General features: G+C 65.4%; 49 protein-coding genes, 1 tRNA gene and 2 pseudogenes (1 of these 52 running past the window's edge). 25 read left to right on the top strand and 27 right to left on the bottom strand.

The features are described 5' to 3' along the window. From ABZ860_RS27670 to ABZ860_RS27660, 3 genes are all read right to left on the bottom strand, one after another. Positions 1-493: the 5' portion of a DNRLRE domain-containing protein gene (locus ABZ860_RS27670; RefSeq protein WP_357225395.1), read on the bottom strand. 11801 nt of this gene lie to the left of the window's left edge; 493 of the gene's 12294 nt are visible here — the first part of the coding sequence; its start codon is at positions 491-493; its stop codon lies beyond the left edge, outside the window. Positions 494-842: 349 nt separating this feature from the next. Then, positions 843-1106 (bottom strand): hypothetical protein, encoded by a 264-nt coding sequence (locus tag ABZ860_RS27665; RefSeq protein WP_357225393.1) that lies wholly within the window; start codon positions 1104-1106, stop codon positions 843-845. A 746-nt stretch (positions 1107-1852) separates the two neighbouring features. Next, the gene (locus tag ABZ860_RS27660; RefSeq protein WP_357225390.1) at positions 1853-2386 is read right to left on the bottom strand and encodes an AAA family ATPase; all 534 of its coding nucleotides are present in this window, start codon (positions 2384-2386) and stop codon (positions 1853-1855) included. A 149-nt stretch (positions 2387-2535) separates the two neighbouring features. Between ABZ860_RS27660 and ABZ860_RS27655 the strand changes: the two genes are divergently transcribed. From ABZ860_RS27655 to ABZ860_RS27595, 13 genes are all read left to right on the top strand, one after another. Then, positions 2536-3030 carry an NUDIX hydrolase gene (locus ABZ860_RS27655; RefSeq protein ID WP_357225388.1) on the top strand — a complete coding sequence of 165 codons (495 nt, stop codon included), beginning with the start codon at positions 2536-2538 and terminating at the stop codon, positions 3028-3030. A gap of 480 nt (positions 3031-3510) precedes the next feature. Further along, positions 3511-4029: a hypothetical protein gene (locus ABZ860_RS27650; RefSeq protein ID WP_357225386.1), complete on the top strand. Its 519-nt coding sequence runs from the start codon at positions 3511-3513 to the stop codon at positions 4027-4029. Then, the gene (locus ABZ860_RS27645; RefSeq protein WP_357225383.1) at positions 4011-4829 is read left to right on the top strand and encodes a hypothetical protein; all 819 of its coding nucleotides are present in this window, start codon (positions 4011-4013) and stop codon (positions 4827-4829) included. Before ABZ860_RS27650 ends, ABZ860_RS27645 begins: the two co-directional genes overlap by 19 nt. Before the next feature lie 88 nt (positions 4830-4917). Further along, a complete protein-coding gene (locus ABZ860_RS27640) occupies positions 4918-5487 on the top strand; it encodes an SAF domain-containing protein (protein ID WP_357225612.1) in 570 nt (189 codons plus the stop codon). A gap of 6 nt (positions 5488-5493) precedes the next feature. Then, a complete protein-coding gene (locus ABZ860_RS27635) occupies positions 5494-6237 on the top strand; it encodes a hypothetical protein (protein ID WP_357225381.1) in 744 nt (247 codons plus the stop codon). Beyond that, positions 6234-7547: a CpaF/VirB11 family protein gene (locus ABZ860_RS27630; protein WP_357225378.1), complete on the top strand. Its 1314-nt coding sequence runs from the start codon at positions 6234-6236 to the stop codon at positions 7545-7547. The genes ABZ860_RS27635 and ABZ860_RS27630 overlap by 4 nt, the downstream gene beginning before the upstream one ends. Beyond that, on the top strand, positions 7544-8377 hold the full coding sequence (locus ABZ860_RS27625) for a type II secretion system F family protein (RefSeq protein WP_357225376.1): 834 nt from the start codon (positions 7544-7546) through the stop codon (positions 8375-8377). Before ABZ860_RS27630 ends, ABZ860_RS27625 begins: the two co-directional genes overlap by 4 nt. After that, positions 8374-9243 (top strand): type II secretion system F family protein, encoded by an 870-nt coding sequence (locus ABZ860_RS27620; protein ID WP_357225373.1) that lies wholly within the window; start codon positions 8374-8376, stop codon positions 9241-9243. The genes ABZ860_RS27625 and ABZ860_RS27620 overlap by 4 nt, the downstream gene beginning before the upstream one ends. A 21-nt stretch (positions 9244-9264) precedes the next feature. Then, positions 9265-9477, top strand: a complete 213-nt coding sequence (locus ABZ860_RS27615; RefSeq protein ID WP_161627956.1) for a hypothetical protein — start codon at positions 9265-9267, stop codon at positions 9475-9477. After that, positions 9474-9848 carry a TadE/TadG family type IV pilus assembly protein gene (locus ABZ860_RS27610; RefSeq protein ID WP_357225372.1) on the top strand — a complete coding sequence of 125 codons (375 nt, stop codon included), beginning with the start codon at positions 9474-9476 and terminating at the stop codon, positions 9846-9848. The genes ABZ860_RS27615 and ABZ860_RS27610 overlap by 4 nt, the downstream gene beginning before the upstream one ends. Continuing rightward, positions 9845-10276 (top strand): TadE/TadG family type IV pilus assembly protein, encoded by a 432-nt coding sequence (locus ABZ860_RS27605; protein ID WP_357225369.1) that lies wholly within the window; start codon positions 9845-9847, stop codon positions 10274-10276. Before ABZ860_RS27610 ends, ABZ860_RS27605 begins: the two co-directional genes overlap by 4 nt. Beyond that, positions 10273-10692 (top strand): pilus assembly protein TadG-related protein, encoded by a 420-nt coding sequence (locus ABZ860_RS27600; RefSeq protein WP_357225367.1) that lies wholly within the window; start codon positions 10273-10275, stop codon positions 10690-10692. Before ABZ860_RS27605 ends, ABZ860_RS27600 begins: the two co-directional genes overlap by 4 nt. Beyond that, positions 10689-13418, top strand: coding sequence for a LysM peptidoglycan-binding domain-containing protein (locus ABZ860_RS27595; RefSeq protein ID WP_357225366.1), 2730 nt, complete (start codon positions 10689-10691; stop codon positions 13416-13418). The genes ABZ860_RS27600 and ABZ860_RS27595 overlap by 4 nt, the downstream gene beginning before the upstream one ends. A gap of 23 nt (positions 13419-13441) precedes the next feature. On the opposite strand, the gene ABZ860_RS27590 is transcribed toward ABZ860_RS27595, so the two are convergent. Both ABZ860_RS27590 and ABZ860_RS27585 read right to left on the bottom strand, forming a co-directional pair. After that, positions 13442-14329, bottom strand: a complete 888-nt coding sequence (locus tag ABZ860_RS27590; protein ID WP_357225363.1) for an aminoglycoside phosphotransferase family protein — start codon at positions 14327-14329, stop codon at positions 13442-13444. Positions 14330-14398: 69 nt separating this feature from the next. Further along, a complete protein-coding gene (locus ABZ860_RS27585) occupies positions 14399-15784 on the bottom strand; it encodes a hypothetical protein (protein WP_357225361.1) in 1386 nt (461 codons plus the stop codon). A 214-nt stretch (positions 15785-15998) separates the two neighbouring features. Here ABZ860_RS27585 and ABZ860_RS27580 point away from each other — a divergent pair, with 214 nt between their 5' ends. After that, positions 15999-16601, top strand: a complete 603-nt coding sequence (locus ABZ860_RS27580) for an ATP-binding protein (protein ID WP_357225360.1) — start codon at positions 15999-16001, stop codon at positions 16599-16601. Positions 16602-16697: 96 nt separating this feature from the next. Here the strand turns inward: ABZ860_RS27580 and ABZ860_RS27575 are convergent, their stop codons facing one another. The 5 genes from ABZ860_RS27575 to ABZ860_RS27555 form a co-directional block, all read right to left on the bottom strand. Further along, the gene (locus tag ABZ860_RS27575) at positions 16698-18698 is read right to left on the bottom strand and encodes a DUF262 domain-containing protein (RefSeq protein ID WP_357225358.1); all 2001 of its coding nucleotides are present in this window, start codon (positions 18696-18698) and stop codon (positions 16698-16700) included. Between the two features lie 92 nt (positions 18699-18790). Beyond that, entirely contained in the window at positions 18791-22180 is a 3390-nt protein-coding gene (locus tag ABZ860_RS27570; RefSeq protein WP_357225356.1) for a Swt1 family HEPN domain-containing protein, read from the bottom strand. Between the two features lie 51 nt (positions 22181-22231). After that, positions 22232-24982, bottom strand: coding sequence for a DUF1156 domain-containing protein (locus ABZ860_RS27565; RefSeq protein WP_357225354.1), 2751 nt, complete (start codon positions 24980-24982; stop codon positions 22232-22234). After that, the gene (locus tag ABZ860_RS27560; protein ID WP_357225353.1) at positions 24979-28437 is read right to left on the bottom strand and encodes a helicase-related protein; all 3459 of its coding nucleotides are present in this window, start codon (positions 28435-28437) and stop codon (positions 24979-24981) included. The genes ABZ860_RS27565 and ABZ860_RS27560 overlap by 4 nt, the downstream gene beginning before the upstream one ends. Before the next feature lie 302 nt (positions 28438-28739). Beyond that, complete coding sequence (locus ABZ860_RS27555) at positions 28740-30866, bottom strand: helix-turn-helix transcriptional regulator (RefSeq protein ID WP_357225350.1); 2127 nt, start codon at positions 30864-30866, stop codon at positions 28740-28742. A 472-nt stretch (positions 30867-31338) separates the two neighbouring features. On the opposite strand from ABZ860_RS27555, the gene ABZ860_RS27550 reads away from it, so the two are divergent. The 3 genes from ABZ860_RS27550 to ABZ860_RS27540 are packed head-to-tail and all read left to right on the top strand — an operon-like array spanning position 31339 to position 33149. Further along, complete coding sequence (locus tag ABZ860_RS27550; protein WP_357225609.1) at positions 31339-32562, top strand: IS701 family transposase; 1224 nt, start codon at positions 31339-31341, stop codon at positions 32560-32562. Between the two features lie 30 nt (positions 32563-32592). Further along, positions 32593-32880: a transposase domain-containing protein gene (locus ABZ860_RS27545; protein ID WP_357225349.1), complete on the top strand. Its 288-nt coding sequence runs from the start codon at positions 32593-32595 to the stop codon at positions 32878-32880. Continuing rightward, positions 32877-33149, top strand: coding sequence for a hypothetical protein (locus ABZ860_RS27540; RefSeq protein WP_357225346.1), 273 nt, complete (start codon positions 32877-32879; stop codon positions 33147-33149). The genes ABZ860_RS27545 and ABZ860_RS27540 overlap by 4 nt, the downstream gene beginning before the upstream one ends. Before the next feature lie 455 nt (positions 33150-33604). On the opposite strand, the gene ABZ860_RS27535 is transcribed toward ABZ860_RS27540, so the two are convergent. From ABZ860_RS27535 to ABZ860_RS27500, 8 genes are all read right to left on the bottom strand, one after another. After that, entirely contained in the window at positions 33605-34942 is a 1338-nt protein-coding gene (locus ABZ860_RS27535; RefSeq protein ID WP_357225344.1) for a hypothetical protein, read from the bottom strand. Between the two features lies 1 nt (position 34943). Next, the gene (locus tag ABZ860_RS27530) at positions 34944-36716 is read right to left on the bottom strand and encodes an Hsp70 family protein (RefSeq protein WP_357225341.1); all 1773 of its coding nucleotides are present in this window, start codon (positions 36714-36716) and stop codon (positions 34944-34946) included. Beyond that, positions 36713-37942 carry a hypothetical protein gene (locus ABZ860_RS27525; RefSeq protein ID WP_357225340.1) on the bottom strand — a complete coding sequence of 410 codons (1230 nt, stop codon included), beginning with the start codon at positions 37940-37942 and terminating at the stop codon, positions 36713-36715. Before ABZ860_RS27525 ends, ABZ860_RS27530 begins: the two co-directional genes overlap by 4 nt. Further along, positions 37939-39045, bottom strand: coding sequence for a hypothetical protein (locus tag ABZ860_RS27520; RefSeq protein ID WP_357225338.1), 1107 nt, complete (start codon positions 39043-39045; stop codon positions 37939-37941). The genes ABZ860_RS27525 and ABZ860_RS27520 overlap by 4 nt, the downstream gene beginning before the upstream one ends. Positions 39046-40216: 1171 nt before the next feature. Then, positions 40217-42181 carry a DUF2075 domain-containing protein gene (locus tag ABZ860_RS27515; protein ID WP_357225336.1) on the bottom strand — a complete coding sequence of 655 codons (1965 nt, stop codon included), beginning with the start codon at positions 42179-42181 and terminating at the stop codon, positions 40217-40219. Further along, positions 42178-42927, bottom strand: a complete 750-nt coding sequence (locus ABZ860_RS27510; RefSeq protein ID WP_182886635.1) for a CBS domain-containing protein — start codon at positions 42925-42927, stop codon at positions 42178-42180. Before ABZ860_RS27510 ends, ABZ860_RS27515 begins: the two co-directional genes overlap by 4 nt. Before the next feature lie 463 nt (positions 42928-43390). Next, positions 43391-43741, bottom strand: coding sequence for a DUF2637 domain-containing protein (locus ABZ860_RS27505; protein WP_357225332.1), 351 nt, complete (start codon positions 43739-43741; stop codon positions 43391-43393). A 606-nt stretch (positions 43742-44347) separates the two neighbouring features. Beyond that, on the bottom strand, positions 44348-44785 hold the full coding sequence (locus tag ABZ860_RS27500) for a helix-turn-helix domain-containing protein (RefSeq protein ID WP_357225331.1): 438 nt from the start codon (positions 44783-44785) through the stop codon (positions 44348-44350). Between the two features lie 61 nt (positions 44786-44846). Here ABZ860_RS27500 and ABZ860_RS27495 point away from each other — a divergent pair, with 61 nt between their 5' ends. Both ABZ860_RS27495 and ABZ860_RS27490 read left to right on the top strand, forming a co-directional pair. Continuing rightward, complete coding sequence (locus tag ABZ860_RS27495) at positions 44847-45707, top strand: alpha/beta hydrolase (protein ID WP_357225606.1); 861 nt, start codon at positions 44847-44849, stop codon at positions 45705-45707. A 59-nt stretch (positions 45708-45766) separates the two neighbouring features. Next, the gene (locus ABZ860_RS27490; RefSeq protein WP_357225329.1) at positions 45767-46657 is read left to right on the top strand and encodes an alpha/beta hydrolase; all 891 of its coding nucleotides are present in this window, start codon (positions 45767-45769) and stop codon (positions 46655-46657) included. Positions 46658-46703: 46 nt separating this feature from the next. On the opposite strand, the gene ABZ860_RS27485 is transcribed toward ABZ860_RS27490, so the two are convergent. The 3 genes and pseudogenes from ABZ860_RS27485 to ABZ860_RS27475 all read right to left on the bottom strand — a co-directional run bounded on the left by ABZ860_RS27485 (position 46704) and on the right by ABZ860_RS27475 (position 48002). Continuing rightward, the gene (locus ABZ860_RS27485; RefSeq protein WP_357225328.1) at positions 46704-46907 is read right to left on the bottom strand and encodes a hypothetical protein; all 204 of its coding nucleotides are present in this window, start codon (positions 46905-46907) and stop codon (positions 46704-46706) included. Positions 46908-47083: 176 nt separating this feature from the next. Next, positions 47084-47512, bottom strand: a pseudogene (locus ABZ860_RS27480) (aldo/keto reductase); the annotation flags it as partial. 154 nt (positions 47513-47666) lie between these two features. Further along, positions 47667-48002, bottom strand: coding sequence for an EthD domain-containing protein (locus tag ABZ860_RS27475; RefSeq protein ID WP_357225326.1), 336 nt, complete (start codon positions 48000-48002; stop codon positions 47667-47669). Between the two features lie 140 nt (positions 48003-48142). Here ABZ860_RS27475 and ABZ860_RS27470 point away from each other — a divergent pair, with 140 nt between their 5' ends. Then, complete coding sequence (locus tag ABZ860_RS27470; RefSeq protein ID WP_357225324.1) at positions 48143-48514, top strand: MerR family transcriptional regulator; 372 nt, start codon at positions 48143-48145, stop codon at positions 48512-48514. A gap of 170 nt (positions 48515-48684) precedes the next feature. Then, positions 48685-49044: a transposase family protein gene (locus tag ABZ860_RS27465; RefSeq protein ID WP_357225322.1), complete on the top strand. Its 360-nt coding sequence runs from the start codon at positions 48685-48687 to the stop codon at positions 49042-49044. Between the two features lie 140 nt (positions 49045-49184). On the opposite strand, the gene ABZ860_RS27460 is transcribed toward ABZ860_RS27465, so the two are convergent. Continuing rightward, complete coding sequence (locus ABZ860_RS27460) at positions 49185-50279, bottom strand: amidohydrolase family protein (protein ID WP_357225319.1); 1095 nt, start codon at positions 50277-50279, stop codon at positions 49185-49187. A 104-nt stretch (positions 50280-50383) separates the two neighbouring features. Between ABZ860_RS27460 and ABZ860_RS27455 the strand changes: the two genes are divergently transcribed. Continuing rightward, positions 50384-50962, top strand: a complete 579-nt coding sequence (locus ABZ860_RS27455; RefSeq protein WP_357225317.1) for a TetR/AcrR family transcriptional regulator — start codon at positions 50384-50386, stop codon at positions 50960-50962. Between the two features lie 131 nt (positions 50963-51093). Here ABZ860_RS27455 and ABZ860_RS27450 read toward each other — a convergent pair whose 3' ends face one another. The 3 genes and pseudogenes from ABZ860_RS27450 to ABZ860_RS27440 all read right to left on the bottom strand — a co-directional run bounded on the left by ABZ860_RS27450 (position 51094) and on the right by ABZ860_RS27440 (position 52912). Beyond that, a complete protein-coding gene (locus ABZ860_RS27450; protein WP_357225603.1) occupies positions 51094-51576 on the bottom strand; it encodes an FtsX-like permease family protein in 483 nt (160 codons plus the stop codon). A gap of 500 nt (positions 51577-52076) precedes the next feature. After that, positions 52077-52196 (bottom strand): annotated as a pseudogene (locus ABZ860_RS27445) (hypothetical protein); the annotation flags it as partial. A 281-nt stretch (positions 52197-52477) separates the two neighbouring features. Beyond that, on the bottom strand, positions 52478-52912 hold the full coding sequence (locus tag ABZ860_RS27440) for a DUF6294 family protein (protein WP_357225314.1): 435 nt from the start codon (positions 52910-52912) through the stop codon (positions 52478-52480). Positions 52913-53085: 173 nt separating this feature from the next. Between ABZ860_RS27440 and ABZ860_RS27435 the strand changes: the two genes are divergently transcribed. The 3 genes from ABZ860_RS27435 to ABZ860_RS27425 all read left to right on the top strand — a co-directional run bounded on the left by ABZ860_RS27435 (position 53086) and on the right by ABZ860_RS27425 (position 55707). Further along, positions 53086-53151: transfer RNA gene (locus tag ABZ860_RS27435), tRNA-Arg, on the top strand. A gap of 400 nt (positions 53152-53551) precedes the next feature. Further along, positions 53552-54013, top strand: coding sequence for a hypothetical protein (locus tag ABZ860_RS27430; protein ID WP_357225312.1), 462 nt, complete (start codon positions 53552-53554; stop codon positions 54011-54013). A gap of 788 nt (positions 54014-54801) precedes the next feature. Beyond that, on the top strand, positions 54802-55707 hold the full coding sequence (locus tag ABZ860_RS27425) for a hypothetical protein (RefSeq protein ID WP_357225310.1): 906 nt from the start codon (positions 54802-54804) through the stop codon (positions 55705-55707). Between the two features lie 193 nt (positions 55708-55900). Here the strand turns inward: ABZ860_RS27425 and ABZ860_RS27420 are convergent, their stop codons facing one another. Further along, positions 55901-56665 (bottom strand): hypothetical protein, encoded by a 765-nt coding sequence (locus tag ABZ860_RS27420; RefSeq protein ID WP_357225308.1) that lies wholly within the window; start codon positions 56663-56665, stop codon positions 55901-55903. 74 nt (positions 56666-56739) lie between these two features. Beyond that, positions 56740-57282: a hypothetical protein gene (locus ABZ860_RS27415; protein WP_357225305.1), complete on the bottom strand. Its 543-nt coding sequence runs from the start codon at positions 57280-57282 to the stop codon at positions 56740-56742. Positions 57283-57671 lie beyond the last annotated feature (389 nt).

Here is a 57671-nt window from a genome sequence, read left to right as displayed (position 1 = left end):
GAGACTCCATCACCGGCTCCTGCGACGCCTCCGCCTTCGGCGACTTCTCATCCCGCCCGGACGCCGACTTCTTGCTCGTGGGCGAGGGCGCGGGGGAGGGCGACACGCTCGGCGATGAACTCGGCGTGGCCCCGGCCGCATCAGCGGCGGCCACCGCCACCGGCAACCCCGGTACGGCCACAGCCTTGCCCGCCACCACGTCCACCCGCGCCGACCCGCTCTTCGGCCACACCGGCGCCGGTGGCTTCTTTGCCTGGTGCGACGCCTCCTCGGCCTTCACATGAGGAGTGGGCGCCACGACCGGCCGACTCTCGACACTTCGCTCCTGCTGCGTCCGCGTCTCGGTCGCGGCGCTCGCCGCGGTGACCAACCCGTCCGGCACGCCGATCCCGGCGACGAACACACCGAGAGCGACCACCGCCCCGACCCACGCCCGCGAAAAACGGCCGTGGACCATGCTGGGCAGCAGTTTCCGGGCACGCGAAATCGGCACGCCGAACCCCTCCGCACGCAATGCGAAGCGCGCGGCACGGCACGGCCGCTCGCCTCCATAAAGCTGAAATAAAGAGACCAAACGGGATCATGCGTTCCTGACAACCACAGGTCAAGAGCTACTTCGCATATGGATGATCACATGCCGTGATCTATACAACGACCCTCGAACCCGTTCTTAACTCCCCATCAGGCACGTTCCAATATGAAGGGAGGCGGCGAACCGCAGCTATGTGCTCTAGATCACATCTCAACGCCTTAGGGCATAATTAGGGAGCAGTGGCAGGCACAGCCTCGGCGATCTTGTGCCTGTCGCGGCCGGGATGCGATGGTGGTGGGTCACCGACCGTTCACCAGGCCCGTCTTCCTTCTCGTACCAGTACTGCCACGTCACGCCGCCAGAGGCGTGCGCCGCCTGCAGCTGGTAGCGGACGCGCCGGTCGCGCGGGCGGCTCCTCGAGCTTCGCCCACCACACCTGCGGCGGCGACCACAGCAGCTCGTGCCGCAGCGGCGGCACCCCCGTGTCCAGGTCCACCCGCACCGTCAGCCACCGCCCGTCGGCGGGGCCACCGACGAACTCCACCGCGGCGCAGCCGTCCGCGATGCTCCACATCCGGCATCGCTCGGTGCCGACCGACGGGGACCGGGATACGCAGGTAACGCATCAACGCATCCAGCCCGTGCGAGGGCAACTCGGGGTAGTCGGTGCGGGCCAGGCGGACGGTGTCCAGCAGTGGGGTGGCCGCCAGGGCTGGGCAGTGCGCCGCCCGGTGGGCGATCAGTGTGGCTTCGGTGCCCGGCGCCGTAAGCGACCAGCCGGTACGGCGGCGCGTCCAGCAGGGTGTCCAGGGTCGCCATGACGTGCTCGGGCCCAGCCGCTCGGGCCAGCATCGCTGCCGCGATGGCGGCCTGGCGTGTGTCGAAGGCAGTGACCGGCACGTCCGCGGACGGCCGGATCAGCGACTCAAACCGCCAGGTCTCCTGTAGTTCGCCGTCCTTGGGGACCAGTGCCACGGCCGCGACCTCGATCGGCACCGGCGATCGCCCCGCCGGGGTGAGCCCTTCGAAGTCGATGACCACGAAAGTGTGGCGGGCGAAGTCCGCAACAGCGGCAAGCCCGATGCCCGGGCGTGGGGTCGGGTGGCAGGTGGGCTCCATGCCAGAGTCTCTTTTCCGATGGTCTACACGCGGGCCTGTTGCCCTGGGTGGCGCTACAGCAAGCGCCGTGGCTGTCTGCCAGTCCGGCTGCACGGCGCGTACGAGGCGACCAAGAGGGCTCCAAGCGGTACGGATCGGGTCCGCCGCCGCGATGGCGACATGATCGCCGATCGAGGCGGTCGTCGTCGTGAGGAGGCGTTGTCACTGGTCGGTCTGCGCTGGAGTCAGGCGCGCTTGGCGCAGCACCTGCCGAACCGACGCTTCCAGCGGACTGTCCTCGCCGATGACCGTCTCGCACCCGTCCGGGAGCAGGTCGCGCTCGCGATACCACTCCCGCATCTGGTCTTGGGTGAACTCCGACCGCTGGGGGCGGCTGTCATGCCGCCGGAGCGTCTCCGCAAGGGACACGTTCAGGTAGAAGAAAGCGCTGGTCCCGGCGTGGTCACGGCGTAGGGACTGCAGCATCGCCCCGTACCGGCTGGCGGTGAGGATGCCTTCGAGCAGGACGTGATACCCGTGATCGAGGGAGTACCGGACGATCGTGTCGATTAGGCCGATGTTCACACCGTCAGGTACGTCCCGCTCCCGCAGCAGTTCCCGCCGTACGACGTCCTGGCCGACCAGCGCCAGGCCACGGCCATAGGCGGCCCGCACGGCCCGGGCGACGCTGGTCTTCCCAGAGCCGGAGTTCCCGCGGAGAACGATCAAACGGGTGTCGAGAGAGCCGGTACGCACCGGCTCAGGGTACGAACAGTCCGTGGGCGACACGCCGTCTTTCCCTGCGGCCGGTGACGTCCCACCCAGTGGTGTACGAGCTGCCTCCGCGTGAGGTTTGGAAATTCACCGGCGCCAGGCCGTGCGCGGCTCATAGGGTCGGAGCCGTCATGAGCGACTCCGCGTCATACCTGGCCTACATCGCCGCCGTACCACGCCTTCGTGCCGCGGCAGGCGCATTGCTCCGAGACAACGAGGGGCGGGTGCTTGTCGTGCACCCAGTCTACAAGGACGAATGGGACATCCCTGGCGGGATCGTCGAGGCAGGGGAGTCCCCCGTCAGTGCTCTGCTCTGTGAACTGCAGGAGGAGTTGGGCATCGCGCCGCCGGTGGGTCAGCTCGCATGTGTCGACTGGGTGCCCCCGGCACCGCCGTGGGACGCCGGGCTGATGTTCGTCTTCAACGCAGGCATGCTCACTGACTCCCAAATCACGGCGCTCCGCCTGCAGCCCGAGGAGCTGGACGAATACGTATTCGCTCCTCCCGCGGACTTGGACAAGCTCTTGCCGCCAGGCCTGGCGCGGAGGATGAACGCGGCCATCTTGGCGGCAGGTGCCGGCCAGACCGCTTACCTGGAGGACGGCCTCATCCGCCTGCTCCCGTAGCCGGATCCATGCGCGGGCTCGTATGTTAGCGCCGCCGTCGCGGCCGGCAAGCGCCACAGCCAGTACGTCGTGGGCCAGCGGGCGCAGTAAGTAGCCGCTGCACACAGCGATGGCCGGACTATTGGCAAGTCGGTAGCCGCCCTCATGGCGATCATACCTTGCCGCTCTCAAGGCTGCAGTTCGAGACGTTCGCGGAACTCCCGATCTCATTTAGGGCACTACAGAACAAGCACCCATTAGGCGGGGAATTACTTAGTTTCCGACAATTTGGGCTCAACTCTCGCGCCGCAAGAAGGCAACCGCCATAAGAGTTTAGCCGTCTTGATAAATCGCTGGTAATGATTGAATGACCAGACCGTTAGGCGCCACACTTGGGCCACTACTCTAATCTGGCGACTGCTTGTAGTGGACCAATTTCTACGGTGAAGGTGCTGGCCGGTGAGGGTTGTTTCGCGATGCCCAAAACGAGCCTTGCCCTTGGTGGCGATGTTCGTCGTCACGGCAAGCGCTGTGACTGCCTGCCAGTCCAGCGGCACCGCTCCAGAACCAACCCTTACCATGACGCCGTCCTCGCCCACGCCGACGGCCACCACGAGCGAGGATGCCGTCCTTGCCGTATACCGCGACCTCTACCCCGCCGGCCAGCGCGCCGAGCGGGCTTACCCAGCAGAGCGCAAGGCGATCCTTGAACAGGTAGCCACCCAGCCTCTCCTGAGCCGGATGTTGCGAGGAATCGCCGCGCTCCGCGCCACTCACCGGGTGACATGGGGAAATCCCGAACATCACCCGTTCGACGTACGGATCGAGAGAGATCGCGCCACCCTCCACGACTGCCAAGACGCCCGGAAAGGCGGTCAGGCAGACGATCGGACAGGCAAACGCCTCACGCATGGAACGAGTCGCATTCATCTTGTCGCCACCCTCGCGAAGGGAACGGATGGCGCCTGGCGAGTGTCGAAGGTAGAGCAGGTGAAAGAGCCTTGTTCGCCTACGGCATGACTTATGTCCTTGTCGCCGGACTTGCCATTGCCCCACTCGGAGATGGGGACGGAGATGGCGTCGGTGTGTCGAGCGACTACACGGGCTACATCATTTCGGCCAAGCGCCTGCCCCGTCCCGGGTCAGTGACTCCGACGGGCAAGGGATCGAAGGTCAGATGTTCTTACCAGCCGTGGTTCGCTGACGGGCGGGAGAACGGTGGTCTGGAGTTCGTCGATCCCGGCAGCAACCTGAGCAGCGAGCCGACCGGCAAGGGTGCCTACTACCTGGTCGAGTGCTCCGATGGCTACCGAGACGTCGTCTGGCTGAAGAAGCGGCGCGATGAGGTCACCCCGGAGCAGCTCGCTCGTCGAGCGTACAAATTGATCCCGATCGCGCCGCCGACAGTGCTCACCGCTCCGCCACGCGGCCAGAACGGGCTGGTCGGGCTTCCGCAGTGGTTCTTCCTAGCGGACGGGCAGTGGGTGCCCAAGTCCAAGAGGCTGCACATCGGCACCGTCTGGGCCGCGGCCACTGCCGCTCCCGAGCGAATGACCATCAGTACCGGCGACGGCGAGACGCTCACCTGCGACGGGCCCGGAGCCGCGTACGACACCACGCGGCCTGCTGACCAGCAGAGCTCCACCTGTTCGCACACGTACCAGCATCCGGCAAGTGCCTACCGGGTGACCGTGTCAGTGACCTGGAGCGGCACCTGGCGCGGCTCGGGTGGCACGGGCGGCACGCTGCCGCCCATCACGAAGTCGGTCACCTTCCCGATCCGCGTCATCGAAGCCCAGGCGCTCGTCACGAAGGGATAGCCCTATGCTCCAGCGCTCAATGCCGAGCAGGGAAGCGGGCCGGGCCAATACACACGTGCGCCCGCTACCGAGCAGGCGCAGTCCGGTGATGCTTGCGGTGAGCGTCGCGCTGACCGCTCTCGGCGCGCTGATCGCCTGGCAGGTGTACGGCATCGCCGGGCACCGGACGCCGGTTCTCGTCATGGCGCGCGACGTTCCCATCGGCCAGCAGTTGCAAGCACAGGATCTTCGGACGGTCGCGCTCGGCCTGGACTCGGGAGTACGGGCCGTGGAGGCCACCGACAAGAGCGCGGTCATCGGCAGACGCGCCGCTGTGGACCTGAAGGCCGGCAGCCTGCTGGCACCCGCGCACCTGACCGGGACACTCGTTCCGGCACCGGGGCAGGTCGTCGTGCCGGTGGCGCTCAAGCCCAGCCAACTGCCTGCCAGGGGAATCCAGCCCGGTGATCGCGTCGTGGCCGCCGCCGTGGCGCCCGCCATCTCGAACGGGCAGGGCGCCCCGGTCGATCACCAGGCTCGGGTCGACCGCGTCGGCGAGCCCGACGCTGACGGGCTCATCGTGGTTGACCTCGTCGTCCCGGCCGGTGAGGGCAGCGCGCTGGCACGTCAGGCCGCAGACGGGAAGATCGCGCTCATCCTCCAGTCGCGGGCGAGGTGAACATAGATGCTGACCGTCTTGTGCTCGGGCGGCCATAGTCCGGGCGTCACGACGACCGGACTCGCTCTCACGCTGGCCTGGCCGCGTGAGGTTCTGTTCGCCGAGTGCGATCCTGCCGGTGGAAGCGTCCTGTCCGGATACCTCGTCGGCCAGCCGCAGGAACGCGGCCTGGGCGAGTGGGCGGTCCAACTCCGCCGCGGCGCAGACCCCGCCACCACCCTTCGCGAGCAGGTCCTGCATCTGGCCGGTGCCGGGTCCCGCCAGATCCTGCCAGGCCTCGCCGACCCTGCTCAGGTGGCCTCGGTCCGGCCGCTGTGGCTGGACATCGCCAAGACCTTCACCGCGACGCCCGGGGATGTGATCGCCGACGTCGGACGCGTCGGCGGCTCGGACACGCCTACTCCGCTGCTCGCTGACGCGGACCAGGTGCTCGTCGTCGCACGTCCCACGCTCGTGGATCTGTCCGCGCTGGCTCCCCGCCTCACTGAGATCAGAGCCCTGCGCGGTCATCGGTCCGCTGCGCGGGCTCTGCTCGTCGGGGCCGGGCCGTACGGCCGCAAGGAGGTGGCGAAGACGCTCGGCGTGGAGGTGGTCGACCACCTTCCCCACGATCCTCGGGCCGCGGCCGTGCTGTCGCATGGCATCGGCAACGAGCGGTACCTCCCCCGTTCTCCACTGATTCGGGCCGCTCGTTCGCTGGCCGATCACCTCTGTGAGGAACCGGCACGTACCGAGGTGACAGTCTCGTGAGCTTCGACGTCCAGCAGGCGGTGCGCGAGGTCCTGCCCACGGTCACGCAAGCGCTTGATGCCGCAGCGGTCACCGGGGACGAGGCCGTACGCGAGTACGCGAGAGCAGTCATCACCGACCTGGTCCGCGAGCACGTGGACAGCAGGGCGCTGGCCGGCAGGGATGCGCCGACGCTGCAGGAGGAGCGCCGGCTCGCGGAAGCGGTCTACAACGAGATCTTCGCGCTGGGGCGCCTACAGCCGTTCGTCGACGACCCCGAGGTGGAGAACATCGACGTCAACGGCTGTGACCGGGTGTGGATCACCTACCGGGACGGCCGCAAGGCGCTCGGACCACCGATCGCCGACAGTGATGAGGAGCTGGTGGGCAACGTCCGCCGGTGGGCCGCCTACCAGGGACAGACCGCCCGGGATTTCTCGATCGCCCGGCCGCGTCTTCACCTGTCCGTTGGCCACCGAACCCGCATCGCCGCGCTGATGGGAGTCACACCGCGGCCGTGCCTGTCCATCCGCAGACACGGCCTGCTCGAGGCCGACCTGGACGACCTGATGGTGAACGGCACCGTGGACAAAGGGCTTCGCGCGTTCCTCGCCGCCGCCGTACGCGCCCACAAGGACATCGTGATCACGGGTGGGATGGGCGACGGCAAGACCACCTTCGCCCGGGCACTGGCCGCCGAGATCGACCCGGACGAGCGGATCGCCACTGTGGAGAAGGAGTACGAGCTCTTCCTCCACCTGCAGACCGACCGGCACCGAGACGTGCTCGCGATGGAAGCCCGGGAGGGCAACACCGAAGGACTGGGCGCGATCACGATGCGCCAGCTCATCGAGGACGCCCTTCGGTTCAATGCGCGCCGGATCATTGTGGGCGAGGTCCGCGGCGACGAGCTGGTGCCGATGCTGGAGGCGATGAACACCGGTGGCTCCGGCTCTATCTGCACCATGCACGCCGACTCGGCCGACCAGGTGTTCGCCCGGATGCTGATCCTCGCCGGGTCCGGCGGCCTTTCCATCGCACCGGACACGCTTTTCCGCACAATCGGCATGGCCGTGGACTTCGTCGTCCACCTGCGGCACGAACTCCGCCACGACATCGACGGCTTGGTCAACCGCCGCTACGTCGCCGAGGTGAACGAGGTGCTGCCGCCGGGAGACGGACTGGAACCGGCGGTCAACCACGTCTATGTCCCGGGGCCGGACGGGCGTGCCGTACCGAACACGATCCCGCAGTGCATGGAGGAACTGGTGGCGGCGGGGTTCGATCCCAACTTGTTCGCGCCTCGTGCCTGGGATCGAGGGTACGCATGACCGGCTGGCTCGCCGCGCTGGCCGGCGCGGCGCTCGTCGCGGGACCTCTGCTCGCCATCACGGGAATGCGCCGGGCGCCGGTACGGCCACCGCGCCCGGCACGGCGGCTGCCGCGGATACCGGCGATTCCTACGACAGTGGCTGCGGGAGTTCTCGTGCTGACATGGTGGCTGACGGGGTGGCCAGTCGCCGCTCTCGGGGCTGCCGTGGGCGCTGTGGCGCTGCCGCGGATGCTCAGCGCCCGCGACAGCGGACAACGGATCGAGCGCCTGGAGGCGCTTCAGACGTGGACCCGCCATCTTGCCGACATGCTGGGCGGCAGTGCGGGCATCGAGGAAGCGTTGCAGTCCCGCGCGGACAACCCGCCGCCGGCGATCGCAGCCGAAGTGCGGGCGCTCGCGCGGCGGCTCGCCTATCGCACCCCGACCGAGCAGGCCTTGCGTGCGTTCGCCGATGACTTGAACGACCCGACCGGGGATGTGATCGCCGCAGCGCTGATCCTGGCCTGCCGCGCCCGCGGCAAGGGACTGCGAGAGGTACTCCAGGGCCTTGCCCGTACGGTGGCCAAGGACGTGGCCGCACGGCGGGAAATCGACGCCGAGCGCGCTACCCATCGCACGACCGCCCGATGGGTCATCGGCGCGCTGCTCGGATACACCACCTTCGCGCTGGTCAACCGGGCCTATGTCGCCCCGTTCGGAACGGTGGGCGGCCAGCTTGTTCTCGGCATCGTGATCGCGCTGTACGCGGGTGCCTTCATGTGGCTGCACCGCCTGACCAGGGCGCCGAAGGGACATCGCTTCCTCAACCCCGCAGGTGATCCATCGTGATAGCGCTGGTTCTGACCTGCGGGGCATTGATCGGCCTCGGCGGAGCCCTCGCCATCCTGGCGGTCTTCCCCGCTCCGCCCGCGCTCGCACCGGCGATGGAACGGCTCAGGCCGGGTGGGAGCCGCAGCGAGCCGGATGGGGACTGGCGGTCGCGCATGGCGCGGAAACTGTCCGGAACAGTAATCGGCGCGCGTATCCCGCAGGCGGATTTGGCGGTGCTCGGCAGGACGGCCGATGACTACCTCACTCAGAAGGGCGTGGTGATCGGGCTCGGGGCGGCTGGTCCGGTCGTCTTCTGGGCGTGGTGCGCACTGCTCGGCGTCGCCCTTCCCTGGCCGGTCTCATGGGGAGCATGCCTGGCCTTCGCCGTCGCCGCGTTCTTCGCCCCCGACGCCTCGATACGCGGCCAGGCCGCCGAGGCGCGGGCGGCATTCCGGCAGGCCATCGTGGCCTACCTGGATCTGGTGGCGCTTGCTCGCGCGGCAGGATCGGGGCCGGCTGAGGCGCTGGAGTCGGCCGCCAAGGTCGGCGGAGGGTGGACCTTCCAGCGGTTGTCCCTCGCGCTGGACCCCGCACGGCGGGCCACCGCGAGCGCATGGGACGAGCTCACCCGGCTGTCCCAGGAGATCCACGTTCCCGAGCTCGCCGACCTGGCCGCCATCGCCCGGCTCGCCGGAACTCACGGCGCCGGCATCCTCGACACCCTCATGGCCAAGGCCCAATCCCTGCGCGAGGTCGAACTGTCGGCCGAGGTGTCCAAGGCCAAGTCCCGTACCGAGACCATGACCGTCCCGATGGCCCTGTCGGTCCTCGGGTTCCTGCTGCTGCTCGGCTATCCCGCCTTCGCGCGAATGACCGGCGGCTGACCCTTTCGGAGGTACCCACCGATGATCTACAGAGCCATGCTCGCGCTGGCCGTACAGCTGGAGCGGATGTCGCTGGTTATCAATCGGTACGCGCAGCGGCGCGGCGCGAACCCTGAACGCGGTGGTTCGACGGTCGAATGGGTGATCATCGCAGCCGTGGTGTTTCTGCTGGCCATCGCCGTAGGCGCGAAAATCACGTCCGTCGTCAACGAACAGCTCGCCAAGATCAAATGAACGGGCGTGAGCGAGGATCGGCGACGCTGGAGGCCGCGCTGGTCTATCCCGCGCTCCTCCTGCTGGTCCTGCTCGCAATCAACGCCGCGTTGTGGTTCCACGCCCGGAACCTCGCGTTGGCGGCGGCTCAGGAAGGACTGCGAGCCGGGCGCGCATACGGCTCCAGCCTTTCCGCCGGGCAGGCGACAGCCGAACGCTTCATACGGCAGGCCGGCGGGTCGTTCCTCACCTCCGCGAAGGTCAGCGTCGAGCGCACAGCGGACAGCCTCAACGTGGCGGTCAGCGGCCAGGCGATCAGCCTGATTCCGCTGTTGCCCCTCGATGTCGAGCAGGTCGCTCGGGCCCCGGTGGAGAAGTGGACATCCGAATGACGGACCTGCGTGAGCGCGGCTCGATGGCCTTGGAGACGGCGATCATCGCGCCTGCCCTGGTTGCTGTGCTGCTGATGGTGGTCGGACTGGGCCGCGTCACGCTCGCCTACGGTGCCATCGACGCCGCGGCGCGGGACGCGGCCCGCCAGGCTTCCATCGCCCGCAATCCAACCGCGGCACGATCGGCCGCTCTGTCCAGTGCGCGGGCGGCGCTCGACCGTGAAGGACTGGCGTGCTCGCCATCGGTGACCGTCGACACGACAGGGTTCTCCACTCCGCTGGGAAGGCCTGCTGTCGTGGTCGCTCGTGTCACTTGTGACGTGGACCTGGCCGACCTCGCCGTGCCCGGAGTTCCCGGATCCAAGCGCCTGACCAGCAGCTTCAGCAGTCCGATCGACCCGCACCGCGCAAGGAACGGACAACCGTGACCCGGACCGAGGAGCGAGGCTCCGTCACCGCGTTCACCGCGGTGCTCGCCCTGGCGCTGTTGATCTGCGCCGGCCTCGTCGTGGACGGCGGAGCCAAGATCCAGGCATACCGAGAGGCGTATGCCGTGGCCGAGGAGGCCGCCCGCGCCGGAGCTGGACAGGTGGACATCGACCACGCCTACGCCGGCGGCCGATTCGAGATCGACAGTTCCAGGGCGTTGGCCGCCGCCCGGGCCTACCTGTCTTCCAGCGGGCACTCGGGCAACGCCTCCCTATCCGGCAACCGCGCGGTCCAGGTGACCGTCGCGGTGTCCCGGCCGACCATGCTGATCTCCCTGATCGGGATCGGCAGCGTGACCGCCACAGCCAGCGCCTCAGCGCGCATGTTCCAGGGCATCGAGCGAGGACGATCATGACGATGTACGGGCTGCGTCACCCCATCCTCGCCAAGGCAGCGGCGATCGCGGTGCTTACTGGGCTGCTCGCCGGGATCCCCGCCATCCTGCTGACCTTCTTCTGGCCGGTGGACCTGCCCACTCTCGACGACCTGGCCACGCCCGCCGAACCCGTTGTGATCAAGACGCTCCTGCTCGCAACCGTATGGACGTGCTGGGCCCTGTTCGCCGGGGCCGTGATCGCCGAGTTGGTGGCAACGGCCCGCGCCAAGCGCGGGAGGGTACGCATGCCGTTCCAGCGACTGGCGGCCTACCTGATCACCACGATCACCGTGGCGACCACAGCTCCGGTTGCCGCATCCCGCGGAACCATCCCGGCGGCAGCGGTGGCAGTCACACCAGCGGCCTTGCCCTCGCACCACCTCACGGCGGCAGAGCCGAAGACCTCTGAGTCGGCCAAGCCGCACGCGACCTATGTGGTCCAGCCGAGAGACACGCTCTGGACGATCGCCGACAAGCAACTCGGAGACCCGATGCGCTACCGGGAGATCGTCGCGCTGAACCAGGGACGCACCATGGACGACGGGCAGACCTTCACCCGAGGCGACTGGCTGAGACCCGGATGGACGCTACGTCTGCCCGGCGACGCCGCCAGGAAGGGACCTCGCTCACCCCAACGCACCCATACCGTCAGGCCGGGCGAGAGTCTGTGGGAGATCGCCGAACAGCGCCTCGGAGACGGCAAGCGATTCAGAGAGATCTTCAGGCTGAACAAGGATCGGCCGCAGCCGGGCGGCGCCCGACTGACCGATCCTGACGTGCTGGAATCCGGATGGCACCTCGTCCTACCGGAACGCGAACGGGACACCAGGAAGGCCGATCCGACCCACCAACGCGCCCCCTCGCCCCTTCTCACGACTACAACGGCAACGCGGCAACCCGCTCATCACGAAGACGTCTCGCCACGTCCCGCGGCGGACTTCTCGCCGCAGCCAAGGAGATCGGCCGTCTGCTCCAGCGTGGTCGTGTTGCCCGAAGGCGGGATTATGGCGATCTCCTTCGCCGCCGGCGTGGCCATCGCGCTCGCCTCCGCCCGGCTCCGCCATCGGCGACGTCTACCCGTCCCGGCCGTCGACGAGCCGCTCAGCGTGCCTGCTCCCGAACCGCAGGCGCCCGCCGTACGAGCGCTGGAGCAGTCACACCGCCGCAGCTTCGCCGAATCGGAAGATGGTCCGCCGGAGGATTTCGAACTGGTCACCTCCGCGTTCTCCATCGACCCGCCGCTCATGCTCAAAGCCGGGATCCGCGGCGAGGATCCGGTCTCCCTGGAACTCTCCGGGCTCAACCTGGCGCTGACTGGTCCGGGAGCCGAAGACTGCGTACGAGCGATCGTGCTCGACCTCCTCGCCCAGGCCGACCAGCACCGCGCCGAGATCGTCGTCCCCTCCCAGGACGCCGTACGGTGGTTCGGCGAGGCCATCACCACCCTGGCCAACCACCTGCCGGGCCTCCGGCTGGTCGCCACCCTGGACGAGGCCATCGACCACCTGGAGGAACAGTTCGTCGCCCGCCGCCGCATACTCCGCGACCACGACACCGACGACATCCCCCAGCTCCGCGAGACCGAGCCCGGCGAGCCGCTGCCCGCGTTGCTGTTGACCGCCTGCGCTGCGGATGGCCATGCCTACCTGGACACCCTCATGAGCTTGGGGTCCACCTTCGGCGTCGGGTCCGTCCTGATAGGGCGATCGTCGTCCGGAACCACCTGTGAGATCGACCAGGACCACCGAGTGGCCGAGACGATCGGCCCTCTGGCGAAGGAACTCCGCGATGTCACGCTGTTCCACATGCCGGCGAATGCAGCGGCGACAGTGCTCCACACACTCGCCGTGGGGAACGGCATGCCAGCCGAGCCAACCGAGAAGCCGACAGAACTCGAGGTCCCGCCACCCAGCACCGCACCCCAGCCGGTCCGGTTCGCCATCCTCGGCGCACCGGTCATCGAGGTGAACGGGACGCCAGTGGACATCTCCGGCCGCGCCAAAGCGCTGGAGCTGTTCGTCCTCCTGGCCGCCCACCCAAAGGGCCTGGATCGCGAGGAGATCTGCGAGCATCTCTGGCCGGATCTGGAGGAAACGCTGGCCGGGTACCGCTTCCACGCCGCCCTCAAGGACCTGCGCGCCGCACTGCGCGGAGCCTCCGGCCTGGGCGAGAAGGAAGCCAGTTTCGTCGAACGAAGCGGCAAGACGTACCGCATCGAGGCGCAGCGCGTCGACGTGGACCTGTGGGCCTTCCACCGCGCGCTCGCGGACGCGCGTATCGCCGGCGACGACGAGGCCAAGACGATCGCGCTGGAAGCGGTCGCGAGGCTGTGCCAGGGACGCCTGTGCCAGGGCCTCAAGTACGACTGGCTCGATCAGGACCACCGCTGGCCGCTGACCGTGGCCAGCGTGAAGGCCCTCCTTCAGCTCAGAGTGCTCCACGAACGCGAGGGACGGATTGAGCGTGCGCTGGAGGTTTACGATCAGGCGTGCGCTCTCGACCCGGACATGGAGAGCGCAGCCAGGTCCGTCATCCGGCTCCTGATCGACCTCGGCCGCACTGACGAAGCCCGCATGCGCGCTCGCCATCTGAAGGCCCGCCTCGATGCCCTCGGGGTGGCGTGTTCCTCCGAAACCCAAGCCCTTCTGGACCGGATGAATACGGCTTCAAAGCCGCCGGCCAGGCTTCAGACCCCACGGGCTTAGGGTTCGCCGTCGGTCAAGCTGGATCAGAGGGCGTTCCACCTGCGTGTGCTGTCTCCTGTCATGAGGGAGGACAGACGGTTGAGCAGCTCCGCACGGGCGGCAGGGTTGTGTTCGGCGCCGCGGATGAAGGCGCTGAGGCTGCGAACCTCACGGATCTGTGCCAGCAGGTTCAGGTCGCCGTCCTCCACTGGGTCGGTTCCGTAGGCCGTACAAAAGTCCTGCCATAAGGATTGCGGATAGCCGAAGCGGCGGGGGCGCAGGTAGATGGGCATGAAGTCGTACGCAGGCGGGCCGACACCGACGGAGTCCCAGTCGATGAGCACCCAGCCGCCTTCGTACTGAGGGAGAAGGTTGTTGGTGTGGGCGTCACCGTGCACGATCCCCCACGGCAGCGTGGCCGCGAGCCGCGCGAAGCCCTCCTCCAACTCCACGCAACGCGTGACCAGCCAGTTCCGCTCGCTCCCTGACAGGACAGTGGACGCGCTCGCCTCGGCTGCGGTGCTCCCCACCGGGCGAATAGAGGGAAGCGGCAACGGAGGCAGCGGATGACGGTGCAGCACGCGCAGCAGGCCGGCGAGGTTGGTGATGTCGGCCGACCGTCCGTCGAGGGGCGGCAGGTACTCCCAGAAGGTCACCAGGTGGGCGCCGACGATCACGGGCTGAGTAACGTCGAGTGGCCTTAGCGTAGGAAAGTTCTGCTCGGCGAGCCAGGCGGCGGTCTGGACGGCGATGCGCATCCGTTCCAGCGCCGAGGCGTTGCGGACACGGGCGACGGCGTTCTCCCGGGGCAAGTGGTAGATCGCGTTGGCGTGAACGCGCAGGAGCCGAGCACCATCACAATCGAGCCCGGCCTGTCGACAGGCGTCTACCAGGGCTGTCCTGTAGGGGGCGTCGACCGGCTGCGTACTCATCGTGAGAGTTGGCGCTCCCCGTGTTGCCCGGCTCACCAGACGGCACTTCGTCGTCTGGCCCCCGGAGCTCTACGCAACTCCGGCCAATTCATCATGCACGCGTTCATCGAACGCGACAACGCGAGGCTCCTTGGCCGGTAGCGATCGGCGGAAGCTCCGAAACCGGCTGCGGACCCGGGTGGAGGCGATGGTTCCAGCGGTGGGGAGAGCCTGCTCCGCGACGGCCAGGGCGGCGTCGAGGTCGCCCGTCCTGAGATGGGCTGCAGCCAGGTTGAGCTGGCAGAACAGCCTGTCACGAGCGCGGTCGCTGCTCTTGCCAGTGAGCGCTGCGTCGAGATGCGGCAGCGCGGCGGTGGTGTCGCCAATCACGACCAGCGAGTGCGCTACCTCCGCCGCGAGTTCGGGCGGGTCGAAGTAGCCGATCCAGGCAGGCTCACCGCCGGGATCGCCGGTGTCGAGTTCCCGTTCGGCGGCGAGGAGGGCCTGGCGGCAGGCCGAGGCCGCGTGGGTGTCGCCTTTCTCGTACAGCCGGGCGCACGCGCGAGCCTCTGCGGCGTAGGCGAGTGCCCGTACGGCCGGTGTGGTGGCGGACAGGGCGACGTCGTCGTGGGCGGCACGCGCGAGGTAGAGGGCCTCATCGGCGTGGTCGCGGTTGAGCGCCTGCTGGCTGAGCCGTACCAGCACGAACGCGTCGAAGCCCCGCGACTCCACGCCGGAAGCCTTGGCCAGACGCAACGCCTGGATGTAGTAGCGCTGGGCCAGGCCGTGCCGTTCGAGGTCGTAGGCCATCCATCCGGCCAGTTGCAGCATCTCGGCCGCTACAGCGAACAGGCTACGGCCCACGGCACCGGTGTAGCTGCTGCGCAGCAGAGGGGTCACGTAATCGTGCAGGTAGGTCGTCACCGCGCTGCGTACCAGTCCGCCGCCTCGGGCGTGGTCGAGCCCAGAGAACCATGCGCACGTCTCACGGATCTGGGCGACTTGGCGGTGCGTCACATCCCGGCTTTCCGTCTGCCTGCCGGTCACCGAGTCGACCAGACCGTACCGCCAGCCGGTGATGGCCTCGGAAACAGATGGAGGGGCGAAGTCCAACGCGGCCAGGGCCCGGGCGCGTGCATGGTCCACCTCGCACGCCAGCAGCTCGGCGACGCATTCGACGGTGACGGGAAGAGACCGCTCGTACCGCAGAGCGAGGTCGGAGACCGCCGGGGCGAAGGCCACCGGCCACACGTCGTTCAGCGTGAGTGGCCGATCGAGGCGCGCAGCGAGCGCGGCCACGATGACGCGGGCCACCGCCAGGTCCGGCACGGTTGTCCCGGACAGGTAGCGCCCGATGCTCACCCGGCTCACGCTCACGCCCGACTCCCGGGCGAGCGGATGGGCGTTGACCGCCGCGGCGAAGCTCTCGTGCTTGCCGAAGCCGGCCTCTGCGTACAGGCGCGCAAGTCCAATCATTTCGTCCTTCCCTTCCTGATGAGGAGGACAACGGGGCCCGCAGGATAACAGGCTGCAATCGCCCCATCACTGTCATGTTCACCGATGAACACAGCGAACTTTCTGAACCTGCAGCAGAGGCGAAACGCCTGGTCAGGGCGCTGCGGATGAGATTTCCTTGGGCCTCGGCAACCGAGCGGGAGTGCGGTTGGCCCTTCATTCCGAGGAGACAGCAATGACCCCTGGCTGGTGCCAGCGCGCCTTTCGCGGCGAGGCGCGCCAACTCCGGGAGGTACGCCGGTATGTCGGCGGCCTGCTGACGGACTGCCCGGACCGCGACGCCGTCATCACCTGCGTGGCCGAGCTGGCCTCGAACGCCATCATGCACACCCACTCCGGAAACGGCGGCACCTTCGTCGTCCACGTGCAGCGCAGCACCAACGAGCTGCGCATCGCCGTCGCGGACGCAGGAGCCGCGACGCAGCCAACCATCCGCATTGCCGAGACCGAGAACCTCCTTGAGGGCGGCCGCGGCCTCGCGATCGTGGCGACTCTCAGCGAGCAGATGGGTGTCGACGGGGACGCGCGAGGCCGCACCGTGTGGGCCGAGTTCCGCTGGCCAGCCCAGCAGTCCGTCGTCCGGACGTCACCGGAGGTCGAGCCCGCTCGCGCCCTCGTTGAGCTGGGCACCAAGTTCGGCGCCTGGGTCTGCTGGTTCGGCAACCAGACGCGTCAATGGTGGGCCATGCCCCGGACGGCCAAGCCGCTTCTGATCTCCGCTTCGTCTGCGCACGACCTCGCACACCGAATCGCCGCTCTGGAGCAGAGCGGCGCATAGACCGCCGCGTGGCCGGAGACTCGTCCGCCCCCGGGACGTACCCCCGACTCCGGCCACGCGGCCACTCTTGGTCCAGGGCGATTAAGCACCTCCCGCCTATTCGACGCTAGTGACGGGGAAGGGAATGAGTTCGCCGGTCCAAGTACGCTCTTCCAGGTCGGGGAGTTGGGAGAGCGGCAGGGCTTGGTCCCGCTCGTGGTTCATCATCTCGTGCCAAGCGTCGATGGTGCCCGAGACCATGAACGGGCCGACAGCGATCTCGACGGTATCCCCTTCCACGTGCACTGGGACGGACTGACCGGCAACATCGAGGTCGCTGTCGAGGCTGTTGTTGGCGGTCTCGATCGCCGTTTCTAGCTCGGCAAAGCTAAAGGAGCCGGTCCAGACGATGTCGTCCACCTTGGCAGTGGCCAGGATCCGGCCGACGTCCCAGCGGCTCTGGTAGAGGACAAACTCCAGGGTGGAGCCCGGCCGCACCTCGACGGGCGTGCTGGCCTGGTCGAGCCAGGCAGGGCGGAAGCTGTCAAGGAGCTCGGTCATGGCCGCGGCGAGCAGGCGGCGGCGTTCGGCCAGAAACTCGCGGTAATTAGTGGCGTCCCGGAGCGGTTCGTCGTAGGGGACGAAGTGGGCTGCGAGGTCTTCCTTGGTCAGCGGCGGCAGATCTGGGTCGACGAAGTAGACGCTCGGGGACCGGTCGCTGATTTTCCGGTTGGCCTTACCTGAGATGAAGGCCAGATTGGCGAGGTCGTTGATCTCAGCCTTGGTGTACTTCTTGGGGTGGTTCTTCAAAGTCGCCTGCGGGTGGACGTGGTGGTGTTCGAGCTTGATGTGATCTTCGGCGATTGCGGAGATCTCGGTGCCGAACCACCAGTCCTTGGCGCCGGCCTTCTTCGCCACGAGATAGCTCAACGTGAAGTAGGCGCTCTCCCTGCTCTTGCCGGTCAAGTCCTGCGGGGTGATCTCGATTCTGGCCCCGATCACACCAAGGTTGGCGAGCAGCTTCTTGACCGGTTCCGGTTCGCGAACCGTCGGGATGTCGCGGCCAAGCATCGTGTCGGTCGAACTGCTGTAGCGATTGCGGAGGTTGGCCAGGAGGAACCAGTAGAGGATGCCATCGCGCGTCTCCGCGTCCAGCGGCGCGTCCGGCCGCTCACCCAAGAAAATGGCCAGCGGGAGCAGCGCCATGTGGGAAGGGATGAGCGTGCTGCTGGTGATCTTCAGGTTCTCCCTCAGTAGCGGCACCAGGTGGCGCAGGCCGCGCCGGACCGTATTCCATGAGGTGTCTAATTGGCCATCAGTGGCGGCCACCAGACGGCTGTGCGACCAAGTGGACAGCCCCCCGCCGAGGACGGCCCCCGCCAGGGCCCGGGTCAGGAATGTGACGTCCAGATCCGGATAGTGGCGTTGCGTCCAGTACGCCGCCTCGTGTTCGAGTTTCTCCAGAATGCCAGGCCAGCGAGCGGAGAGCATGGCTAACGCCAGATCGGTCGTCTTGAGTGCGCGGCCGCTATTGACCCGGACGAATATCTGGGCGATCTCGGCGTAGCCGAACCCGGTGAGCAGTTCCATATAGAACATGCGCGACTTGATCGCCGCAAGGCGGTTTAGGCGACGCCCGATCTGCCGGGAGCTGACCTGGACACCGGCGTCCAGCAGATTTCCTTGCATCTCGAAGAGGTCAGCGTCGTCGCGGAGCACGTCGTGGACCTTGATCCAGCGGGGATCGTTCCTGGTTGCGCCGCTCTGGTTCTGGAACGCCTCGGTCTCGATATTGAAGACGATCTGTGCGTCCGTATGGTCGTTGAAGACCCGGTGCAGTGAGGTCAGCCGCTGCTGCCCGTCCAGCAAGTAGAGCGGCGGCACCTTGGGTTCCTGCGGCGTGGTCCCAATCGCCGCCCCCCGCGTCTGCGGTGTCTCCTCGGCCTTCCACAGCAGTAGGGAGCCCGAAGGGTACTCGCGGTAGAGCGAGTCGATTAACTTGGCGACCTGGGTCGGTTGCCAGACATAGCCGCGCTGAATCTCCGGAAGCTTGATCTCGCCGGCGGAGATCTGGTCGATCAGCGTCTTGATGGAGCGCTCGGTCTTCTCCACGGGCATGGGGGGTGCCTCGTTCCGGATCTATGAGGAGCGGATGTGAATAGTCAACCGTGTGTACGGCTGCCGCCGCGCGAGCGGCAGCCGTACTGGGATCAGTTGTCTTCGAACTTGCCCTCGACCTTGAGGTGGCCGAGGTTCTCCATCACCTTCATGATCGTGTCGTCGGAGAATCCCTCGGCACGCCGTGCGGTGATCTGAACCTCAACCTCTAGCTCGACGCCGTCGGGCGCAGTCAGCAGCGCAAGGAGGTCCTTGGCAAGGTTGTTGAGGTCCCGGGAGAACCGTTCGGGGTTGACCCGGTGGAAGCCCCAGAACCGGGTGTTTCGCGGAGCGGGCGGGAGCGGCGGCGTCGGGCCTGGGCTCGGAGAACCGTCGGCATTTGGCTTCTCGGTGGGGCCTGATCCGTTGCCTGTTGTGTCCGCTGGGTCCGCATCACCGCCGCCCGGCGTCGGGTCGGGCTGGCGCTGCTGCTCCTCGAGGAGGCGCTGCGCCTTGGCACGATTCAGTTCAACGAGCAGGGTGTGGTCGGTCAGCTGACTGACGTACTCGCCGCGGCCGGGGATGACGAGTTCGATGTAGCGACCATCCTGCTCGTCATATCCGGCGGCGATGGCGAAGCCCTCGAACTCGCCCGTTGTCTCCTCAAGGACGTTGTAGATGCCCTCTTCCAGGACCCGTCGATTGCGCAGTCGGCTCAGGTACGGGAAGCGGCAGTAGTACTGCCACAGGTCACCCAGGGAGACGTGCCCGTTGGCCCAAACCTTGGAGAGCTTCTTCTCCAGGTCATGGCGGATCAGCCGGGAACCCATGACCACACGGAGCTGGTCGAGGTTGCGAAGCTTGACGCCAACCCGGGCGGGGATGACATCGCCCTCGTCGTCGAGGGTGGCAGCACGCAGCCCGACACGGCCGGTCCTGTCGTCCCAGATCGGGTAGATCACCGTGTTGTATGCCTGAGTGAGTCGGAGCCAGACCGTGTCGTCGGCGGTCTTGCGGCGCTTGCGCGCCATGGCCATCTGATCGGGCACCAGCGGCAGGTCCCGGTCCTCGACGATGGAGTCCCAGGCGAGGTAGTCGCGGACGGCGTCCATGAGGTAGCCCAGCAGTTCCCGGTCCGCGGCGACGAAGACCAGCATGTTTTGGTTGACGCGGGGAGTTTCGCCGCGGGACTCCAGGGTCTTCATCGCCCAGTCTCGCGCGGGATTGACGGAGGTGGCCGCGGAGTAGTGGTAGCGCGGATGCACCAAGGCCAGCGAGACTTCGGTGGTCTCGGTGATGTCCCCGCTCTCCATCCCGGCGAAGACCCTGCCGAAGACGTCCTTGTGCTTCTTGTCAGCGTCGCGCTTTCTCAGACGATCCACGATCTCGACGTAGATGTCCTCAGGATGGCTGCGGTACTCCTCGGCACGATCCCGGGCGAGACGGTTAACTGACTGCTGCGTGTCGTACCAGTAGGAGCTGCCGTCCACGTAGAAGTAGAGCGCCTGCTCACTGAGCAAGTGGATGGCCGAGGCGAAGTTGCCAACGACATCGCCGGGTAGCGCGGTGCCAAGCCAGATCCGCTTACGCTCGACACCTTTCTGCTGCGCGCCACTCCGGGCCGCCGAGGCCAGGAATGCGGCGCGTGCCAGGCGTCGTGTGAGGTGGCGCTGGGAGAACGCGGGACGACTCTTGTCGATCTGCTCAGGCGTGGAGTGCGGTGCGTCCACGTCGGCCTCGATGACGGCCTTCCAACTGTCGGACAGGTAGTGGGTGACCTCGCCGAGCACCCACTCGTCATTCACCGGCACCGACCCCGGCATGATCAGCGGAGCAGGGTCCTGCTCCTGCCACAGCCGGAAAATGACGGCACTCATCAGACGGAGCACGCCGCGGGTACGTTGGAAGCGTTCCAACGCCGACCAGTCCTCGTAGAGCCGGTGGAACAGCTCGGGGTGGATGGGGTAGGCCCGCTTGATCTCGTCCTCGTAGTTTCGGTCGGTCACCGCATGCGGGAACTCACCGGTGTGCTCTCGATAGAAGCTGATCATCGCCTTGGCGATGACATCTCGGTCACGCTGGCCCTGCGGCGTCAGGTCCTCAAAGAGGCGCCGCCGCACGATCTCGAACGACTCGTCCGAAGAGGCCGGCCGCCAGTGCTTGGCCACACGGCCGACCACGTTCTGCAGACGCTCCAGCGCCTCCTGCCCGCGGACGCCGCCCACCTCAGCCTCGTCGGCGCGGGCGTGCTTGTCCTTGGGATCATGAGAGGCCGGAACGGACACGACCAGCATGACGCCGGGGACGGCCTTGGCGACCTCAGTCAGCGTTTGGGCGAACGTGAACTGCCCCTCAAATGTGCCGCCAGGCAAGTCGCTGCGGCCGTGCAGCAACCGCGCGTAGGCCACCCATTCGTCAATGAGGATCACACAGGGCGCGTACTTCTCCAGCAGGTCCTGTAGAGAGTCGCCCGGCGGGGTGCGTGCATGATCGGCCGCGGCGATGATGTCGTAAGCATCCTGGCCGCCGAGCTGCCAGGCCAGCTCGCCCCAGAGCGTGTTGATCCCGGGGCGGCCATCCTTAGAGGAAGGCTTCGCCGCCTCAATACGGTTGCCCACCAGCGCAACTCGACGCACCCCGGACCGGAGTGGGATGTTGCCAAGCATGTCCTGCACCGGCTGCGGGAAGTCGTGGATTGTAAGTCCTGGCGCGTACAGGTGCCACAGCGACAACATGGAGTGCGTCTTGCCGCCACCGAAGTTGGTCTGCAGGTTGAACACCGGTTCGGCGTTACCGTCGCCGGCGATCCGGCGGGCCGCGTTGGTCAGCAGTTCCTTGATGCCCTCGGTGAGGTACGTCCGGTTGAAGAACTGGATGGGGTCGGAGTATTCCTCACTCGTACTCTTGCCGGTCGCCACCTGATGTAGGTCGGCGGCGAACTCGGCAGAGGCATACTGGCCCGTGCGTACATCGGGGTGGGGAATGACAACCTCGCGCCAGGACTTCAGTCCGTGGCCGTCCACCGAGAGCGCGACAGGTGACGACTTGCGGATCTTGTCGCGGGCCCGCTTGTCGTCGGTCTGGCTGCGGTGCTCTTCCCGCTGGGCGAGGACCTGCTCAGCAGCGTCGACTGCGCCGGCGACGCGGAGCAGCCGCTCCATGGTGTCGAGCGCCCGGTCGGCGTCGTAGAAGGTGAACTTGTCATTGTGAGCCCAGGCATTACGCACTTCCCGCAGCTCACTTGCGTAGCGGTAGCCATTGTGCCCGATCAGCTCATGAAAGACGTTCTTGTGATCGGTGATGACCTTGAGTTGGAGCTGCGGGTCGTGCTTAGACAGCTTCATCCCGCCGCCGTGCTTGGCGGCTTCCTTGGCTGCGATGAGGTCGAGCCAGTCCTTCCCGGCCGGGGCCGCCGCCTGCATCAGCCGGTCCACGACCGGCTCCAGCCCTTCGGCTAGGAGCTCGAAGCCCTTGCCTACCCGCTGAGCGTGTGACAGTGCCATTGGGTCCTTGCCTAAGTCCTCGCCACCCATGTCCACCCGCGCATCCGATTGTCAGTCGTCATCGCCGCTGGCCCCCTCATTGGTGGTAGAGAAGAGGCCATCGATCTCATCCGTAACATATCGGTCAGGTGTGACAGTTTGCGCTCGCTCCATGATGTCCGGCCACGCGGTGCCCAACTGGTTGAACATAGCGGCGGTCTTCTGGAATCGACGATCTGAGATCTTGAAGAGCCGGTGGACGAGACGGTTGACGCGGTCCATGCTGATCGCGGCATCTCTACGGCTACGCGCTCCGGCAACCAACCGGGCCGCCCCGTCTATGCCCTGCTCGTTGAAGCGTTTGGCGAGGTGCATCGCGACTTCCCAGTGGGAGATTCGCTCATCCTTGGCCGGGTCATAGTTGGCCGGCAGTTCATCGAAGTCCAGCAGGCAAACTTTGCTGCGCGGCGTGTTGCTGACGATCCCAGCCTCGACGAGGTCGCGAATCCCCGTGCCGGTCTGACGGAGCACAACGTCCGCATCCCCAAAGTCACCCCGGTCGAATGCAAACTGCCGGAACCACTTCAGTGCGAATCTGGTCGGCGCGTCATACTCGGCCTCCTCGCCATCAATGATCGCGGTGGCGGCCTTGTCGATCTCTATCAGCGCTTCACGGACGGTCATGGGAGCGCCGTCCGGCTGGAGCACCTCGCGATAGCCTGAGAAGATCCGCATGCCCGGCCCGATTGCCGCCTGCCCCATGTCCAGCGGCGACACTCCACCCTTGCGAAGTGCCTCGATGGCCTCTGGGAGCTCCTCTTGAAGCCTGCTGAGGAAGGTCGACTTGTCGGCGATGTCCTCGGCCTGACGTGGACGGCAGATGAGGATGATGTAGGAAGCGAGTGCGTTTGAACCGAGGCCAATCTGGCGAGTGCTCATCGTTGACTCGATCGGCAGCGTGCCTACGACAGCAAGGCCAGAGGCCAGGACGGCTTGGAGCATCGCGACCCATGCTGACGAGACTGCCCCTTTCCCTTCGGCGTCGTCCTGCTTCGCTGCGTACGCGACGACGATCGGCAGATCCGGGTGGGATGCCTTCTGCAACGAGGTGAAGACCTCGGTAAAGCCATCGATGAAATACTGCTTGGCTGCCTCCTTGCCGCCATGGCGTCCAGGGTTCGCCACAAGCTCTACTGCCTTTGGTGTTGCAATCGTCCCGAAAAAGTCTGGGTGAACACCGCGGAGCGCTCGGCGAAGCCAGAGGTAGAAGTAATCGCTCAGGTCCGCATAGTTGATCTGTCCAAAGTATGGAGGATCTGTCACGATCAGTGCGGTTCCGGGGTCGACCAGCTCACCCGCTCGACGCGCGTCAATCTGAGCGACCCGCCCTGGAGTCACACTTATTGGCAGGATCTTCAAGAGACCCACAATGGATGAGATTTGCGCGGTCCAGCTTCCGACCGATTTCCCAAAGGGATACGTTTCCGCGAAATCCCATAGCATCGGCATGGCCTGCGTACCAAAGGCTTGCACAGCCTTCGGGGCCCCGTTCCTCGGATCGATGAACCAGCGAACAAGAGTCGAGTTCGCCTGGGCCATCTTGCTTACACAAATGCCGAGAATTGTGCTAATGGCACGAGCCTGTTCCGAGCTGCCGCCATCCTCGACGATCCGGTCGTAGATCGCGGCCACCTCGTCAGAGAAGGCTTTAAGAACTATCAACTGCCGAGGAGTATAAATCTCCAAGAAGGACTTGAAGCCGTAACCGCCAAGATTGAATGCAGCCTTACCGATCAGCTCGATATCGTCGAGATCGTCAGGAAGTTCGAGGTCGGAGTCGGGAAGAAGGCCACTCGAAGGCGTAACGAAGGTTCGTCCAGACTTCGTGTCCATGCAGTAGGCCATGAGTTGTAAACCAAGTTCGTCAGCCTTGCCTGCCGCGCGGAGCTCTTTCTCCCCTAGGGGTGTCGAGCACTTCGGACAGGCGAACTGTGCACGCCCACTGCCCTTAGTCGCCTTGGCAGGACTGTTCTTGCCCTGGTGGACGACGAATCGAACCTCACTCCCCTCAACGACTGCTTCGACCGTAGCCTCACGGCCTTTCTGCTTGCTCAACCATGGCGATCCGAATAGGGGAACCCGGACATCGCACATGGGGTTCGGGCAGAGCGCGGTCCTAGCCCAGAGCCAGGCAACGGGCTCGCCCTCAGACAGGACCGGGTAGAGGTGGCCCACATTGGCCTGAACTGCTTCCTGGACTAGAGCCCCGTAGTGGCGCAGATCGTCTGCGAATCCGTCATACGGCAGATCACGCATCCGGCCGGCGTCGTTGCTCTTGGAAATGGCGGGTGTTAAGGCAACTGTTGGCAGAAGCTCGCCCAGTGCCCTCGTCACGAGGGCTGCCACTGGGTTCAGATCAGAGCTTACCGCCGGAAGCCCCAACCGGAGTGCTTCCACGATTGTGGAGCCACCACCAGCGAAGGGGTCCATCACGGTAGGCAGAGTCGGGTTGGATTTTGCAATCAGCTTTAGTGCCTTGCGGAGTACCCCATCTGAGGGAGCAACGCCGGTCGGAGGAACGAGCTCTTTCACCACCTCTATGAGAGCATCACGCTCGGGGCCGGGGCCAGGGTCGTCGACGAGTGATGCGAAGATCAAGGCCCGTAGGCCCGGAGTGGGCATGGGCGCGAACCACTTGTGAAAGTTCTTGACAGTGCCAACCTTGCGGTTCTTCTCCGCAACGTTGGCCGTGCTGATCTGCGTGAGGGGAAGCGTCACATCGATCAGCTTGCGCCGGTACTTACCACTGGGTCCCTGGCTCATACCGGGGTTCCTCCTCGTGTCCACGTCTTTTTCCAGTCGCCACCCAGCTCGGTAGCGTCAAACTTGCCGAAATCCACGTCCCTGAAGGGATCGATGATGTAACGCACATCATCCTGTGAAGGCCCATCGGGATGCACGCTGACCAACGCCAGCCGGAAGCTCTGCCCCGAGTTCTTTCCGGTGAGGACCTCGGTCCGGGTAACGTGGAAGTCGTCCGCCCCGGCGATTCGGCCCTTGACCTCGATGAACACCCAGTGGTCATCCACCGTACGTGACCGAATGTCGTAGCCAGGGTTGTTGTGCGCCATCTCCTCCGGGATCCGGCCCAGCTTCCGCTCCTCCTGCAGCACCCGGTCGACCGCCCGCCGTTCCACGGCCTCGGTCTCCCGTGCATATGCCTCCGCCGGCTGGTCACGGAGCCCGACCAGCCGGTCAAGCAATCCTTGCGGGATCACCAGAGCCGCCCCGCTGACCCGCGGTGGCCGGACTTGGAGTCGGGCGTCACGGTCGAGCTCGGCCATACGACGCTCCAACCGCTGCTCCAGATTTCGCGCTTGCCGACCGGCGAACTCGGACTTCATCTTCACCGACTTGCCGGACGCCTCGGCATCCAGGAGGTCGGCGTGACGCGAGTCCCAATAATTGATCTCCTGGAGCAGGCGCTGCCGTACGAGCTTGCGAGTCCGTTCCGTCTCGCGGTTGACCCGCTCCTGCAGGTCGGCGACATGCGCACTCAATCCGTTCTGAACGGCCCAGCCGATCGCGATGTCCTCGACCCCACTGGCCAGCCAGGGCTCCCGGAGTACAACCTGAACTAGTTCCCGCTCTTCCTCAGTCGCTGGAGCGTAGTCCAGATAGGGCGCCGAACCGGCCATCCGGGTCGAGGATGGGCCGATCTCGACGAAGTCGAACCGCTTGCTGATGATCCGCGGTTTCTCATGCCCATCGGCGATCTCCTGGGCCACGGCGACCAGCAGCCGTGGCTCCTCACCGACGTCGCGCCGGTTGACCAGGATCGCGCCCTGCTTCAATTGCGTGCCGTAGCGACCGACGATCAAGGCGATCACCGCATCGAGGAGCGGATGACCCGGAGCGAGAAGGTCAGCGCGGGGCGCGCCGGGCCGGCGGACCAGCTCGCGGTCAAAGGTGACTCGCTCATAACGGTGCAGCACCGGGGCGCCGACTTTGATCAGTCGCTCGAACTGGCGCACGTCCGCCGGAACGTGAGTGATCTCGTACCGGCCACGTTCGCGTTCGGAGATCCGGCCGCCGAGCAGCTTGAACGCGGCGATGAAGAACGCCTTGATGTAATGCGGCTGTAGGCGCCGTGCCCGTGCCTCCTCCATCCGCAGTCGCCACTCCGCGACATCCGCCTCGGCCAGCTTCTGGTGCGCGAGCGCGCGCTCAGCAAGCAGCTTCTCCAGGCCGTCACCCACCGACGAGTCGATGACCTCGTTAAGCCGGCTGCGCACCTCGGGGCGGTCGCCGTACTGAATCGCCTCCATGAGCAGCGTCCGCAGCGGCCGGTCCTGGAACGCCTCGCCGAGGACGTCGAAGACCTTGCCCTTGTATGCCTTCCGCTGCTCCTCGATCTTGTCGAGAAGACGGATGAACACCGCGCCTTCCCTGGTGTCCTGGGCGACCAGGTTCCACAGGTGGCAGACCTCGGTCTGGCCGATGCGGTGAATACGGCCGAAGCGCTGCTCAATCCGGTTCGGGTTCCATGGTAGGTCGTAGTTGACCATGAGGTTGGCGCGCTGGAGGTTGAGACCTTCGCCGGCGGCATCGGTTGCGATCAGGATGCGGCAGTCCTTGTCTTGGGTGAACAGCTCTTTGATCTTTCGGCGGTTGTCACGGGAGACACCGCCGTGGATCGTGACCACGGCCTCCTCACTGCCGAGCAGGCCGCTGATCCGGCCTCGGAGGTACTCCAGGGTGTCCTTGTGCTCTGTAAAGATGATCAGCTTGCGTGGGCTGCCGTCATTGTCGCGGACCATGGGGTGGCTCAGCAGCAGCTCGCGCAGCTCGGTCCACTTTTTGTCGGTGCCACTGTGCCTCACCTGCCGAGCCACCTCGACCAGGTCGGCGAGGATAAGGATCTCCTTGTCCAGCTCGGCAATGGTCTGCGCAGTGGTGGCCGCGTCAACGACGTCGTCCTCCAGCTCCTCGAGTTCGGCGCTGGGCAGATCATCCAGAGCCTCGTCGTAGTCCGCCGGGTCCTTGCCGAGCATCGCGGCCAGCCGGTCGCGAAACTTGGCTTCAATAGGGCTGCGACCGGCGGCCATCTCCTGGCGGAGCAGTTGCAGGCGCTTGTGGCGCCGTATGAGTGATTGCAGGATCGCCTCGGGGCTGGAGGCCAGGCGCCGCTGCAGGACGGTCAAGGCGAAGCCGACGGTGTTGCCGCGCTTGCCGTCCGCCATCGCCTGCGCCTTGCCCATCTGGTCGCGGACGTAATCGGTCACGACCTCATACAGCTCACGCTCGGCGTCGGACAGAAGATAGGGAACCGTGTAAGCGCGCCGTTCAGGGAAGAGAGGCTTACCTTCGAAGGTCAGCAGATCCTCCTTGACCATCCGGCGCATGAGGCCGTCGGTGTCGGTCGAACTGACGCCCTCGCGGTACTTGCCCTCGAAACGGTCGGAGTCGAGCAGGCCCATGAAGAGCTGGAAGTTAGCCTCACTACCCGCATGCGGAGTCGCGGTCATCAACAGCAGGTGCCTAGTGTGCTTGCCGAGGACCTCGCCGAGCTGGTAGCGCTTGGTCTTCTTCAGCTCGTCACCGAAGTAGCTGGCCGACATTCGGTGGGCTTCATCGACCACGACGAGGTCCCAGTCGGACTGCTTGAGCTGCTCCTGAAGCTCCTCGGAGCGGGAAAGCTGGTCCATCCGGGCGATGAGCAGCGGGAACTTCTCGAAGACGGTTTGGTCGAGCTGGGCGTTGATGAGGTCGCGGGTGAGCACATCGAAGCGGAGGCCGAACTTGTCAAGGAGCTCTTCCTGCCACTGGTCAACCAGACCGCCGGGGGCGACAATCAGGCAGCGCTCCAGGTCACCGCGGAGCATCAGCTCCTTGATGTAGAGGCCGGCCATGATGGTCTTGCCCGCGCCGGGGTCGTCGGCCAAGACGAAGCGGAGCGGGCTGCGGTCGAGCAGTTCGCCGTAGACTGCCTGGATCTGGTGCGGAAGCGGCTCCAGGTCGCTGGTCGTAACCGCGAGCATGGGGTCGAAGCGGGCCGCCATGCGAATCCGGAGCGCCTCGGCGGCCAGCTTGAACAGCGCGCCATCGCCGTCAAAGCTGTAGGCGGCCGAGGCGGCGCGGATGGTGAGCCTGGCTTCCCAATCGCGATAGAGGAGTTGGTCGGCGACACTGCCATCCTCGGCGCGGTAGGTGAGGTTGAGAGCGTTCTGGCCGTACCACTTCACCGCCACCACCGTGACCGCACCGCTGGTAGTCACGCCGTCCACGATGGCCCCAGGAGTCAAGTCCTCTAGCCTTACGCCTGCCATCTGCGCCTCTCCTGAGAGTCACGCTCGCGCTTCACGTTCACCTACAACCCTTCCGGCAAGTCGAGAGGAACGTATCGGGCAGGACTGACAAAAGCTCTCGGTCCTGCCCGAGCCATTCAACGCGACTCTCCGAAACTCTCTCATAGCGCACAGTGGTTGATCTGGTGATTTCGGGCTCAGCCTCTCCAACGAGGTGCCGAGTGACTTGCATCGCCGCCACCATAGCGGCGTACGCGGATCGCGAACGACGGTCAGTCATCGCCCAGTTCGAAGATCGAATTGATGCGGCGCAGGAGTGCTTCCCACTCTGTGCGGAGCATCTCCTCGAGGCGGTCCTCAAGGTCTTGCCGGTCACTCGCTCCGAACCACTCCTGGGTGTGCTCAAGGACGCGACCTCGGTAGCCGGGTCCGCGCCCCCACTCGCTTGTGCACTGCCACCACAAGGTAGATTCCTGTTGGAGTTCGGACCCGAATAGGCTCACGCCAGCCTGCTGCATCTTCCGCAGCAGTTCTTCGTATCCCGATGCGATTAGGCGAGCGGTCTGCAGCAGCAATTCTTCGGCCTCGAAGCGAACCGTGCTCTCAGTGTTGCAGTAGTCCGTGATAGCCGCGACCTTGTCCTGAAGGACATCAACGGCCATCTTCCGGGCGCCAAATCCGAGGTGATGCGAATAGCTAAGCGAGTGCCATTCCCCTTTCCTGCGCGCTGCGGCATGCACACTGCTGGCATATGCACGGCGGATCTCCACGAAGAGCGGATCCGGGATGTTTGCGCGGATCCGACCAAGGTCCGACTTTTGGTCGATCCAAGCAGAGACGTACCGACCCACCGCTCGCTGAATCTCCCTGACCTGCTCCTTCTCCGCGTTTTCCAGGAGAGATTCAGCTCGATCCAGCACGTCTCTCAGCTTCTGCTGGAATCTGGCACGAGTCGCGTTGACGCAGTGGTGGACGAACTTATTGAGATCCTCCGGGTCATCCTCTAGGGCATTAAAGAAATGTACGGGCAGGTGGGCGAGTTGGTACTGCGTGAGAGCAGCGGTAATCTGCTCGGCCTTAATCTCATAACCATCCTCGCTCGACTCGACCCGCAGCCCCGATTCGTCCTTTACTGCAAGCGCCTCCCCTGGGCGGGGCAGAACGAGAATACCGGCATGGGAATCAATCTGAGAGTTGCTGATCTCGCGCGCGCGACGGAGTAGATCCTGGACGTTCTGATCCGGAGCCGCATTGAACCCCGAGCACAGGATCGACACGGTGTGCGGGTTCTCAAGTTGCGCTTCGAGGTCAGCCCGAACGCCGGGACCGTCGATACCCCTGGTGTCCACCACGCTCACGTTAAGCCCGGCTACGGGGAGGAGTTCCGGTACGACCAGCTCGATCCGCGCGGGCAGGGAGAAGGCTGGGTGTCGACCATTGTTGATGTTTTCGAAGGTCGTCTTAAGCCACTCCAGGGGACTCTCGGACTTGGAGGGCTCCCACCACTCAGCTCGAAGGTCTCTATGGGGAAGATTCATCCGGGTGAGCACTTCCACGACAAAGTCACGCTTCTCGGTAGACTCTGCGGCCAGCACTTCGGCGGGGTCAGGCGCCTTGATCCTCTTACCGTCCGGGCCCTTGGTGGCCTTCGGCCGCACCAGGCCTGCCATATTGCGAATGGCGCGAGCCAGTTCGCGTGAGACTCCCTCGCTGGGGTCGTCGGCGTCTTCCGGCTGATCCGACTTGAAGAAAAGGTCGGCGAAGTCCTCGACGCAAGCGCGGATCTCCTGCTCGGTACGCGGCTCGATACGGATGCCGTGGCCAGGGCCGACCTTCAGGTGGACTTCACAGAGGGTGGTGCCGCCTCCGGCAGTCTCAAGCACGGTATGGCGTCCGGCCTGGTCCTCGATTTCGAGTCCCGTCACACGGCAGATGGCCGTGGACTTGCCAATGCCGATCGCTCCGATGAAGGCGATCAGGTGATCGCGCCGGAGAAGCAGTTCTGCCAGGTGACGAATCTCGTTGATGTACTCACCTAGGCGGGTCTGGAAGGCGGGATGCGCATGAGGCTTTTGAGCCAGATCGTCCAGCTCACGTGCTCGCTGCTCAGCCTCCCAGAGCAGCTGCTGATCTGGGTGATCGAGCGCCGGCCTGGGCAGCATCGTCCACTTACGGGAAAGGATGTGGGCCAAACCAGCCGCCTCCTCAGTACCGATGGCCTCGAGAATCGCCTGCAGCTCCTCAGCGGATACGGCTCTCTCACCTGCCTCAACACGAGACAGGACGGCCTGGCTCCACGTGATGCTTCGAGCCAGCTCGGCCTGCTTGATCCCGGCCTGTTCACGGAGCTGAGCCAGACGATGGCCCAGCTGCGATGGACGTACCTCATCGGAAACCATTCGACTCTCCGTCCTCAAGCTTCCGACAAGCATTCAGCAACGTTTCTGCAAGGTCAAGAACTTTTGGGGAACCGACATCTCTGTCACCCGTCGCTCCGACGGCCGCCACCCTCGATAAGGGGCACCGCCATCCATGGCCAGGCTGTCGGCGATCAGAAGGATCCCGGGCAGCGCTCCCCCACGGCTGCCATACCGGCTGACAAGCAGGATCGGCATCGACGAGGCCGCGATTGACGCTGTCCACCGCCAACGGCGCGAGGGCCGCTCCCAACTCACCCGCCCGGCGGCCGAGGGGATATTCGCGCCTGGGCACCTAGTACTCCAGTGACACTTCGCGATCTTCGCGGTTGAGGTGGCATGAGAACGGCCACCACGTGATCATTCGGAGTTTGTGAAGACATCTGAAGATCGCGTGATGGCCGTGGCCGACAGCGTAGACCCTGACCGTTGGCTCGTCACCTTCGATGAGCTGATGACGCGGATCGCGCACCGGTTCAGCCGCATCGAGCCGCGTCGCGCGGCACATGCCTACGTCCGGGGCCTGTTGTCGGATGTTGAGCGGAAGAACTGCTGGAACCTGGCCGAGCACGCCGGGCTGAGCGGCCCGCAGACCATGCAACGCCTGCTGCGCACCGCACACTGGGACGCCGAGGCCGTACGCGACGACGTCCGCGGCTACGTGAGCGAACACCTCGGCGCGGGCGGTGTACTGATCGTCGACGAGACCGGCTTCCTCAAGAAGGGCTGCCGATCGGCCGGGGTGCAACGTCAGTACACCGGTACGGCCGGCCGGATCGAAAACAGCCAGGTCGGCGTGTTCTTGGCCTATGCCACCCCGCGGGGGCGGGCATTGATCGATCGCCGTCTCTACCTGCCCGAGCGCTCCTGGCGGGCCGACCAGGCCCGCTGCCGAGCCGCCGGCGTCCCGGACGAGATCACCTTCGCCACCAAACCCGCTCTGGCTGCGCAGATGATCGCCGCCGCGTTGGACGCCGGGATCGATGCGCCCTGGGTGAGCGGTGATGAGGTCTACGGCCAGGACCCGCGCCTGCGCGGACTGCTGGAGGAGCGGCAGACCGGGTATGTGCTGGTGATCGCGGGCACGGCCCGGGTGCGGTGCGAGGGCGTCGACTGGCAGGCCGCCCAGATCGCCGCGCACATCCCCGATACGCACTGGCACCACTACAGCGCCGGGCACGGCGCCAAGGGACACCGCTGGTACGCCTGGGCCTGGACACGCATCGACACCCACCGGACCGGTCACCGGTGGCTGCTGATCCGCCGCAACCTGACCACCGGGGAACTGGCCTTCTACCGCTGCTACGCACCCACGCCGACGCCACTGGTCGCCCTGGTGCGCATCGCCGGCATCCGCTGGACCGTTGCGGAGTCCTTCCAAGCCGCCAAAGGCCAGGTCGGGCTGGACCACTACCAGGTCCGCAGCTGGGACGGCTGGTATCGCCACATCACCCTGGCGATGCTGGCCCTGGCCTTCCTCGCGGTCCTGGCCGCATCCCAGCCCGACAGCGACCAGGAGCATCTGCCCTTGACCATGCCCGAGATCCGCCGCCTGCTGGCCGCCCTCACCCTCACCCGACACCGCCGAATTGAGGAGATCCTGCACTGGTCACATTGGCGACGCCGCCATCAAGCCACCGCCCGCCGATGCCACTACCAGCGCAGACCCCACCCATGATCTCAATGTGTCACTGGAGTACTAGGCGAAGTGGCCGCCCTCGTGCCATTCGAACTGGTCGACGCGGTCCTTCATGAGACGCGTACGACGAAGCGTCGGTTGCGGGATCTCCCTTCACGCGTCGGGGTCTACTCCCTGTTGGTGATGCGCCTGTTCCCCGAGGTCGGCTACTACCTGATCTGGCAGAAGCTGACAGCGTCGCTGACCGCGCTGCCGGTCGTGACTCCCACCGCCAAACCCCTGCGCGATCTGGCCCGCAGGATCACCTATTTGAGATCTTGTGCGAGCCACTGGCCCAGCCCCGAACCCCCGGAGTGAGATTCGGGCTCTACCGCACGGTCTCCTTCAACGGCTGCAGCTCGCTCAAGGCCCCCGACACCGCCCGTAACCGGGCCTGGCGCGGCAGCTCGGGCCATGGCGACTGCCCCCAACTGGAGCTGATGACGCTGGTGGAGACCGGGAAACGGGCCCTGATCGGTGCGCTCTTGGGTCCCACCGGCGAAAGCGAGACCGGCTATGCCCGGCGCCTGCTGCATCTGGCCGGCGCGTTCTGGCTCATCTGCTTCCGCCCCGCCGCCCGCGGGTGAGCACCCCCAAGGTCAAGTCACCGATTTCCCGCTACAAGGAATGATGCGGTGACGGCCGGCCTGACCTCAGCCAGCCCGTCACCGCTCTCACCATCGCCGTCCTTGCAGCGCCCACCGAGCCCCCGCTTCCCACTGCGTCCCGCGACGACCGACTCGCCGCACTGACCGACCGCCGTAGGGAAAGGGTCCTGGCCCTGTTCCAGGAAGATCCCGGCCGGTCCTGGCGCCACCGGGACATCGCCTGTTTCCTGGCGACATCACCCGCGGCACCATGTACGGACAGCTCTCATATGGCCAAAACCGGTCTCATCCTCAAGATCGATTCCGGCCTCTACGCCGCCGCGATGCACCCGCCGACTTCCTTGCCAAAGCCACATACTGCTAACTGCCCGGCCTTGGGGGAGCCTCAGGTTCGAATCGCACCGACGTCGAGGCATCGCTCCGCCAGCTATAACTCAGACTGCCCGCAAGCGGTCGATGTGTCGCTTCTGCTGCTTCTCGTCCTGCTTGATGTGCACGCTGACGAGCACGCGTCCACCGTCCGGCTTGTAGTAGATGCGGCCAAGTCGCTGGCTTCCGGCAATGCCGGTCGCCAACTTGCTGACCTCGAACCAGCCAGGCATTCCTTCCAAGTCCTTCCCGACAAGATGCCCGGCGTCAATCTCGGCGAGAGCACGCATAACCGATGACGGCGACTCCAAGTTCGCGATGACGTCGACCGCGTCTAGGATGAAGTCCAACCGGGAGAACGCGATCGGCAGGAACTCAGCCACGCCGCCACGCCGCGGACGGTTCGCGGTGGCAGCCCGAAGGCGCTCCATCTCAAGTGCTTCGAGTTCGGCAACGCGGTCGACCAGCGCTCCGACCTGATCGGCAAGATCGTCGGCGCGGCTGCGCTGCTCCTCGGCTTCAAGTTCCGACGAACTGGCGCGGGCGAGGAGCACGGCGTTCTCGGCCAGTGCCAGTTCACGCAGTTCCTCGGCGTCAGCCAGGCTCCTAACGAGCTCGGCAGTGTCAGGGCCGCTGCCTACGTTCTCACGGAGGGCCGCGAGCTGACTTTGAAAATCAGATCGTCGGCGCTCCGCCAGCGCCAAGGCTTCTCGGTGACCGCGTTCATTGGCCTCCGCCGACGCAATCGCACCCCGCAGGTGTGCGACTTCTCGTTCTGCAGCCCCGGCCCGTTGATTCAGCGCGTAGAGCTGATCCAGGAGTTCCTCAACACGGGCCTCCGCGTCTGCGAGGCGCGCCGCTGTCGGATCGACCGGCGCCGTTACCGGTTCAGCAACTGCTGGAGGCGAGATGACGGCACCGACGAGGGCCAATGCTTCGCCCCTGCCGCCCTTGAACCGAAGGCGAGCGAACCAGTCGTAGAAGTTACCGTTGTCGGCTGGGCGATGGCTGACGTCCCAGCGCTGAACACTTAGGTCTGCCGCTTCCAGTGCACCCACGAGTCGGCTCGCGACCCGTTCTGGGGCGTTGAAGACGACGTAGTGGCCGTATTGGTTCGATTCGAGATACCAGTCGATGTCGAAGCCCTTGGTGACGGCATCAACGTCGTCGGATGTCGGTGCATAGGGGATGTCGGCACCGGCGAAGAGGAAGCGATCGCAGTCTGCGATCTCCCAACTCGGTCCGCTGAGTTCAATGACATCGCCGACGTGCAGGGCATATACCGAGCCCGCATAGGCGACACCCGCATAGCCGTTCGGCGTGAGGCGAACTGGCCTGCGGATAGCAGCCTCGACCTCCATGCCCCGGTCTAGGACTCTAACGGCCGTCTTCGCGCTGGCCATGTCAAGGCGTCCCGCAACGGCACTCCGGGTCACCCCACTGGCGCTTACAGACGGCACAGGGTTGGTAGTACAGATGTTCAAGCAGTTGGGCTTGGGTGGCACCGTCTCGCACGTGGCGCGCGAACGCTGATGGCCTGTGGAGGTAGAGCACGTCGCCTGGCACCGCGGCCTGGTCCTGACTCTGGCTCACGTTTGCGCGTACGACGAGTCCGGACGCCGGGACAGCGTCGGCTTCAGCTTCTCCTTTTGGGTCACCATCACCACCGGCGACAACGCCGTCTGGAAGTCCTAGCCCGAACTCAAGGTCGTAGTAGGACGCCTTCGCGCGATCGTTCGCCTGACTTGATGACGCTTCGATCGACAAGATCAAGTCATCGTCGAGAACGACCTCAAGTTCAAGTCGTTCATGTAATGGAGGTGCCGTGTGATCGACCTTGATCGCAACGATCCCCAACGAAGTTCGCCGCTCGCTGGCCTGGGGGTGCGCTGAGAGAGCCGTCGGAGTCACGATCGGGAACTTGGCGATGCCGTCGGTCGGGTCGGCACAGAAGAGATGCACCCGGTCATGCTTCGCCTCGCCACCCAGCGGCATCTCGGTGCCGGCTGTCAACAACGGCATCCGCGAGCCCCGTGCTAGCTCCAACTCGATGGGTTTGGCAAGACGCAGCCTCTGACGGTCGTGGGCAATCCAGGCGGCGCCTTGTGAGATCAGTGTCGCGCTGTTGGCGGGAACCTCGACCCGATCCGGGCCGAACATCTCGTAGAGCCTGCTTCGGATGGCGGGCATCGCCGCCATACCGCCCACGACGACACAGAGTGCGACCTGGCCCGGTGCCATCGAGAGGCTATCGAGCAGAGACTCGATCTCGTTGATTCCCGCGGTCACGAGAGGCCTCGTGATCTCTTCCAGTTCCTGTCGGATGAGCTGGTACTGCAACGTCGCACCGGACTGGAAGTAGCTGGGTCGGTAGAAGGTGACGTCCACCCGGTCAGCGGACAGTTCAATCTTGTTACGTTCAGCGTCTTGAAGGAGTCGGAGTTTGGCTTCCGGGATTGCCAAGTCATCGTCTTCGATGTCTTCTCGAGCACGGAAGCGCTTCACGACCTCGTCGCGGATGACTTTGTCGAACTCGTCGCCGCCGACCTGGTCCGATCCGCCGTTGCGCAACTGCCGGATCTGGGAGTCGTCGACGCGACACAACGTGAGGTCCAGGGTTCCGCCGCCCCAGTCCACGACGAGCACATTCCGTCTCGCGAGGCGTCGAGCCATCTCCTCGGGGTCTCGGGACCCACGGATGAATCCGTATAGGGCTGCCAGAGGTTCGTGTACGAACTGGGCGATGCCCATTCCCGCGCCGGCGAACGCCTCTCGAAGTGCTGCACGGCGTACGCCGTTCATTGTGACGGGGATCGTGACGACGGCGTTATCGAGAGCGCCGAGCACGTTCCGTTGGGGGCTCCGCAATGATTCGGACCGGACGTGGCGGACGACGTCGGCGACGATGTCGATCGGGCTCCTATCAACCCCACCGACCGCCACTGCTTCTTCACCGAGCAGGAACTTAGGCGACTTGACGGTGTTTCCGTGGACGCCGATGCCGGCAGCTCCGAGTGCGTCTTTTGCTTCGCGTCCTACGACGACTTGCTCGCCCTCGTATCGAACGATCGACGGATGCGGTCGACCGGTCTCGACATCCATGACGTCGATGACGCGGTCGCCGACGACGACGGAGATGAGGCTGTTGGTCGTGCCAAAGTCGAACCCGACAATCATGCGAGTCCTCCAGCAGCGTCTTTTAGTTGTTCCACTTCACGCGCAAGTGCCAGGAGAGATCGATCCAGAAACTCTTCGGCAACGCTCGGGGCGCCGTTTCGCAATGCGTGGAGTCCATCGGTCAGTAGGTCGATCTCGCCGCTCAACCGTCGAATAATCCTCGTCCGGAGGGTCTCGTAGTCGTCAGCCATGTGACTCTTGTCGACTACACGGTTGTCGCGTTCTGCGGCGAGCTCCTTCTGAAGGCGCACAATGTCGGCGGAGAATGCCTCGGCTCGGGCTGTCGCCGCCTGCTCGCTGGCCGTTGCGGCCTGCAGCTCCTCGTTGAGCCTGGACTCCCGGTTTGCCGCGGTGTCGACCGCCCGCTCCAGTTGGGCGATTTGACGATCGAGGCGAGCGATCCGGGCGATGTAGTTGGCTGCCACAAGCCCGAGCACATCGAGGTCACGGCTGGAGCCGATCGTGCCGACTGCACGTTCCAGGCTGGGCGCCTCAGGAACCTCGTGCTTCCACGATGAGTCGTTCGACTCGTCGATGTACCGGTCCAAGTTCCAATCACGCTGAACTGCGCGAAGAAGGCCGTAGGAGGCGACGGCGTTCTTGACGAGGCGATCGCCGTCCGCTGCCTTGAACTGGTCGGCCGCAAGGCCCAGTTTCTCCGCGTCGACCTTGCCGGCCTCATCTCGCACATGCTGAGGCGAGAGCTGTGGTTCCCGCCTGGGGTCGAGCAACTGATCCGTCCAGACTCGGAACACGGGGTGGCTCGACATTGCCATGATTGAAAGGTCGACCAGCCGACGCAACACGCGTGCAAGGTCACCATCCTCGGCGCGTTTGAGATCGACACCCTGGCGTGCCACGTATTGAAGCAGCTTGAACGGGGTCGCCAAGGTCGGGTCAGTCGGCGAAAGAGAAGCGATGAGAGCGCCCTGAGCAGTGATGCTCTCATCGGTAATCGGGAGCTTCTTGAGCGACTCCTTGGGGAACTCAAGCAGCCGAGCGTTGGACTCATAGGCAAGCTTCAGCAAGTCCTCGACGGAGTCCACCTGCGGCTTGGGCTTGCGAGGAGCACGCTCCTTGGGCTGCACGCCCTTGCCCTCCTCAGCCGACGGGGTGTGCGGCTGAGTCTGCTCGACGGCCACATCCGTTGGCTCGACGGCTGACAGCGGGGTTTCGGCCGCAGGTGCTGCCGGCTCGACAGCGGCATGCTGATTTTCCTCGTTCAACGTCCTACCTCTTGCATTCGAGCGCGGAATCCGGTGTACCACGCGTCAGTGTCTCTGGAGTGCCGGAGCGCCTCGCTGTGCTTGCTTGCTTCCTCGACGTCACCTGCAGCGAGCAGGGCTTCAGCTGCAACCAGGCGGACCTTGAACTGATCCGCCGGTCGCAACTCGTTCAACGCCGGGAGCAGGTGGTGAAGCGGTTCGAACTCAGACCCGTCAACTGCCATTGCGCTGACGTTGAGCAGCTCCTCCGTGACTGAGTCACTGAGAGCCTCGTCGAAACTGCCGTGCGTCCGATCAATTAGGCTGGCCGTGGCAAACGGGGCTCCCTCCATCATTGAGCGGAACCGTGCCGCGACGTCAGAGACACGATGGCTATTCGTCTTGCGCACTGCCAGACCGAACTGGTTGTAATGAAGGGCGACGAGACCGCAGATCGCTTCGGCAGGTGGACGGTCAAATGCGCCGAGGATCGAGACAGCGCTGTTGTAACGCTGCTCGTACACCAGCGCTCCGGTCACATCCGCCGGTCCCGCGCGGTCTTGGCTCGCCTCGCGGTGAAGGACGCCGTACAGGTAGCTCGAGAGTCCTTCTCGGTAACGGCGTGCAGTCTCGCCTCGACCTGCCCTCATGATGAAGGCGTCGATCGTCTGGAGGCTCAGTTCGCGGTTCGAGATGAGCTTGTCGAGCGCTTGGTCGACCAACCGGAGGTCCTCTTCCTCGGCAAGGCAGAAGTCGAACTCAAACGTTCGCTCCAGTGGACCGTTGCGGACCGTGACCGTCTGCACGCCACTCTTCGTGCTGGCAAGGAAGTGGGCCGCCTGGTCCGCTGTCGAGGGCTGTCCGTTGACGCTGATCGACGCGACATCCGAAGCACGCCAGTCGGAAGGCGTACTAAGCGCGGTGACCAAGAGGCGGGTTCGCCCGCACTCTCGCCCCTTGAAAACGAGGATCGGCCGCTTGATCGCGTGCCCGTCGAACTGGTGCGCTCGCCGATCCCGCTCGGAGGAGAAGACCAGGCCACATTCGTGACAGGGAAACGTAGGGGCCTTGGACGGCGACGGCTTCCAGTCAGGATCCTCACCGCTGGGCTCATGGAACTCCATATATCCGGTGTGCCAAAACCCCACAAAGGCCCCCTTCTCACGTACAAACAGTCGTGAACTGGTGCACAAATAAGGCTAGTGGTCCGCCACGCAACCTTGGCCGGATAACTGGTCCAGCTTCTAATCGGCGCACTAGCGGCGAAGTTCGTCTTGGGCTCCGCTCGGGCGTTACACCAGCGCGCGTAGGCCCGATCGCCACCTTTGCTCGTCATGACTGCGGTGGTCGCTGCCCTTCACCGCGTAGTAGCGCAGCGCGGCGAAATCGGACTTGACCAGTTCAACCAGGAGCCGTAGGTCGGCAGGAACACCAGTTCAAGGTTCTTGTCGGTAGCCCAGGCGCAGACCTAGGGGTGTTTATGGGGCGAGTAGTCGGATCTGCAAGCGCAAGCGCGGTAGTACAGCCTGCCAGTGGCCAGATCGAGCGCGGAGATCATTTGCATCACGCCGTTGTAACGGTTGTAGGTGGCACGCAACCGGGCCGGCGAACCCGCCGGGCGCAGCGCTTGCCCGTGCGGGGCATCAGGTTCAACGGCCCGAACTCTTCAAGACAGATCACCCGCCCATCGGCGGGAGGGCGACCGTAGAGATCCAGGACGCGCTGCATCTTGGTGATGAAGGGGGATCCCCCATAGCCCGGTAGGGAGGCGTAGGCGCCCTGGACCGCGATCGCCCTACAGCACACCGAGTCCGCGAACGACGGCCTTACTGACTCGGACAGCTCCAGGCACTGCAGGGGCGCGCTCTAATAGTGCCCTCTTACGGGCCGCCTGCCAGGGCGGCCACTGAGCGCAGGGGAAGTCGCAGGCGTGTAGGAAGAGCTCCAGTGTCTCCGTGCCGGGCCGGCTTCTAGTCAGCATGTTGCTGATAGTGCTCTTGGGCAACCGGTCCGGTCGCGCTGCCTTCTCCAGATCCGCATACGAGAGGCCCCGCGCCTCGCGCAGGCCATCCGGTGCCGCCGCCAGCTCGGCCGGACTGCGTACGGCATCCAGATCTGGCTGCTCCCGCCGCCCTCGCAAGCTGCCCCATCTTCAAGCTGCTGGATTACGGATTGCTGTTTGCGCGAGCGCGGTTCATGCGTTCGATCCAGCGTCCGCCCGATATTCGTTTCCCCCGCGCCTGGGGTAGCTGAGATTCAACGCCGCACTGATGAACTGCGACAGAGCGGTCAGGACTACAGAGGGGGCAGTAGCCTAGAGAAAAACTGTTGGGTAAGGGTATCGGCGGAATACAAAACAGTACCCATCATGCCGCGGGTGAGAAGCACCTTGTATGTGTTGCGGATCAGCCGATCGGCCTCTTCATCGCTGACAGACCTTTTCAGCAATGCGGGGTCCTTGCTGGCAGCGCGTACGGTCGTCAGGCGGCCGTCCCGGTATACGAGGTCGGGGCCGAAGATGACGCCGTTCCAGTCGTACTCGAAGCCCTGGGCAGTGTACACAGAGCCGACCTGGTCGAATCCGCCGGGCATGGCGGCCCACAGCGCGCTGGGAGGGGCGCTGCTGACCGGGCGATCGCCCTTGACATTCCAAGGTTTGGACCAACCATCTATCCGTACGTCGGCGACAAGGGTGTCATCACCGGGGTCGCTCCAGCGCCAGCAGAAGCCCGCGGTCATCCGAGCCGAGTAGCCGTCGTCCAGTTTGCCGCGCAGCAGCCCTTCCAGCTCGTATGGCGACTCGGCTAGAAGCACCTCGAAGTGGTCGTCGCCGGTCCAGTGCTCGGGGTCGCCGCCGTCCAAGCCGAGCAGGCGCAATACCCACTCCTCGTACGTGCGGCTGCCGCCGCAGCGGAACTGGCCGTCCAGATCCACCTGGTGGACGGCCAGACCGCGGGCTTGTGCGTGCGCCCTGATGTCGGCGACGGTCCCGGTCTCGCCCGGCCGTACCACCTGGTGTTCGTCGAGGAGGAAGACGGGGACGCGGGCGGCGCTCATCAGCTCGTCGAGCTGGGACCGTCCCGTCCGTTCGGCGGCCTTGGTGAAGCGATTGGCCGAGGTCTCGCGGATCCGGTGGGCCTCGTCGCAGATCAGCACGTCGAGGCTGTTCGGCTTGGCGGTCATGAAGTTGTTGAAGTACTTGAACATCGCCTTCGTGCGGGTGGATCCCCTGGCCACGTGGCGGCGCATGGTCTCAGTGAAGGAGCGCGATCCGGTGGCGTGGTGTGCCGGATAGCCGCGCTCGGCGAGTTCGCCGAGCAGAGACAGGGCGATGACGCTCTTGCCCGAGCCGGGACCGCCGGTGACGATGACGACTTCCTTGGAGTCGGCCGCCCTGGCCTTCTCCACCGCGTGCAGCACGATCTCGTACGCCAGGCGCTGCTGGTCCAGCAGGACGAACTGGTCCCGGTGCTTGATCTCGGCCGCGGCCACCTTCAGCAGTTGCTTGGACGGCCGGATCGCCGACGCCAGCAGCCTGTCGGCGGCGTGCGCACCGGGTTCGGGCGCGAACTGCGCACGCAGGTAGTCGATGAACTGACCACGACGGCTCTGGCTGAACAGACGGGTCCGCTCGTCGTCTACGAGGTTGTAGAGGTCGTGGATGTCCAGGTCGTTCGCGTTGTGCAGGTAGGCGACGCCGCGGACGGCATCGCGGCGGTGCTCCAGAACGTCTATGGAGTCCGCCAGGTAGTCGCAGTAGCCACGGACCTCAAGCAAAGGGTGGAGTTTGGGGTCGCCTGTACCTGAGACCAGGACGAGATCAGCGTTGTCCTCGTACAACTCAGCATGAGCCCACTGCTTCAGCTGGACGATCACGTAGGCGTCGTTGCCGGTACGCCTGTCGACCCCAGACAGAACTACGTCCGCGCACTTGTTCGTCAACGGAAGCCGATAATGAACAAGGACTTCGATATCTCCGAGACCCGCTGCAATCATGTCCCGTGCAAGATTCGTAACGCTATCGGGCCATGACTCATCGTTGTAAGACGACGCTCGCGCGGTTCGGGCAGACCCCTGATGGTGCGCCATGCAAGCATCCATACCGGAACCATTTTTCGACATGGTGGCCAATTTTTTCGCAGGATAGCGAACCATGGTCGAACGAATGGTGAACATTTTTTCCTTTTTACTGCTCAGGGAATCATCGACCTGCATAGTGGCAGTAGGAGACATCTCACCTTGTCGGGCGATGTTGCTCACAGACATTCTGAAGCTAACTCATCTATCCACTCTAGAAACCCTGTGAGCTGCTTGGAGTCGGCATCTTCCCAGAGCTTGTCGGCACGGTAATGGGCGTACTTATTTCTTATCTGCCTCAGAGTTGCCAATTCAGTTATGAAGACCTCCGAGTCAATTTTCCATCCGAGTTTGACCCAGCTCTCGTCCCGAGAGAACGCACGCTCGACATCGCAGAGGACAAGCTCGTGAGCAGTATGAATGCGTGCTTTTCCTGTGGCCTGTCGCAGTTCGTTGACCGATGGATAGATGTGGCTGAGTATCTTGCGGAGCCGAAGCTCAATCTCTCCGATCAACAGATACGGACCGGTCAATTTCTGGCGAGCCTCGTGGACGTCGGAGAGGGTGACGACTCCGCTGATTACTCCAGCTGTATCACGAACGAAGACGAAGCGGTGCCGGCTGTCGGGTGGGAATGCCTTCCGGACTTCTTCGTCTACTGCGACCGCTGCTGCCGGCCGAGTGATACCAGCGAGCGTAGGCGTACGGCCTGAGACATCCGCAGATAGTACGCTCTCCTGAGTAACGGCCCCGATGAGAGTTGACGGGTCGGCGAGTACGGGAAGTTGCCTGTACTTATACCGAGCGAAGAGTGTCTTAACGCGCTTCGCAGTATCGGTCGGGGAGACGCTGAGGAGGTTACTGAGATGAGAGCTGGGGAGGTGCTCGATACGTAGCGTTACGTCGAGATTGCCGCTCAACGGCAGCATTGGCTACTCCTACGGGTGGGAGCTTCCCTAGACCACTCAAGTGGCGGGAGCTCGGCGGGCCGTATGTGTTACGGGACACCCTAGCGGACATGATCGCACTTTGGTGAGAGTTTCTTGGCGATCGTGATCAGAGGAAGAGTAGTCGCCTGCCGACCTGCTGCAGCGGGGCTTTCCCACCACACGCCCAACCAGCACGGGGTGGCGGACTTCCTTCACAAACGTGATGACGCGGGCCGCGACGTGCAGTAACGTCGCGTCCCTTGTTGATTTTCTCCGGTGGTGGTCTTGAGGGTGGCGATGCAAGGTCATCGGCGGCACATCCAGACCCATCTAAGGTCCGCGAGTGGAACGGTGCGCCGATCTCGATGGTGACCACCGAGTTTGGCAGCAGCTTGGCCAGCAGGCCGCCCTCACCGGCCAGGCCCACCCCGCCGTTTGTTAGCCCGCTCCGCCAGTAACGCCATCAGCTCGTGGTCGAGATCTCCCGGCTTCTGCACTGAGGTGGCGGTGGTCGCATCCGAAGTTCCTGGTTATGGGGATCCTCGCAAGGGAACGAGCCTCCATCGAAGCCGGAGCGTTCGGCTCTCCCGCGACTGCCATACTGGCTGGCGAGCAGGATCGACATTGACGAAGCCACGATCATGCCGTCCACTGCCAACGGCACGAGGGCCGCTCCCAGCTCACTTTCGCCCTGCCGCAACGCCAGCTCATGTATCTGTCGGTACGAGACGACCGCGGCGATCACGGCCAGCAGACCCACGGACGCGGTTGTCGTCCATGAAGTGCAGGCATCCACCCGGGAGTAGAGACTCATCGCGCCCCGCCTCCGTTGGCCACCTCGGCGCGGGCTTCAACGACGAGACGTCCAGAGGAAACCGCAGGTGAGAGCGCCGTAGATTTGCGTCGTGCCTGGCCGGGGGCACTCTTAGATCAGGCCAAACAACCCCTCACCTGGGGTTTGTCTGTAGCCGCCCGGCGATCATGTGCAGCGAGATGCAGCCGTAGGCAGCTGCATGTCAATGATCGCGAAATATACGCGGAATGATCTTGATGGCTGTTTGGCCAGGTCGGACCAGTTATCGAAGGGCGTGAGGATAGACGACGCCCAGTGCCTGGGCTAGCTTGAATCCCAGCCAGAGGCAGTATGTGTTGATATCTATGTTCTTGAAGGTTGCTGGCTGTTTCGATACTCGGGTTCGAGCGGAAAAGCTCCTTTCGTGGGACGGGGCCTGCTCCGGCCCGTTCTGCGGCAGCATGGCGTTGGACCGATGATCAAAAGCGCGGCCCGACATCGTCGCAGCGATCCTCTTGTTCGAAGCGTGGTAGCGCGCGAAACAACGGCAGTTCCACCCGCCTTTCGAAATCCATGCCAACGCAGTATCACGCAGCTTGGAGGAGTCCTTCGTCGGCTCACGGCTGTTTAGCCGTGGCCGTCCGGGCGGTCGGCGGCGTCGAACACATCGCAGTTGTGCTGGATCAGGGGCATGTACTGCTCAGCCCAGGCTCGCAGACTTCGCAGCGGCGCGACGAGTGTGGTGCCCAGGTCGGTCAGGCGGTAGTACACCCGTGGAGGCTTGCTCGCCTCGACACGACGAGCGACAAGACCGTCTCGTTCCAGCGCCCTGAGGGTCTGCGCCAGCATCTTCTGCGACACACCGGTCATCTCGCGCTTCAACTCGGTGAACCGCAGCTCGCCCTCGGCAGCGGCAAGCGACAGCACCGCCATGGTCGTCCATCGCGACCCCACCCGGTCGAGCAGGAGCCTTGTCGGGCACAGAGGATCGAACAGGTTCCCCTGCCGTGAGGCAGTTACCACGAGGTCACCTGGTGTCGGGAAAGTGCCGTCTTCCCCGTTCATTGAAGGTCTCCTACGGTTACCACGTTCCCAAGCGTAACCAGGGAGGGCACCTGTGCGCCAGATGACTCTTTCTCCTCACCTTCCCGGCGCGACCGTGCGCCGGATACCGATCGACGGGGTCGAACTCGCCGTGGAGACTCTCGGCCAGGGGCCGGCTGTGCTGCTGCTGCACGGCTTCCCACACACCCGCGCTATCTGGCGCGATGTCGCCCCCCGGCTGGCCGCGGCAGGTTTCCGGGCCATCGCGCCGGACCTGCACGGGCTGGGCGACAGCACACCCGCCGTCCGCGGCTACCAGGCATCCGCGATCGCCACGGACCTGCTCCGAATGCTGGACGTCCTCGGTGACCGCGAGGCACACGTCGTCGGCACCGATCTAGGTGTCACTCCGGCGTTCGCCCTGGCAGCATCGTCGCCCGAGCGCGTAACCAGCCTGACCCTGTCTGAAGGGTTGATCGGACTTCTGCCCGGCGCCGAGGCCTTCCTACGGCAGGGGCCGCCGTGGTGGTTCGGCTTCCACCAGGCGCCCGGCGGTCTGGCCGAGGACGTCCTGGAGAACTCGGCGGAGCGCTACGTCCGCTTCTTCCTCTCCGCCGGCAGTCGCCGAGGTCTGCCGGCAGACCTTACACGGGTGATCGTCGAGGCATATCGGGGCAAAACGAGTCTCGGCAATGCCTTCGACCACTACCGCGCGGTGCCGGCCACCGCGGAATGGATCGGGAACTGGGCGCAGGACCAGCGACTGACGACGCCGACCCTCGCCATCGGCGGTGGCGCGATCGGCGCGGCCACCGCCCGCCAGCTCGAACCGATCACCGCTTGCCTCACCCAGCACCTGCTTGAGGACTGCGGTCACATCACCCCGATCGACCAGCCGGACGCCTTCGCCGACCTTCTCATCGAGCACGCCCGGGCCGTCTGAGCACACACCTTCAAACCCGTCCGGAACAAAGCCGACCGAACCCACAGCAAGGAGCAGATATGAGCCGCGAGCAGCGAGAGGCCATCCGGCAGCTTCGCGCGTCGTCCCCCCTCGACCTCGGCGGTGCGGTCCACGAACAGCGCGCCCTGTTCGAGCAGCTGTTGTCCCACCATCCCGTCCCTGAGGACGTCATCGTCACCGAAGCCCACTACGACACGATCCCTGGCCTCTTGGTCGAACCCGCGGAAGAGCCCTGCGACGGCACCGTCCTGTACTTCCACGGCGGGGCGTATGTCTTCGGGTCGGCGCGCAGCTCGCTGGGGATCGTCGCAGACCTCGCCCGCAGGTCACAGACACGAGTGATCACCATCGACTACCGCCTGGCACCCGAGCATCCCGCCCCTGCCGCCACCGACGACGCGGTACGCGCTTATCGCGCCCTGATCGCCTCCGGCGTCGATCCGCAACGGGTGGCGGTCGCCGGCGAGTCGGCCGGCGGCGGGGTAGCGCTCGGCCTGCTGGCGGCTCTTTCCGCCGCCGACGAGCCGATGCCCGCCGCGGCGTTGCTGTTCTCCCCGTGGGTCGACCTCACACTCAGCGGCGAATCGATGACGGTCAGGGCCGAGGCGGACTTCATCGTGAACCGCACCGCCCTCGAACGCCGCGTGCATGACTACCTCGGCGACGCATCCACGGCAGATCAGCACAGCCCGCTGTTCGCGGACCTGCACGGCCTGCCGCCCACATTGATCCAGGTCGGCTCTGACGAGGTGCTGCTGGACGACTCCACCCGGCTCGCGGCAAGGCTGGCGGCGGCCAACGTGTCGGTGACCCTAGACGTCACCGCGCACGCGACACACGTCTTCCAGTCATTCGCCGCCTCGTGGGACGAGGCCGACGCGGCGATGACCCGCGCGGCCACATTCGTCCGCACGATGGTGAAGCCGTGAGCGGCAAGCCACCCGCCCGGCGTCGGCATCCGCGCCGCGTGAGCGGTCAGTGGTTGACGGTGCTCATTCCGGCCGGGTTGTAGTGGTCGCCGGCGACCTGACCGGCGAGGCTGTCGAGCGTGTCGAGGTGGCCGGCCTCGAACTCGATCTGCAGGGCGGTGACGTTCTCCTCCAGCCGGGCGATCCGCTTCGCGCCGGGGATCGGAACGACGTCGTCCCCGCCCCGGTTGAGCACCCAGGCGAGTGCCACCTGGGCCGGGGGTCGCGCCGAGCGAGGCGGCGATCTCGCCGACCTTGGCCCCAAGGGCCTGGTTGGCGGTGAAGGTGCCGCCCTGCCAGCGAAGGTCGTGGTGGCGGAAGTCGCCGGCGGACAGTTCCCCGGTTGAGGAGGCCGCGTCCGAGGGGGCTGTAGGCGACCAGGCCGATGCCGAGCTCGCGGAGCGTGGGCAGCAGCTCACTTTCGATGTCCTGGGTGAGCAGGGTGTACTCGTACTGTCCCGCGGTGACGGGGTGGACGGCGTGCGCGCGGCGGACGGTGGCGGGGGCGGCCTCGGAGATGCCGAGGTGGCGGACCTTGCCGGCCTCGATTAGTTCTTTCATGGCGCCCCAGGTCTCCTCGACGGGGACGCCGGGGTCGATGCGGTGCTGGTAGTACAGGTCGATGTGGTCGACTCCGAGCCGTTCCAGGGAGGCGCCGCGGCAGCGGCGTACGTAGTCGGGGGCGGCCGTTGACGCCCACGCGGGTGCCGTCGGGCAGGCGCTCGATGCCGAACCTGGTCGCCAGCACAGTTCGTTGGTGAACGGCCCGTACGCGTCGAAGCGACGATCACAAAGGTGGCCACGAGCCTGTCCCACTAGCCGAGATTCGGCGGGAGGTGCAACAGGCTGACCACCGCAATCACCAAGGCGATCATGCAGAGAAGAAGCATGACGGTCGCGTCCTGAGCCGTTCGCTGCGGAGCTGGACGACAGGCTCCGCCTCGTCGTCCAGCTCCGCCGGCAGCGCGTATCAGATCACGACCTTTTCTTCGGTGACCATGACCACCACCGAATCCAAATCGATGAACTTGCTTTCGTCCGGGTTCAGCAGCTCCTTGTAATTCTTCGATCCGAAGAAGGCGTCATGGTCCGCCCAGGTTTCGAACCAGATCTCAGTGAGGCCGTCGTAGCCGGGGCTCGGGTAGCCGTCGGCGGGAACCGGGTGAGAGACGGCGTACTTCTTCACGTACCGTCGCGCCTCCGGGATGGAGGCGAACAATGGGGCGTGGTGGTTTCGGTGATAATCAACGAATTCCTCGAGGGTCATCCCCCCGACACGGTTGATCATGTAAGCGAACTTGATCATGATTTGCTTCCTTCGTCCTCGCGGCACGGGGGAGGCGACCGCCTGCCCCGGCGTCGGGTTGCGAGCTACGGGGTTACGCTAAACGCTCACATCGATGTCATGGGCAAGGCATTGTGACCCAATGCACACGAGGAGTTGAGATGCGGATCGGTGAGCTGTCCGCCCGGACAGGAGCAAGCCGTCGATCGCTGCGCTACTACGAGCAGCAGGGCCTGCTGGTCAGCACGAGATCGCCCAGTGGCCAGCGGTGCTACAACGAGGATCACGTCCAGCGGGTGGCGCTGATTCAGACATTCCTAGCCGCTGGCATGTCCACCATGAGCATCGCTCAGATGGTCCCCTGCATGTCGGAGCCCACCACGGCCAAGGCCCTGCATGCCTTGGCCGTCATGAATCATGAGCGAACCCGCCTTACATCGACGATCGACAGCCTCACAGCCGCCAGGGAAGCGCTTGATCACCTGATCGAGGTCAACCGGTCCTTCCTGGCCAATGCGGCGGATGCTGCTTGAGTGACGTGGGCGGTACCGGTGACGTGGCCTTCAGGAAGCCGGTCGATCCGTCCGTCGAGGATCAGGCACACTTTCCGTGATCGGACCCGGCTGAGCTGATCACGGTTCAGACGGGCCAGCCAGTAGATCACCTCCCGGCGGCGACGATCTGCGGCGTATTGATCAGTGAGATGGTCGCGGTCTTGTTCCCCCGCCTGGCCGTGTGTGCACTGACCAGGTGTTCCGTGCGGGAACGACGGTGCGGATCCGGGCCAGAAACCGGCACCATGGAGGCCGCGTGCCCAGACTGCGGAATTCGGTCGCGGCGCAGGCACAGTCACTATGAGCGGCGGTTGTCCGACACCGCAGTTGGTGGCGAGGAACTGCTCATCCACCTGCGGGTAAACCGATTCTCCTGCCGAAATGGCACCTGTGCGAGGGCGACGTTGCCGAGCAAATGCCGTCAGGCGCGTTCCTCGCGCCCATGCCAAACAAGCTTCCGTCGAGGCGGGGGCAGCAAGTCGGCCAGTGCCCAGCGGTGGCGGGGGTAGGGGACGCGGCCCTTGAGGCAGCGGTCGACCGGAACGTCGAGCGCCGTTGTTGACTGCGGGGGCCGTCGCCGGCCTGTGGCAGTACTGCCTCGATCTGCTCGACGCCGCCGCCGTACGGGAACCTCCGCTCGCGCAGCCGCTCAGGTTTCAGCTTCGCGAGCGGTGGCCAGAGTGACGGGGTGACCGGCACACCAGACGGCGCGGATGTCGCGGGTGGCCGTGATGTCCCGGGTCGGGTCGCCGTTGACCAGCAACAGGTCGGCCCGCATGCCCGGCCGGACGGCGCCCCGGTCGACCAGGCCGAAGGCGCGGGCGGGCAGCACGGTCGCCGAGCGCAGGATCTCCACCGGCGTCATGCCGGCCCGCGCCATCAGCTCGAACTCGTGATGCAGGCTCTCGCCGTGAGGCACGGGCAGCGGCGCGGACGGCTCGGCGTTCGCGTCCGTCCCGGCGAGGATCTCAACACCGGCCCGGTGCAGACGGCCGACGTCGCCCAGCACCTCCCCCAAGTGGTCGGCCTGCCCAGGCGGCGGGCCGGAGGTCATGAAGGCGGTGAGCAACGCCTCCATCATGGTGATCGTCGGGATGGACCTCTGGCCGGCGCTCCTCATCGCGGCCACGTCGTGCGCCCGGATCCCGCCGGCGATCGGCGTGTGCGTGACGAACTCCGCTCCCGACTCCACGGCCATCGTGTAGGCGCCCGGGGTGGCGGCGTGCACGATCGTCTTCAGCCCGTACTCGCGCGCCGCCTCCACCAGCGCGCGCAGCGCGTCCGCGGGCGGCCCGCCCTCGCCGGGGGCCTCGGCGACGCCCTTGATGTAGTCGACACCCTCCGCCGCCCGCGCCTCGACGTGCCGCCGGGCGTCGGCTGCCGTCAGGATGACGGCTTCCGGCGGCATTCCCGGCATGCGGGCGTGGTGGCCGCCCGGCCCGATCGCGGGCAGCCCGGCGGTTCGGAAGTCGGCCGCTCCCTCGGTCTCGCGCAGCGAGGCCACCCGCTCGGCCGGCCAGCAGGCCATGTCGAGTCCGGTCGTCACTCCCCAGGCGGCCAGGGCGGCCAGGTTCCCGGGGTCGTGCAGGTGGACATGCGCGTCGATCAGCCCGGGCAGCAGCGCCGCCCCCGCCGCGTCGATCTCCTCCGCGCCTGCGGGATCGTCGCCGATCAGTGCACCGTCGATGACGACGGTACGGGGCTCGCCGAGCCGCTTGCCATCGAAGACCCGCACATTGCGCACGGCTGTCCTGCCGTCACTGGACATGGGCCACCTGCCCCAAATAAGGAACAACTTTGTTCACTAATCGAGGCTAGCACGGCGACCTGCGTGATATATCCGTCCTCATGAGTCCCACCCGCCGCCGCGGAGACGCCCTCACCACCGCGATCTTCCAGGCGGTCCTGAGCGAACTGGCCGGGAGCAGCTTCGAGGAGCTGACGTTCGACAAGATCGCCTCCGCGGCCGGGACCGGGAAAGCGGCCCTGTACCGGCGCTGGTCCACCCCGGCCGAACTCGTCCTCGCCGCGCTGAGCGACCCCGCGACCGGCTTCGGCGACCCGCTGGCGCCACCCGGCACGGGCGCACTGCGCGATGACCTGATCGCCCTGCTCGAGCACTTCGTACGGGCGCTCGGTGAGCCGCGCGGCCGCGCGCTGCTCCCGCTCATCGCCCACCGCCACCGCCATCCCGAGCTGTTCGAGCAGGTCCACCGGCTGGTGGTCCGCCCGCACCAGGAAGTACTGCTGTCCGTCCTGCGCCAGGCGGTCGAACGCGGCGAAGCCGCACCCGGCAGCCTCACCCCGCGCATCGTCTCAGTCGGACCACGCCTGATCCTCTTCCAGGCATGGGAGGGCGGTCTCGTGGACTCCGGCGAGATCGCCTCCATCGTCGATGAGGTGCTCATTCCGCTGACCAGGCCATGACCCCCTGGCCGGCATCCAGCAGGGCGGTAGTGCGAGACGAAAGGTGCACGTTGTGAGTCGCCGCCCGTACCGCTGGAAGCCGTCGGCATCTCGCCTCGATGAGGCGACGGCCGCTCACTGGACGTGGAGGCTCACTCCGCCCTGGCTGCCTCCAGGACGGGTACGGACGCGGCCCGGCGCGCGGGCAGCGTCGAGGTCGCCACGGCCGCACCCGCCGCGACCAGCGGGAACAGCCACCACTGTGGGGCCGGGCGCAGGTACGAGCTGCCGCTCGTCAGATGCAGCAGCACCAGCGTGCCCATCGCGATCACCAGACCGAGGATCGTGCCGAGGGTGACCACGGCCGCTGCCTCCCAGCGGACGATCGAGCGGATCTGCCTCATGGTCGCGCCCGCGGCCCCCCGCAGCCCGAACTCCCGCCTGCGTTCGGCGACGCTCATCGACACCGTGGTCGCCATCCCGAACAGCGCCGGCAACAGCGCCGTGCCGACGAAGCTGTGCGTCGCGCAGGGTCCACATCGGCGGCCAACTGTCCTGCGATGGTCAAACCACCTTGACCAACTCGGGCGGGCATGCGCTGTTCGCCGCTGGGCTGACCGTCGATCGTGATCTATTCTTTTGAGCTACGCGGGTGACCGGTTAGGTAATGCTGCTCGGCGCTCAAATCCGCGGAATCCTGTGCTGCGACGGACGAACCACGTTGGCCAACCCGGGAGGCGCGGCGCTGGACCTGGAGCGTGCCGAAATCGACGGTGCCGTTGAAATGCGTCCGGCTCTGCCGGGGGCACTCTTTGATCAGCCGAAACGGCCCCTCATCTGGGGTTTCTCCTCAACCACTTGGTGATCTGATGCAGCCGAGTGCCGCTGTAGGCAGTCGCAGGTCAGCGCTCGCGGAATATTCGCGGAATGCTCCGGGCGGTGTTTGGCCAGATCAGCCCCAGGAACGACGAAGGCCCCGGGATGACCCGAGACCCTTCGAGACTAGCTCTGATCACTCATCCAGAGTTGGAGAAGCATCCGCGCCGGGAGATCGTCGATGCGATCCCGTACGTGGTGCGTAGCGGGTGCGCCTGGCGTCAGTTGCCGAGATGCTGACCGTGATGGGCTGGTAGCCCTGTGCGGACAGGGTGTTGAACCGCTCGGTCTGCTGGGCCGAGGTGGGTCCGTGGTAGGCGACAATCGACGGCGCCGTCTGCGCATGCGAATTCTGCGCCTGGGTGGCGCCTGCGGGCATCGTCTGTCGGGCATGATCCCGGCGGCGGCGGAGTCCGGAACGGAGGCGGGGAGTCCGGCGGCCGCGAGTGCGGCCACTGCGAGGGCAGCGCGTTTTTGGGTCTTCTCCTTGGTGTCGGAGTCCGGGTCGAGCCCGTGATCGCCGGGTCGGTGGCTGACTCTTGCGTCCCATCCGCAGGCAGGGGCCTTTGTGAGTGAGCGCCGGCAAGCATGATCCAGCCCTGCCGCGTGGGTGTGATCCTCCGTGGCTGCCCCCGGAAGGATCACGGGATCCGCCCGGCCTCAGCAGTGCTTGCTCAGTGACATGTGCTTGACGAGGTCGAACAGGGAGGGGTCGAACTGGCCCCAGGCGATCCATCGGTAGCTGTGCATATGGCTGGGCAGGTTCTTGACGAATTTGGTGCTGCTGCTTCGATACACCCGTATGTCGCCGAGCACGGCGTTGCGCCCGTCCAGCAGGTGCGCCCACATCAGCCAGGCGTCGTTGTCGTCAAGACTGAAGACCGTGGCGTCCAGACGCGCCGTGCCGTCCGAGTACAGAGTCCATTTGGCGCCGGGTTCGATCGTGCATGAGCCTGCGGTGAGGTAACCCCTCCAGGTGAACGTGACCTGATCGGAGGTGGACGCGTTGGCTGTCTCGGCAGTGGGGAGCGCCAGGGCGAGGGTGAGGACACCCGTGCTCGCGGCTACACCTGCTACCCTTCGGATGCTTTTCACGGCACTTTCCTTTCGTTGGCAGCTGTTGGTAGCTGACGGTCGTTGATCAGGTGGAGCATGGTGGTCTTACACATCACTGATACGGCCACCGGGTTGCAAATCGCTTGATTAGCGCTTTCGCGCGCTCCTTTGAACTAGTACAGGCTGCGCCAGGCGTTCCCGCAGCTCAAACCAGATGAGCCAGCCGTATCACCCTCGCTCTCCTAAAGCGGGTGCCGCAGGTTCGAATCCTGCCGGGGGCACTCTTCGATCAGGCCTAACAGCCCCCACCTGGGGTTTCTCCGCGTTCGATTGGCGATCATGCGCAGCGCGCTGCAGCTGTAGGCAGCCACAAGTCACTGATCGCGAACTGATCTGGTGGCTGTTTTGCCAGCTCGGACCGGTCGTCGAAGGGTGCGAGGATAGACGCCGCCCAGGCCACAACACCCAGTAACTCTGCCGCCCTCAGTGTTCCGAGCATGCGACCTCGGAAGCAGGGCATGTGGTGGGAGCAGCCATCGAGGCACGCGATCCCAGCGCCCCGGCGAAGTTCTACTGGGCCGCCTGTCGGATACGACGAACCGGGACTCCTCTCGTATCCGGACGGCATAATGCTGGCGCAGCGATCACGACTGCTCGCACCATCGGGGCGAGGAGGGGATGAGTTCGATGAGGATTGGACCGCCGAGCCGTCTTGCCATCAATCATGATGATTACCATGCGGAGCATGTGGGGCGCACAGCTAATGGCAGGCAGTTCTTCCTCACCACGCCCTTCGAACCGAGCATCCGCGGAGAGGACGACGGTCAGGAGTTCGTCGCCCTGTACCTCTTCGACGCCGACGGCCGGTTCCTGGAGGCCAGAATCGATGCTTTCGGCCCCAGAACCCAGATGGACCGCTCGGCGCGACGGGCGGCATACGACGCCCGGCTGAAGGAACTTGGAGAGGTCACGTTCACCCGCATCGAGGTCGAACCCTTCGCAATCGATCGGTTCGGAACGACTTTCGGCCTAATCCCCAGAGAGCCGGAGGAAGACGGTGACACATGGTGGGTCAATCTCAAGCCCGGCGACTACATGGCCTTCACTGAGCCATGGGATAGCGGCGAGTACGACACCTGATGCCCGTTTACCCGACATCACTCAATTCGACGCGATCGCATGCAGCGGCAGATCTGGACGTTTGTTGAGTCCTGTCGCTCGCGGCTGGCGCACTAGATATAGCTGCACTGTCTTGGGGTGCCCGCTGTGTGCGCATACCATAAGGCGTTGACTATTCGGCCGTTCGGAAGGATATGAACGGGGGTTCTCTGTATGGCGACGAATCCGGCCGTCTCCAGAGCACGCCTACAGGCTATGTTGGTGTTCTCCCGTTCCCGCTACGACCGTAGTGATGCCAAGGTGCTCGTGAGCCAGTGTCAGCGCCGCCCCGAACATCTCGTAACCATGCGGCTGGCACCTTACAGAAACCATTCCAGCATGCCGACCGGTGTGACTGTCGACCGCGTACAGGTACCAGGCATCTTTGAACTGCATGATGCCGCCTCCCCGTCGCGGCGCGGTGGCCAGGAGTTGCGAACGCCGTGGCTCGTGGACGATGTCCGCCGCGTTCCAACCCAACCAGTATTGCGCCTCATAGTCGCTCGCCGAGGCGAGTCTCACTAGCAGTTCATTCTCGGTAGGACTCCGGAACTGCAGCCTTTCGGCCTGGATGATATGCATTCGTCCACGGCAGACATCCCGCGACTTCCGACTGTGCTTCAGCAGCCGCATGTCCCCGTCGCGCTCCCTGTAGTCCAGAACCCCCATGCGATCATGCCTGCCCACCCACGAAGGGACAACCGATTCATCCCGCCGCGATTCCCAAGGTTCTTCAGAGCCGCATCCTTCGAGCAGTACCCAGGCTCCCGGTGCTGTGCGCCAAGCCGCCGATGTCGGAAGCGGCACTCTGCCAAGATCAGCATATGGTGCGATTAGCCGCGATACTTCTGGCGGCGGTGCTGCTCCTCAGCGACAGCTCTGGCATGTTGGGACCGACGTTTGAAGAAAACGCCGCGCAAGCCATCTCGACCTGGCGGACGAGCGGTGCCGCGAAGATCTGGCGCAGGGGTTTCGTCCCGCTCGAGGACCTGAGCACGATGTCGCGGAAGGTCAGCGAGCGGATCAACACGGAGTACGGCTGGGTCGTGGCCGGCCCGCTTCCCGCTCCTCCGGCCGGGGCGCAGATCCGCTGGGACGACGGGTCCACGATGCGGGTCCCCGTGATCAGGCCGCGAGAGGCGCTGATGGCCCTGTCCCCCTGGCCGGAGAACTACACCTTCCCCGACGACGAGGAGTACAAGCTGACCGGCGCTACCTTCACCACGATGCGGCTTAAGACCACACGCGGCATGGCGACCGTACCGGCCTGGCGGCTGTACTTCTCGAACCTCCCCGGCCCCATCGATCACGTCGCGGTCGATCAAAAGGCGATCGGGACCATCGAAGACGCCGTCGGCGACCATCTGGCGGGCGACGTCTCGGACTTCGAGGTGCTCGACGAACGCACACTGCTGGTGGACTACGAATACGGCGCCTGCGTCGGTGAGGAACCGTTCGACGTCACCCTACGAGCCAGCGAGAGGCCAGATGTGGTGGTCCTGGGACTCGAGATGCCCTATCGGGGCTACGGCATCTGCGCAGGCGTCGGCGCGTCCGGCCAGGACGTCATCAGGCTCAACGAACCGCTGGGCGATCGCGTGGTGCTGGACGAAGTGAGCAGGCTCCCCGTCCTCTGCCGGCGTGCGCAGAACACCTGCCATGCCAGGAACGGATGACGCCGGTCCCGTCCGCCCTCGACAACGACCTGCCCCTTCAAGCACTCGGAGTAGACACGTCGCAGGACCTCCATGCTGTGCCCCGCCCGTTGGGCCACCTCGGTTGCCGGAACGCCGATGTTCAACCAGAGCGAGACGGCCGGTTGCCACGGTCGCATGGGACCGGGGTACGCGCGGGGTGGCCGGCGCGCCCTCATCGAGGGTCGTAGCGCCAGAAGCGCAGCTTGAACAGCTCTACGCGAAAGATGTCAGGCGGGAAGTCCGGTTCGACGTCGTTTTCCAGCGTCTTCGCGTGCACATCGACCGACCATTCGACATCAGCGCATCCCAGGTCGAACGTCTCATGGTCGTCGCCCTCGAAGCACTCGCGGGCTTGGACCTTGCCTGAGGGCACGCGCACCCGGCCGCTCCACGAGCGCTCCCAGGAGGGATCGACAGCCGGGGGCGGACCGCTCCACAATTCGAACCGCACGTAGACGCTGCTCTCCCTATCCGCGCTGCGGAGGAAGAACTTCTCATCAGTCTCGATCCACCAGTAGTCCTCCCGCGCTTCTGTCGGCGACGACACGGTCAGATCGTCACCGCTGTCGCCGTCCACGATGTCGAAGCCCCCATAGAGATCCTTGACCTCATCTACGAAACTCGTCAGACATTCAGCCACGCCATACCTCATCTCACGCTCGGAGCCCGCCTCAGGGATCAAAGCAGGCAGGCACGACAAACCCCAGCAGAGCACGGCGGTAACGCTCGTTGCCAGGCCGAATGCGCCCGGCATGGGGTGGTTCAGTCGATGGGCCGGGTTGGCTGCGCGCTCGATAGCGCCGCGGCTTAGGCGTCGGACAGCACGCTCAAGGCCGAGTACGTGCACCCGCAGCGCTTCCGGACCCGGGTCCAGGTGAGCGCCGATGACGGACTGCCGCCTGTCACATTCGAGCGTCAGGTGCTCGAGAAGAGGCAAGCGTCAACGGCCCTGCTGAGGGCCGTTGACGCATGGACCGGCCATAGCTGATGACGCGATAGCAGGCCCTCCTGTCACAACGTCGAGGCAGCCGCCTGCCGGCGCGCGCGAATCGCCTTGATCAGCAGGCCGACTGCTGCCGCATAGCAGACCATTGGCAGCATCTGCCAAAGCAACCACAAGATCCTGCCGCCGTCCCAGCCACCGCAGTTGAGCGCTGCGAGGTACGAAAGCGACCAGAAGGCCCAATCCAGCGCCACAACCGCGATGCACAGAGTTGCCAATACGCCGAGTGCATTGCCGAGCCTTCGCCCAGTCCACACATTGAGCACCCCTCCGAGCAGGGCGACGGCGGACGGTAACAGGTTCCAGGCAGAGGACACCCCGCGATCCCCAAGATGAAGAGCCTGGCGGATATCGAGCCACATCCACTCGAGATCGGACCACAGAGCCGACAGGCCCAGCGGGAGATGGCCGTAGCGCACACAACCCACCGCACCATCACCCTCGAACAGCAGCGGCAGCCAGAGCGACGCGAAGCCGCTGACGCAGACCACGAGCGCCACCACCCACCAACGCAGGTAGCACCATGCAGATCTTCCGGTGACGAGGGGCATCGGCAACCTCTCCAATAGGGGCACTGGAACCAGGGGGTAGCCGCGCAATTCTGGAGTGAACGACCACCTGAGCGTCAACAGACCCACCAGCCGGCGAATGAGATGCCGTCGAAGATCGGAAGGGCGATGGCCGGTCGTACGGCAAGCGGAAGGCCCCGGCGATGCGGGCCGGGGCCGAGGTGAACGGGTCATAGCTGTTCGAGAGCGCCGACCCTTGATCACGTGCAGAGACGCAGGGGGGCTCTGTCCGGCGCGGCCGGCCGAGCACCTCCGGTTCGGCGTGGACAGCAGGGCGATCGGGGCCTCTACGTGACTGGGCGGGCTCGGTCGTGTACCGAGCCCGCCGTTTCAGGTCCGCCGGGTGCTGATCGCGGGTGGTGCCGGCGCTC

It is taken from the genome of Microbispora sp. NPDC046973 (assembly GCF_040644495.1).
GTDB lineage: Bacteria > Actinomycetota > Actinomycetes > Streptosporangiales > Streptosporangiaceae > Microbispora.
This window is presented reverse-complemented; position numbering and strand designations above follow the sequence as displayed.

Excerpts from the sequence above, each read along its gene's own strand:
- ABZ860_RS27665 (WP_357225393.1), bottom strand. The coding sequence starts at position 1,106 with ATGTGGAGCATCGCGGACGGCTGCGCCGCGGTGGAGTTCGTCGGTGGC.
- ABZ860_RS27655 (WP_357225388.1), top strand. The coding sequence starts at position 2,536 with ATGAGCGACTCCGCGTCATACCTGGCCTACATCGCCGCCGTACCACGC.
- ABZ860_RS27640 (WP_357225612.1), top strand. The coding sequence starts at position 4,918 with ATGCTTGCGGTGAGCGTCGCGCTGACCGCTCTCGGCGCGCTGATCGCC.
- ABZ860_RS27635 (WP_357225381.1), top strand. The coding sequence starts at position 5,494 with ATGCTGACCGTCTTGTGCTCGGGCGGCCATAGTCCGGGCGTCACGACG.
- ABZ860_RS27625 (WP_357225376.1), top strand. The coding sequence starts at position 7,544 with ATGACCGGCTGGCTCGCCGCGCTGGCCGGCGCGGCGCTCGTCGCGGGA.
- ABZ860_RS27615 (WP_161627956.1), top strand. The coding sequence starts at position 9,265 with ATGATCTACAGAGCCATGCTCGCGCTGGCCGTACAGCTGGAGCGGATG.
- ABZ860_RS27610 (WP_357225372.1), top strand. The coding sequence starts at position 9,474 with ATGAACGGGCGTGAGCGAGGATCGGCGACGCTGGAGGCCGCGCTGGTC.
- ABZ860_RS27605 (WP_357225369.1), top strand. The coding sequence starts at position 9,845 with ATGACGGACCTGCGTGAGCGCGGCTCGATGGCCTTGGAGACGGCGATC.
- ABZ860_RS27595 (WP_357225366.1), top strand. The coding sequence starts at position 10,689 with ATGACGATGTACGGGCTGCGTCACCCCATCCTCGCCAAGGCAGCGGCG.
- ABZ860_RS27590 (WP_357225363.1), bottom strand. The coding sequence starts at position 14,329 with ATGAGTACGCAGCCGGTCGACGCCCCCTACAGGACAGCCCTGGTAGAC.
- ABZ860_RS27585 (WP_357225361.1), bottom strand. The coding sequence starts at position 15,784 with ATGATTGGACTTGCGCGCCTGTACGCAGAGGCCGGCTTCGGCAAGCAC.
- ABZ860_RS27580 (WP_357225360.1), top strand. The coding sequence starts at position 15,999 with ATGACCCCTGGCTGGTGCCAGCGCGCCTTTCGCGGCGAGGCGCGCCAA.
- ABZ860_RS27575 (WP_357225358.1), bottom strand. The coding sequence starts at position 18,698 with ATGCCCGTGGAGAAGACCGAGCGCTCCATCAAGACGCTGATCGACCAG.
- ABZ860_RS27570 (WP_357225356.1), bottom strand. The coding sequence starts at position 22,180 with ATGGCACTGTCACACGCTCAGCGGGTAGGCAAGGGCTTCGAGCTCCTA.
- ABZ860_RS27565 (WP_357225354.1), bottom strand. The coding sequence starts at position 24,982 with ATGAGCCAGGGACCCAGTGGTAAGTACCGGCGCAAGCTGATCGATGTG.
- ABZ860_RS27555 (WP_357225350.1), bottom strand. The coding sequence starts at position 30,866 with ATGGTTTCCGATGAGGTACGTCCATCGCAGCTGGGCCATCGTCTGGCT.
- ABZ860_RS27550 (WP_357225609.1), top strand. The coding sequence starts at position 31,339 with ATGACGCGGATCGCGCACCGGTTCAGCCGCATCGAGCCGCGTCGCGCG.
- ABZ860_RS27535 (WP_357225344.1), bottom strand. The coding sequence starts at position 34,942 with ATGGCCAGCGCGAAGACGGCCGTTAGAGTCCTAGACCGGGGCATGGAG.
- ABZ860_RS27530 (WP_357225341.1), bottom strand. The coding sequence starts at position 36,716 with ATGATTGTCGGGTTCGACTTTGGCACGACCAACAGCCTCATCTCCGTC.
- ABZ860_RS27520 (WP_357225338.1), bottom strand. The coding sequence starts at position 39,045 with ATGGAGTTCCATGAGCCCAGCGGTGAGGATCCTGACTGGAAGCCGTCG.
- ABZ860_RS27510 (WP_182886635.1), bottom strand. The coding sequence starts at position 42,927 with ATGCTGCCGTTGAGCGGCAATCTCGACGTAACGCTACGTATCGAGCAC.
- ABZ860_RS27505 (WP_357225332.1), bottom strand. The coding sequence starts at position 43,741 with ATGAGTCTCTACTCCCGGGTGGATGCCTGCACTTCATGGACGACAACC.
- ABZ860_RS27500 (WP_357225331.1), bottom strand. The coding sequence starts at position 44,785 with ATGAACGGGGAAGACGGCACTTTCCCGACACCAGGTGACCTCGTGGTA.
- ABZ860_RS27495 (WP_357225606.1), top strand. The coding sequence starts at position 44,847 with ATGACTCTTTCTCCTCACCTTCCCGGCGCGACCGTGCGCCGGATACCG.
- ABZ860_RS27490 (WP_357225329.1), top strand. The coding sequence starts at position 45,767 with ATGAGCCGCGAGCAGCGAGAGGCCATCCGGCAGCTTCGCGCGTCGTCC.
- ABZ860_RS27475 (WP_357225326.1), bottom strand. The coding sequence starts at position 48,002 with ATGATCAAGTTCGCTTACATGATCAACCGTGTCGGGGGGATGACCCTC.
- ABZ860_RS27470 (WP_357225324.1), top strand. The coding sequence starts at position 48,143 with ATGCGGATCGGTGAGCTGTCCGCCCGGACAGGAGCAAGCCGTCGATCG.
- ABZ860_RS27465 (WP_357225322.1), top strand. The coding sequence starts at position 48,685 with ATGGTCGCGGTCTTGTTCCCCCGCCTGGCCGTGTGTGCACTGACCAGG.
- ABZ860_RS27455 (WP_357225317.1), top strand. The coding sequence starts at position 50,384 with ATGAGTCCCACCCGCCGCCGCGGAGACGCCCTCACCACCGCGATCTTC.
- ABZ860_RS27430 (WP_357225312.1), top strand. The coding sequence starts at position 53,552 with ATGAGTTCGATGAGGATTGGACCGCCGAGCCGTCTTGCCATCAATCAT.
- ABZ860_RS27415 (WP_357225305.1), bottom strand. The coding sequence starts at position 57,282 with ATGCCCCTCGTCACCGGAAGATCTGCATGGTGCTACCTGCGTTGGTGG.